At 61.8% G+C, this 55,586-nt stretch carries 59 protein-coding genes, 1 tRNA gene and 1 pseudogene (1 of these 61 running past the window's edge); 5 read left to right on the top strand and 56 right to left on the bottom strand.

Features of this window, described 5'->3' with window-relative positions; all coding sequences use genetic code 11:
* Together EOA13_RS22005 and EOA13_RS22000 are read right to left on the bottom strand one after the other, a co-directional pair.
* Positions 1-382, bottom strand: the 5' end (the start) of a protein-coding gene (locus EOA13_RS22005; RefSeq protein ID WP_127295807.1) for a hypothetical protein. The gene continues 1,616 nt to the left of window position 1, outside the view; only the first 382 of its 1,998 coding nucleotides appear in the window; its start codon is at positions 380-382; the stop codon falls past the left edge of the window.
* Complete coding sequence (locus EOA13_RS22000) at positions 383-1,924, bottom strand: NAD(P)H-hydrate dehydratase (RefSeq protein WP_127295805.1); 1,542 nt, start codon at positions 1,922-1,924, stop codon at positions 383-385.
* Positions 1,925-2,282: 358 nt separating this feature from the next.
* Here EOA13_RS22000 and EOA13_RS21995 point away from each other — a divergent pair, with 358 nt between their 5' ends.
* On the top strand, positions 2,283-2,621 hold the full coding sequence (locus EOA13_RS21995; protein ID WP_006205430.1) for a P-II family nitrogen regulator: 339 nt from the start codon (positions 2,283-2,285) through the stop codon (positions 2,619-2,621).
* A 64-nt stretch (positions 2,622-2,685) separates the two neighbouring features.
* Complete coding sequence (glnA, locus tag EOA13_RS21990) at positions 2,686-4,095, top strand: type I glutamate--ammonia ligase (protein WP_112395089.1); 1,410 nt, start codon at positions 2,686-2,688, stop codon at positions 4,093-4,095.
* Between the two features lie 735 nt (positions 4,096-4,830).
* Here glnA and EOA13_RS21980 read toward each other — a convergent pair.
* Entirely contained in the window at positions 4,831-5,871 is a 1,041-nt protein-coding gene (locus tag EOA13_RS21980; RefSeq protein WP_127260164.1) for a glutamine synthetase beta-grasp domain-containing protein, read from the bottom strand.
* 316 nt (positions 5,872-6,187) lie between these two features.
* Between EOA13_RS21980 and EOA13_RS21975 the strand changes: the two genes are divergently transcribed.
* On the top strand, positions 6,188-6,385 hold the full coding sequence (locus EOA13_RS21975) for a DUF2735 domain-containing protein (protein ID WP_127295801.1): 198 nt from the start codon (positions 6,188-6,190) through the stop codon (positions 6,383-6,385).
* Positions 6,386-6,483: 98 nt separating this feature from the next.
* On the opposite strand, the gene EOA13_RS21970 is transcribed toward EOA13_RS21975, so the two are convergent.
* The 39 genes from EOA13_RS21970 to rpsL form a co-directional block, all read right to left on the bottom strand.
* Positions 6,484-8,373, bottom strand: a complete 1,890-nt coding sequence (locus EOA13_RS21970) for an MFS transporter (protein WP_127295799.1) — start codon at positions 8,371-8,373, stop codon at positions 6,484-6,486.
* Between the two features lie 189 nt (positions 8,374-8,562).
* Positions 8,563-9,354, bottom strand: a complete 792-nt coding sequence (locus EOA13_RS21965) for an ATP12 family chaperone protein (RefSeq protein WP_127295797.1) — start codon at positions 9,352-9,354, stop codon at positions 8,563-8,565.
* An 11-nt stretch (positions 9,355-9,365) separates the two neighbouring features.
* Complete coding sequence (locus EOA13_RS21960; protein ID WP_127295829.1) at positions 9,366-10,238, bottom strand: DMT family transporter; 873 nt, start codon at positions 10,236-10,238, stop codon at positions 9,366-9,368.
* A gap of 62 nt (positions 10,239-10,300) precedes the next feature.
* Complete coding sequence (locus tag EOA13_RS21955; RefSeq protein WP_127295795.1) at positions 10,301-11,281, bottom strand: RluA family pseudouridine synthase; 981 nt, start codon at positions 11,279-11,281, stop codon at positions 10,301-10,303.
* A gap of 62 nt (positions 11,282-11,343) precedes the next feature.
* Positions 11,344-11,718 (bottom strand): fluoride efflux transporter CrcB, encoded by a 375-nt coding sequence (gene crcB, locus EOA13_RS21950; RefSeq protein WP_127295793.1) that lies wholly within the window; start codon positions 11,716-11,718, stop codon positions 11,344-11,346.
* 67 nt (positions 11,719-11,785) lie between these two features.
* A complete protein-coding gene (locus tag EOA13_RS21945) occupies positions 11,786-12,616 on the bottom strand; it encodes an aspartyl/asparaginyl beta-hydroxylase domain-containing protein (protein ID WP_127295791.1) in 831 nt (276 codons plus the stop codon).
* A 171-nt stretch (positions 12,617-12,787) separates the two neighbouring features.
* On the bottom strand, positions 12,788-14,095 hold the full coding sequence (locus EOA13_RS21940; protein WP_127295789.1) for a replication-associated recombination protein A: 1,308 nt from the start codon (positions 14,093-14,095) through the stop codon (positions 12,788-12,790).
* Positions 14,096-14,143: 48 nt separating this feature from the next.
* Complete coding sequence (locus EOA13_RS21935) at positions 14,144-15,631, bottom strand: DegQ family serine endoprotease (protein WP_127295787.1); 1,488 nt, start codon at positions 15,629-15,631, stop codon at positions 14,144-14,146.
* A 200-nt stretch (positions 15,632-15,831) separates the two neighbouring features.
* Positions 15,832-16,263, bottom strand: coding sequence for a 50S ribosomal protein L17 (gene rplQ, locus EOA13_RS21930; protein ID WP_127295785.1), 432 nt, complete (start codon positions 16,261-16,263; stop codon positions 15,832-15,834).
* Between the two features lie 104 nt (positions 16,264-16,367).
* On the bottom strand, positions 16,368-17,378 hold the full coding sequence (locus tag EOA13_RS21925) for a DNA-directed RNA polymerase subunit alpha (protein ID WP_023812081.1): 1,011 nt from the start codon (positions 17,376-17,378) through the stop codon (positions 16,368-16,370).
* A 102-nt stretch (positions 17,379-17,480) separates the two neighbouring features.
* The gene (gene rpsK, locus EOA13_RS21920; protein WP_006205444.1) at positions 17,481-17,870 is read right to left on the bottom strand and encodes a 30S ribosomal protein S11; all 390 of its coding nucleotides are present in this window, start codon (positions 17,868-17,870) and stop codon (positions 17,481-17,483) included.
* Between the two features lie 168 nt (positions 17,871-18,038).
* Positions 18,039-18,407, bottom strand: coding sequence for a 30S ribosomal protein S13 (gene rpsM, locus EOA13_RS21915; protein WP_013531437.1), 369 nt, complete (start codon positions 18,405-18,407; stop codon positions 18,039-18,041).
* A gap of 210 nt (positions 18,408-18,617) precedes the next feature.
* Positions 18,618-19,214 (bottom strand): adenylate kinase, encoded by a 597-nt coding sequence (locus EOA13_RS21910; RefSeq protein WP_023812082.1) that lies wholly within the window; start codon positions 19,212-19,214, stop codon positions 18,618-18,620.
* Positions 19,211-20,551, bottom strand: coding sequence for a preprotein translocase subunit SecY (gene secY / locus EOA13_RS21905; protein ID WP_127295783.1), 1,341 nt, complete (start codon positions 20,549-20,551; stop codon positions 19,211-19,213). The genes EOA13_RS21910 and secY overlap by 4 nt, the downstream gene beginning before the upstream one ends.
* Positions 20,552-20,743: 192 nt before the next feature.
* The gene (gene rplO / locus EOA13_RS21900; protein ID WP_127295781.1) at positions 20,744-21,220 is read right to left on the bottom strand and encodes a 50S ribosomal protein L15; all 477 of its coding nucleotides are present in this window, start codon (positions 21,218-21,220) and stop codon (positions 20,744-20,746) included.
* A gap of 22 nt (positions 21,221-21,242) precedes the next feature.
* Positions 21,243-21,440, bottom strand: coding sequence for a 50S ribosomal protein L30 (rpmD, locus tag EOA13_RS21895; protein ID WP_006205449.1), 198 nt, complete (start codon positions 21,438-21,440; stop codon positions 21,243-21,245).
* Between the two features lie 24 nt (positions 21,441-21,464).
* Positions 21,465-22,028, bottom strand: a complete 564-nt coding sequence (gene rpsE, locus EOA13_RS21890) for a 30S ribosomal protein S5 (protein WP_006333394.1) — start codon at positions 22,026-22,028, stop codon at positions 21,465-21,467.
* Positions 22,029-22,176: 148 nt separating this feature from the next.
* A complete protein-coding gene (gene rplR / locus EOA13_RS21885) occupies positions 22,177-22,536 on the bottom strand; it encodes a 50S ribosomal protein L18 (RefSeq protein ID WP_027038735.1) in 360 nt (119 codons plus the stop codon).
* Positions 22,537-22,675: 139 nt separating this feature from the next.
* The gene (rplF, locus tag EOA13_RS21880) at positions 22,676-23,209 is read right to left on the bottom strand and encodes a 50S ribosomal protein L6 (protein WP_013895694.1); all 534 of its coding nucleotides are present in this window, start codon (positions 23,207-23,209) and stop codon (positions 22,676-22,678) included.
* Between the two features lie 89 nt (positions 23,210-23,298).
* Positions 23,299-23,697, bottom strand: a complete 399-nt coding sequence (rpsH, locus tag EOA13_RS21875) for a 30S ribosomal protein S8 (RefSeq protein ID WP_013531431.1) — start codon at positions 23,695-23,697, stop codon at positions 23,299-23,301.
* Positions 23,698-23,709: 12 nt separating this feature from the next.
* Entirely contained in the window at positions 23,710-24,015 is a 306-nt protein-coding gene (gene rpsN, locus EOA13_RS21870) for a 30S ribosomal protein S14 (protein WP_013895695.1), read from the bottom strand.
* Positions 24,016-24,042: 27 nt separating this feature from the next.
* Positions 24,043-24,642 (bottom strand): 50S ribosomal protein L5, encoded by a 600-nt coding sequence (gene rplE / locus EOA13_RS21865; RefSeq protein WP_013531429.1) that lies wholly within the window; start codon positions 24,640-24,642, stop codon positions 24,043-24,045.
* Entirely contained in the window at positions 24,635-24,949 is a 315-nt protein-coding gene (rplX, locus tag EOA13_RS21860) for a 50S ribosomal protein L24 (RefSeq protein ID WP_013531428.1), read from the bottom strand. The genes rplE and rplX overlap by 8 nt, the downstream gene beginning before the upstream one ends.
* Positions 24,950-24,961: 12 nt before the next feature.
* Positions 24,962-25,330 (bottom strand): 50S ribosomal protein L14, encoded by a 369-nt coding sequence (rplN, locus tag EOA13_RS21855; protein ID WP_006205457.1) that lies wholly within the window; start codon positions 25,328-25,330, stop codon positions 24,962-24,964.
* 83 nt (positions 25,331-25,413) lie between these two features.
* Complete coding sequence (rpsQ, locus tag EOA13_RS21850) at positions 25,414-25,653, bottom strand: 30S ribosomal protein S17 (protein WP_010909280.1); 240 nt, start codon at positions 25,651-25,653, stop codon at positions 25,414-25,416.
* A gap of 11 nt (positions 25,654-25,664) precedes the next feature.
* Positions 25,665-25,865 (bottom strand): 50S ribosomal protein L29, encoded by a 201-nt coding sequence (gene rpmC / locus EOA13_RS21845; protein WP_006205459.1) that lies wholly within the window; start codon positions 25,863-25,865, stop codon positions 25,665-25,667.
* Between the two features lie 13 nt (positions 25,866-25,878).
* On the bottom strand, positions 25,879-26,292 hold the full coding sequence (gene rplP / locus EOA13_RS21840; RefSeq protein WP_013531427.1) for a 50S ribosomal protein L16: 414 nt from the start codon (positions 26,290-26,292) through the stop codon (positions 25,879-25,881).
* Positions 26,293-26,319: 27 nt separating this feature from the next.
* Positions 26,320-27,045 (bottom strand): 30S ribosomal protein S3, encoded by a 726-nt coding sequence (gene rpsC / locus EOA13_RS21835; RefSeq protein WP_013531426.1) that lies wholly within the window; start codon positions 27,043-27,045, stop codon positions 26,320-26,322.
* Complete coding sequence (rplV, locus tag EOA13_RS21830) at positions 27,045-27,434, bottom strand: 50S ribosomal protein L22 (protein ID WP_006205462.1); 390 nt, start codon at positions 27,432-27,434, stop codon at positions 27,045-27,047. Before rplV ends, rpsC begins: the two co-directional genes overlap by 1 nt.
* A 2-nt stretch (positions 27,435-27,436) precedes the next feature.
* Positions 27,437-27,715 (bottom strand): 30S ribosomal protein S19, encoded by a 279-nt coding sequence (rpsS, locus tag EOA13_RS21825; RefSeq protein WP_006205463.1) that lies wholly within the window; start codon positions 27,713-27,715, stop codon positions 27,437-27,439.
* A gap of 16 nt (positions 27,716-27,731) precedes the next feature.
* Positions 27,732-28,565, bottom strand: coding sequence for a 50S ribosomal protein L2 (rplB, locus tag EOA13_RS21820; RefSeq protein WP_024505067.1), 834 nt, complete (start codon positions 28,563-28,565; stop codon positions 27,732-27,734).
* 22 nt (positions 28,566-28,587) lie between these two features.
* Positions 28,588-28,881 carry a 50S ribosomal protein L23 gene (locus EOA13_RS21815; RefSeq protein ID WP_013531424.1) on the bottom strand — a complete coding sequence of 98 codons (294 nt, stop codon included), beginning with the start codon at positions 28,879-28,881 and terminating at the stop codon, positions 28,588-28,590.
* Positions 28,878-29,498 (bottom strand): 50S ribosomal protein L4, encoded by a 621-nt coding sequence (rplD, locus tag EOA13_RS21810; RefSeq protein ID WP_013531423.1) that lies wholly within the window; start codon positions 29,496-29,498, stop codon positions 28,878-28,880. The genes EOA13_RS21815 and rplD overlap by 4 nt, the downstream gene beginning before the upstream one ends.
* A complete protein-coding gene (rplC, locus tag EOA13_RS21805; RefSeq protein ID WP_013531422.1) occupies positions 29,498-30,226 on the bottom strand; it encodes a 50S ribosomal protein L3 in 729 nt (242 codons plus the stop codon). Before rplC ends, rplD begins: the two co-directional genes overlap by 1 nt.
* A 61-nt stretch (positions 30,227-30,287) precedes the next feature.
* Positions 30,288-30,596 (bottom strand): 30S ribosomal protein S10, encoded by a 309-nt coding sequence (gene rpsJ, locus EOA13_RS21800; RefSeq protein WP_010909272.1) that lies wholly within the window; start codon positions 30,594-30,596, stop codon positions 30,288-30,290.
* A 69-nt stretch (positions 30,597-30,665) separates the two neighbouring features.
* Complete coding sequence (tuf, locus tag EOA13_RS21795; RefSeq protein WP_127295779.1) at positions 30,666-31,841, bottom strand: elongation factor Tu; 1,176 nt, start codon at positions 31,839-31,841, stop codon at positions 30,666-30,668.
* 100 nt (positions 31,842-31,941) lie between these two features.
* The gene (gene fusA / locus EOA13_RS21790) at positions 31,942-34,032 is read right to left on the bottom strand and encodes an elongation factor G (protein ID WP_127295777.1); all 2,091 of its coding nucleotides are present in this window, start codon (positions 34,030-34,032) and stop codon (positions 31,942-31,944) included.
* Positions 34,033-34,061: 29 nt separating this feature from the next.
* Complete coding sequence (rpsG, locus tag EOA13_RS21785; RefSeq protein ID WP_008875664.1) at positions 34,062-34,532, bottom strand: 30S ribosomal protein S7; 471 nt, start codon at positions 34,530-34,532, stop codon at positions 34,062-34,064.
* Positions 34,533-34,608: 76 nt separating this feature from the next.
* Positions 34,609-34,980, bottom strand: a complete 372-nt coding sequence (gene rpsL / locus EOA13_RS21780; protein WP_006333356.1) for a 30S ribosomal protein S12 — start codon at positions 34,978-34,980, stop codon at positions 34,609-34,611.
* A 497-nt stretch (positions 34,981-35,477) separates the two neighbouring features.
* Here rpsL and EOA13_RS21775 point away from each other — a divergent pair, with 497 nt between their 5' ends.
* Positions 35,478-35,759 carry a transcriptional regulator gene (locus tag EOA13_RS21775; protein ID WP_127295775.1) on the top strand — a complete coding sequence of 94 codons (282 nt, stop codon included), beginning with the start codon at positions 35,478-35,480 and terminating at the stop codon, positions 35,757-35,759.
* 184 nt (positions 35,760-35,943) lie between these two features.
* Positions 35,944-36,870, top strand: coding sequence for a Gfo/Idh/MocA family oxidoreductase (locus tag EOA13_RS21770; protein WP_127295773.1), 927 nt, complete (start codon positions 35,944-35,946; stop codon positions 36,868-36,870).
* 303 nt (positions 36,871-37,173) lie between these two features.
* Here EOA13_RS21770 and EOA13_RS21760 read toward each other — a convergent pair whose 3' ends face one another.
* The 14 genes and pseudogenes from EOA13_RS21760 to tuf (EOA13_RS21695) all read right to left on the bottom strand — a co-directional run.
* The gene (locus EOA13_RS21760) at positions 37,174-37,839 is read right to left on the bottom strand and encodes an O-methyltransferase (RefSeq protein WP_127295771.1); all 666 of its coding nucleotides are present in this window, start codon (positions 37,837-37,839) and stop codon (positions 37,174-37,176) included.
* Between the two features lie 81 nt (positions 37,840-37,920).
* Entirely contained in the window at positions 37,921-42,117 is a 4,197-nt protein-coding gene (gene rpoC, locus EOA13_RS21755; protein ID WP_024505639.1) for a DNA-directed RNA polymerase subunit beta', read from the bottom strand.
* Between the two features lie 132 nt (positions 42,118-42,249).
* Positions 42,250-46,386 carry a DNA-directed RNA polymerase subunit beta gene (gene rpoB / locus EOA13_RS21750; RefSeq protein ID WP_127295769.1) on the bottom strand — a complete coding sequence of 1,379 codons (4,137 nt, stop codon included), beginning with the start codon at positions 46,384-46,386 and terminating at the stop codon, positions 42,250-42,252.
* A 251-nt stretch (positions 46,387-46,637) separates the two neighbouring features.
* Positions 46,638-47,015 (bottom strand): 50S ribosomal protein L7/L12, encoded by a 378-nt coding sequence (gene rplL, locus EOA13_RS21745; RefSeq protein ID WP_027038853.1) that lies wholly within the window; start codon positions 47,013-47,015, stop codon positions 46,638-46,640.
* 54 nt (positions 47,016-47,069) lie between these two features.
* Positions 47,070-47,588 carry a 50S ribosomal protein L10 gene (rplJ, locus tag EOA13_RS21740; protein ID WP_013531412.1) on the bottom strand — a complete coding sequence of 173 codons (519 nt, stop codon included), beginning with the start codon at positions 47,586-47,588 and terminating at the stop codon, positions 47,070-47,072.
* 395 nt (positions 47,589-47,983) lie between these two features.
* Positions 47,984-48,682, bottom strand: a complete 699-nt coding sequence (gene rplA / locus EOA13_RS21735) for a 50S ribosomal protein L1 (protein ID WP_127295767.1) — start codon at positions 48,680-48,682, stop codon at positions 47,984-47,986.
* 4 nt (positions 48,683-48,686) lie between these two features.
* A complete protein-coding gene (rplK, locus tag EOA13_RS21730; protein ID WP_056590915.1) occupies positions 48,687-49,115 on the bottom strand; it encodes a 50S ribosomal protein L11 in 429 nt (142 codons plus the stop codon).
* A 170-nt stretch (positions 49,116-49,285) separates the two neighbouring features.
* On the bottom strand, positions 49,286-49,813 hold the full coding sequence (gene nusG / locus EOA13_RS21725) for a transcription termination/antitermination protein NusG (RefSeq protein WP_013531409.1): 528 nt from the start codon (positions 49,811-49,813) through the stop codon (positions 49,286-49,288).
* Between the two features lie 27 nt (positions 49,814-49,840).
* Complete coding sequence (gene secE / locus EOA13_RS21720) at positions 49,841-50,044, bottom strand: preprotein translocase subunit SecE (RefSeq protein ID WP_013531408.1); 204 nt, start codon at positions 50,042-50,044, stop codon at positions 49,841-49,843.
* Positions 50,045-50,407: 363 nt separating this feature from the next.
* Positions 50,408-50,483, bottom strand: a tRNA-Trp gene (locus EOA13_RS21715).
* A gap of 136 nt (positions 50,484-50,619) precedes the next feature.
* Positions 50,620-51,102 carry a group II truncated hemoglobin gene (locus tag EOA13_RS21710; protein ID WP_127295765.1) on the bottom strand — a complete coding sequence of 161 codons (483 nt, stop codon included), beginning with the start codon at positions 51,100-51,102 and terminating at the stop codon, positions 50,620-50,622.
* A 102-nt stretch (positions 51,103-51,204) separates the two neighbouring features.
* Positions 51,205-52,845 carry a hypothetical protein gene (locus EOA13_RS21705; RefSeq protein ID WP_127295763.1) on the bottom strand — a complete coding sequence of 547 codons (1,641 nt, stop codon included), beginning with the start codon at positions 52,843-52,845 and terminating at the stop codon, positions 51,205-51,207.
* Positions 52,846-52,973: 128 nt separating this feature from the next.
* Positions 52,974-54,245 carry an IS4 family transposase gene (locus EOA13_RS21700; RefSeq protein WP_206535305.1) on the bottom strand — a complete coding sequence of 424 codons (1,272 nt, stop codon included), beginning with the start codon at positions 54,243-54,245 and terminating at the stop codon, positions 52,974-52,976.
* A gap of 171 nt (positions 54,246-54,416) precedes the next feature.
* A pseudogene (tuf, locus tag EOA13_RS21695) lies at positions 54,417-55,586 on the bottom strand (elongation factor Tu); the annotation flags it as partial.

Here is a 55,586-nt window from a genome sequence, read left to right as displayed (position 1 = left end):
GATCGAGCCGGTTGACCACGCCGACCAGCCGGAAGCGAGCGGCATCGGTCTTCAGCCAGCGCATGTCCATGATGCGGCCGACATTGCCGTCTGTCACCTCGTAGAGCGGCCGCCCGCCGGCCTTCATCTCGGCCCTCAGGGCCGCGACATCAGAAGCAACCGTTTCGACGATGGCGTGATAGGCCGGCGCCTCGTCGTAAAGCGTCTTCAGGCCGTCCTCGCCGTCGACCCCGAAAACATCGGCGAAACCGAAACCCTTGGCATCGAGCGCGGCGAGCACCGCCGGATTGTCGACGACGGTCACAGGACCTTCGGCGCGCGCCGTCGGCGCCATGAAGACAGCGATTAGGGTGGCAAGCAACAGAGCGAGCGCAAGGCTCATTCAGGCAGCCTTTCGCGCGTCGAAGAGTTCACGCAACACCGGCAGCAGCGCCAGCGGCAGATCCTCGGCGATCAAGCCGGGTCCGAACCGGCTGCCGGCTTCGGCATGCAGCCACACCGCCGCGCAGGTGCCCTCGAAGGGCGGCATACCTTGTGCGAGCAAACCGGCAATGATGCCCGACAGCACGTCGCCTGACCCGGCTGTGGCCAGCCACGGTGCACCGTTGGAGTTGATCGCCGCTTTGCCATCGGGCGCTGCTATGACCGTGTCGGCGCCCTTGTAGACGATGACGGCATTGGCCCGCGCGGCAGCCGCCCGCGCCTTGTCCAATTTCGACATGGTTTTGTCCCCGGCGATATCTGGGAACAAGCGGCCGAATTCACCCTGATGCGGCGTGATCACCAACGCTGGCGCGTTCAGGTGACGGGCGGCTTCGAACAGCGCCTGCGGCTGATGGGCCATAGATGTAATGGCGTCAGCATCAAGCACGATCGCTCCTCCGTGGTTTGCGGTTTGCGATGCGCGTGCACCCTCCGCCAAGGTCTTGATCAGTTGCAGGGCGAAATCGCCGACCTTGGGCTTTGGCCCGAGCCCCGGTCCAAACACCAGCGCCTCGGGATGGCGCGCCGTCAGAAATTCCTGCACCTCCTCGAGTGACCCCGCCTCTCGCAGCATGATCGAGGTGAGGTGTGTCGCGTTCACCTGCAGGGCATTGCCAGGCGACAGCACGGTGACCGCCCCTGCCCCGCTTCTCGCGGCGGCCATCGCCGACAGCCGCGCCGCGCCGGTAGCACTGGGACCGCCGGAAAAGACGCCGACATGGCCGCGCTTGTATTTGTGCGCATCGACCGCCGGCAGGGGAAATTCCCGCAACCACAGGTCCGGCACATTCTCGAAGGTCGAGACAGCCAGCTGGGCGATGATGCCGTCATCGATGCCGATATCGGCGAGCACGATTTCACCGCATTGCCCGCGCCCCGGCAGCAGCAGGTGGCCGGGCTTTTTCCGGGCGAAGGTAACGGTGAGTTCGGCGCGAAACGCCCTGCTCAATATTTCGCCGCTGGCACCTGAGACGCCCGACGGCAGGTCGATCGCGACCACAGGCAGGCGCAGGGCTGTCACGGTATCGACAGCTTTCGCGGCATCGCCGGACAGCGGCTTGGACAGCCCTGCCCCATAGAGCGCGTCGATCACGATCGAGCCAGGCTCGGCGTCGAAACCGGACAGCGGCCGGGGCTTGATCGGGCATTCCGCGGCGGCGAGCGCCGCATCGCTTTCCGGCCTCGGCGCTCCGGATGACCAGATCGTTGTGCCGACGCCGCTGCCGGCCAGCAGGCGTGCGACGACATAGCCATCGCCGCCATTGTTGCCGGGCCCGCACAGCACATGGATGTGCTTTGCCGAGGGATAGCGCTTGAGAACCTCGGCCGCGACCGCTTCGCCCGCGCGCCGCATCAGGCTGATTCCATCGGCCGGACCGGCCGCGATCGTCAGCCGATCAGCCTCGCTCATTTGGGCCGGGGAAAGAAGTTCGTTGCTCATGGATTGCCGATCCGCATGCTATCAAGCATTGTCCAATTTCGACCCTAAGCAAACAAGGGGGAGTTGCCGAGATCTGCAGCCATAACGTCGGCACGAAGGCATCGCGGGCAGAAAATTGCCTGCGGGATAGGCGATGTGCCTGATTTTTGTGCGGACGCGGGTGCTGGCGCTGTGTAGGCTCTGGCAGCCCATGCCGCATCCGGTGCAGCGAATGACGCGAATTTGCATCCCGGTGCGGCGCGGCTTTGAAATCTTATGAGACCGCTTCGAATCCGCTGAATTGGCACAGTTCGTGCTTGATGGAGGCGCAAGCGGGGGGTCACAACCCGTTTTTTTGGCAGTGGAGGCCACTTTTTACATGAAAAAGATCGAAGCGATCATCAAGCCATTCAAGCTGGACGAAGTGAAGGAAGCGCTTCAGGAAGCCGGACTGCAAGGCATCACTGTCACCGAGGCAAAAGGCTTCGGTCGTCAGAAGGGCCACACCGAACTCTATCGCGGCGCCGAATATGTCGTCGATTTTCTGCCCAAGGTGAAGATCGAGGTCGTGCTTGGCGACGACGCGGTGGAAGGCGCTATCGAAGCCATCCGCAAGGCGGCCCAGACGGGCCGCATCGGTGACGGCAAGATCTTCGTTTCCAACATCGAGGAAGTCGTGCGGATACGCACCGGCGAAACGGGCATGGACGCGGTCTGACCTGACCGGCCCTCCTCCTGAAAACGTCATCATCAAAAAACGTCATCACACAGGGATACAAGACATGACGACAGCCAAAGACATCATGAAGCAGATCAAGGACAACGACGTGAAATTCGTCGACCTGCGCTTCACAGACCCGAAGGGCAAGCTGCAGCACGTGACGATGGATGTCATCGAGGTCGAGGAAGACATGTTCGCCGATGGCGTGATGTTCGACGGCTCTTCGATTGCCGGCTGGAAGGCCATCAACGAGTCCGACATGGTGCTGATGCCCGATCCGGACACGGTTCATATGGACCCGTTCTTCGCCCAGTCGACCATGGTCATCCTGTGCGATATCCTCGATCCGGTTTCGGGTGAATCCTACAACCGCGATCCGCGCGGCACGGCCAAGAAGGCCGAGGCCTACATGAAGGCCGAAGGCATCGGCGACACCATCTATGTCGGCCCGGAAGCCGAATTCTTCGTCTTCGACGACGTGAAGTACAAGGCCGACCCTTACAACACCGGCTTCAAGCTTGACTCGACCGAGCTGCCGTCCAATGACGACACCGATTACGAGACCGGCAATCTCGGCCACCGCCCGCGCGTTAAGGGCGGCTACTTCCCGGTGCCGCCGATCGACAGCGCGCAGGACATGCGCTCGGAAATGCTGACCGTGCTCGCCGAGATGGGCGTGCGCGTCGAAAAGCATCACCATGAGGTGGCGGCGGCCCAGCACGAACTCGGCATCAAGTTCGACGCACTGGTGCGCAACGCCGACAAGATGCTGATCTACAAATATGTCGTCCACCAGGTCGCCAACGCCTATGGCAAGACGGCCACCTTCATGCCGAAGCCGATCTTCGGCGACAACGGCTCGGGCATGCACGTCCACATGTCGATCTGGAAGAACGGCAAGCCGACCTTCGCCGGCAATGAATATGCCGGTCTGTCGGAAAGCTGCCTGTTCTTCATCGGCGGCGTCATCAAGCATGCCAAGGCGATCAACGCCTTCACCAACCCGCTGACCAATTCCTACAAGCGTCTGGTGCCAGGCTATGAAGCGCCGGTGCTGCTCGCCTATTCGGCGCGCAACCGCTCGGCGTCCTGCCGTATCCCGTTCGGCTCGTCGCCGAAGGCCAAGCGCGTCGAGGTCCGCTTCCCCGATCCGGGCGCGAACCCCTACCTCGCCTTCTCCGCGCTGCTGATGGCCGGCCTCGACGGTATCAAGAACAAGATCCATCCCGGCCAGCCGATGGACAAGGATCTCTACGACCTGCCGCCGAAGGAGTTGAAGAAGATCCCGACCGTCTGCGGCTCGCTGCGCGAAGCCCTGCAGAGCCTCGACAAGGACCGCGGCTTCCTGAAGGCTGGCGGCGTCTTCGACGACGACCAGATCGACAGCTACATCGAGTTGAAGATGGCCGAAGTGATGCGCTTCGAAATGACCCCGCATCCGGTCGAATACGACATGTACTACTCGGTCTGAGATTTCAATCTCAGTCCAGATTAGCTATAATGCTCAAGCCCTTGAAAGACTTCGCTCTTTCAAGGGCTTTTTGCTGCGCTCCAATAGGAATTGCCAGCAAGTCTCGCATGCGGCAGCCGTGCATGGACAGCCGTATCCGCCTTTCGTCTTCGACGGTCATAGGATGCCCGGATTCTTGAACCCACGGTCCATGGGAGCGGGCGGCTTGCGCGCGTCGGTCCGGTGACTTCAATGACAACTCGACGGTGTTCAGTAAATGAGCATGGGAGGCCGCTCGGTCGCCAACGTCGGAGCCAGGAGCGAGCGGAGCACTGTCTCAGGCTACAGTGACCGCTCGTCCGGCGCCCACGCCAATGCCGCCGTTCAAGAAAACCCCGCCCGTCCGAACAGCATTGCGTGACGTAACCCCAAGGCCTGCGAATACGCATGCCGTAGCGTGATCTGTCAACGTCGCAAGCCGGGCCGCGAATGACCGATTCTGCTGTATGAACAGATGCTTATGGAAGGCCCTTTGCCCCGGATAAGGGCTGGAAAAGGCGCTTTTCCGGGCTTTATAGCGAGTGATCGCCGGAGGCTCACATGGCTGCGGCAAGAACTCCCGGGCGATTTGCGACCGCGTGAATTCCCTGACTTTTTCTGGGTATGTTTTCCCAGGAATGCCGTCAGCCGGGTAACGGCCAAAAAAGAACCCCGGCGCGAAACGTCGGGGTCTTCTTGTCATGCAGTCCGAAACGCTTACGCGGCGGCCGAAACCTGGGCGCTTGCCGGAACCGAGGCGATCGTCTTCAGGATCTGCGAGGCGATCTGGTAGGGGTCGCCCTGCGAGTTCGGACGGCGGTCTTCCAGATAACCCTTGTAGTCGCTTTTGATGAAGGAATGTGGCACGCGGATCGAGGCGCCACGGTCGGCAATGCCATAGCTGAACCGGTTCCACGGCGCGGTCTCGTGCTTGCCGGTCAAACGCTTGTCGTTGTCCGGGCCGTAGACGGCGATGTGATCCATCAGGTTCTTGTCGAAGGCCGCCATCAGCGCTTCGAAATAGGCCTTGCCGCCGACTTCGCGCATATAGGCGGTCGAGAAGTTGGCGTGCATGCCCGAGCCGTTCCAGTCGGTGTCGCCGAGCGGCTTGCAGTGGTATTCAATGTCGATGCCGTACTTCTCGGTCAGGCGCTGCATCAAATAGCGGGCCATCCACATCTGGTCGGCGGCTTTCTTGGAGCCCTTGCCGAAAATCTGGAATTCCCACTGGCCCTTGGCAACTTCGGCGTTGATGCCTTCGTGGTTGATGCCGGCGGCGAGGCAGAGGTCGAGATGCTCCTCGACGATCTGGCGCGCAACGGAGCCGACGTTGGAGTAGCCGACGCCGGTATAGTATGGACCCTGCGGTGCGGGATAGCCGCTCTCGGGGAAGCCGAGCGGCCGGCCGTCCTTGTAGAAGAAATATTCCTGCTCGAAGCCGAACCAGGCGCCCTCGTCATCGAGGATGGTGGCGCGCTTGTTGGATGCATGCGGCGTGACGCCATCGGGCATCATGACTTCGCACATGACCAGCACGCCGTTGGTGCGGGCGGGATCCGGATAGACCGCAACCGGCTTCAGCACGCAATCGGAGCTGTGCCCTTCGGCCTGCTGGGTCGAGGAACCATCGAAGCCCCACAGCGGCAGCTGCTCGAGATCAGGGAATTCGGCGAATTCCTTGATCTGCGTCTTGCCGCGAAGGTTGGGGACCGGGGTATATCCATCGAGCCAGATATACTCGAGCTTGTATTTCGTCATTCTAGCCTCTCGTTGCTTGATCACCGAACACTGAACGGCGTCGACATGCGTCTGCCGTCAGCAGCCGGCCTGCCGCATCCTTAGAATGCAATTCGTGTGCCATTCTTGGTCCGGAGGGTGCGGCAAAATTGACGCGGCATCTGCTCGAAAGTCGGTGAGCGCCTAAGCAATGCGCTCGGATCCATCACAATCGTTCTTTGCACAAATAGTGTGCAAATACTGATCTTTTCATAGGCATATTGCCTAACTTGATTGCAGACCTTATCTTCGGACCAAGTTGAATCGACAAGGTTCGGCGGAAGAAAGGAACCCGGCAATGGAAATCATTTCCACACGACCGTCGGCCAAAATTCTGATGTTCCCGGCGGCAGCGCGCCTCTCTGCCTCAAATTTGAGCGGAAGGGCTAAGTTTGCGGCAGAGCTTGCCTCGCTGCGTGGTGCCCGGACGGATTTCGGCGACGGCTGGTATCATGATGCGGCCATCGAGGAAGAGGCCCGGGGCCGCAAGAGCTGACAACAGGGGCAATCGGCCCTCGTCAACGAACTGGCCTGAAAAGAAAAAGCCCGGCGCGATTGCTCGCGCCGGGCTTTCTTTTGACCGCCTGGTCCTGCCTACTCCTTGGCGTGCAGGTCGGTGCCAAGCGTGTCCTTGACGAAGATCATGCCGATGACCAGCGTTATCGCCGCGATCACCACCGGATACCAAAGGCCGTAATAGATGTCGCCCTTGTAGGCACTGAGCGCGAACACGGTGGCCGGCAGCAGGCCGCCGAACCAACCATTGCCGATGTGATAGGGCAGCGACATGCCGGTGTAGCGAATGCGGGTCGGGAACATCTCGACCAGGATCGCCGCGATCGGCCCGTAGACCATGGTCACGAACAACACCAGAATGAATAGGATGCCGATCGTCATCGGCCAATTCACGGCCGCCGGATCGGCGTACATGGCGAACGCGCCGCCGCCCGGAATATTGTAGACGGTGACTTCGGGTGCGCCCGCTGCCTCGTCGGTGGTCAGCAGCTTGTCCTTGACCGCCTGGTCGATCGGCACCGTCGCCTTCTCACCGGCGCGGATGGCGGCGGCGTCCAGCTTCAGTTCCGGGTTGGCGGCGACAAACGCGTCGAGCTTCTGGTCCGCAACCTTGATTGCCGCGCGCTTCAGCGGATAGCCGCCGTCGCGCAACGACATGTTGACGGCTTTCACGAAGGCCGCGTCCTTGGCCTTGGCCTGATCGCCGGCGGCGACAGCATCGTAGGAATCCACCGTCTCGTTGCCGATCTTGACCGATGCGGGTGTTCCGGCCGCGGCCGTCGACACCACATCATAGGGAACCGAGTTCTTGGTCAGGAACGAAGTCGCGATATCGCAAGATGTCGTGAACTTCGCTGTGCCGACCGGATTGAACTGGAACTTGCAGTCGCCAGGTGCAGCCGTCACCGTCGCCCGCGTGTTCTGCTGGGCCGTGGCAAGCGCCGGATTGGCAGCCCAGGTCAGCGCCTTGAACAGCGGGAAGGTGCAGACAATCGCCAAGGCAAGGCCCGCCATAATAATTGGCTTGCGGCCGATCTTGTCAGAGAGCCAGCCGAAGACGACGAAGAAGATCGAGCCGATCGCCAGTGCGATGGCGATCATGATGTTGACCGACTGCGCATCGACCTTGAGCACGTTGGTCAGGAAGAACAGCGCGTAGAACTGGCCGTTGTACCAGACCACGGCCTGGCCGGCGGTGAGGCCGAGCAGCGCCAGGATGGCGATCTTGGCATTCTTCCATTGGCCGAAGGCTTCCGTCAGCGGCGCCTTGGAGCCCTTGCCCTCATCCTTCATGCGCTGGAAGGTCGGTGATTCGGAGAGAGAAAGCCGGATCCAAATCGAGATGCCCAGCAGCAGAAAGGATACGATGAACGGAATACGCCAGCCCCAGGCAGCATAGTTTTCCTTGCTCAATGAAGCCTGGACGATCAGGATCACAATCAGCGACAGGAACAGGCCGAGCGTCGCCGTCGTCTGGATCCACGAGGTGTAGTAGCCGCGCCGGTTGTCCGGCGCATGCTCGGCGACGTAAGTGGCCGCACCGCCATATTCGCCACCGAGCGCCAGGCCCTGCAGCATGCGCAGGATGATCAGGATCACGGGAGCCGCGATGCCCAAGGTCGCATAGCCAGGCAGCAAGCCGACCAGGAAGGTCGACAAGCCCATGATCGTCATGGTGACGAGGAAGGTATATTTACGGCCGACAAGGTCACCGATGCGGCCGAACAGCAAGGCGCCGAACGGGCGCACCAAGAAGCCGGCGGCGAAAGCCAGCAGCGCGAAGATGTTGCGCGTCGCTTCCGGAATGGCAGGACTGAAAAAGGTCGAACCAATGAACACTGCCAGCGATCCGTAGAGATAGAAATCATACCATTCGAAAACGGTACCGAGCGAGGAAGCGAAGATGACTTTCTTCTCCTCCCGCGTCATGCCGCGGCTTGCTCCGCCGGCGGTCGATGCTATTGCCATTGCGTTATCCTCCCGTGAGACCCGTTCTCGATGCTGCGCGTCAACGTCCGTGTTCTCCTCCGAACGCGGACTCAAGACAGCCATCACGGAAAAAATGACAGAAAGCAGCCGCCAAAGGCAGCGCGTCTTTGGGATTATGACTTTGGTATTAGGTGCGCTGCGGGATGAAACCGGGCGAGCCGGGAAACCCTAGCCCTTGAGCGCTTCCAGCAGGCCGACAGCAGCCATCATGTCGCGCTTGCGAGCCGCTCGGCGGGCAACGGCCTCCGCATCCTGCCCCCAATGCTCGATCTGCCAGTCCTCGTCGACATGGGCAGCGGCCCAGGCAACTCCGGTATCGAGTTCGCCGAAATCGACAGCCAGCGCCAGCAGAGCCGAACCGGTCAGCGACGTCATCACATGGATGGCGGCGAGCCGCAGCGGCTCTGTTCGCTGGGCAAGATGGCTGCCCAGCACGGCGATGGTCTCGCGCGGCTGCTCGACATGGATGATGCCCTCGGCAAGATTGAACCTTGCCCCGAGTGTTCCCCTCGCCCAGTCTATCACCGGGTCCCAATGTTGGCTCTGCCGCTCCACCAGCCCTTGCGGTGCGTCGGCGCGATAGCAGAGCAGATCGGATGAGGCAAAGCGCAGGATGTCCTCCAGCACCGCCTGCGGGTCGCTGGCGACACCGTCGATGGCGGTGTTGACGAGACGCATCACCGGCATGGTCACCGGATTGATGGTCTCGCTTTGGGCGGCGAATTCGTCGGCGACAAGCACTGCTGCTGCCTCGGTAGGCAGCGCCAGCAGCGCCTTGCCCGGGGTGCGCACCGGCTTGCCGTCGAGATGCACGGCAAAGCCATTGTCGACAGGTGCGACAGAGGCGGCCTTGTAGAAGCGCTTCGGCAGATGCGTCTTCATCTGGATCTGGGCGCGACGCACCGGATCGGGATGGGAAAGATATTTGCCCGCTTCGAGGTCGTTGAGGATATCACGCATGAAGGTCTCTCTTACACCGGCGTCAGCTTGCGCGCCGGCCGGTTGACGATGATCAGGCCGGCGGCAATCAGGCCAAGTGCCAGGAAAATGCGCATGGTCAGCGGCTCATTCAAGAACATGGCGCCGCACAGCACGCCGAAAACCGGCGACAGGAAGGTGAAACTGGACAGGCCTGATGCCGGATAGCGCCGCAGCAGCCAGAACCACAGCACATAGGTGAAGGCGACGATGTAGATCGCCTGGAAAAGCAGCGCCAAAGTCGGCAGCACGGTCGGGTCGCGAACGGGCGGGCCGGCGAGAGGCAGCACCAATACGCCTACGATCGCTGCCCCGGCGAGCTGGTAAAGCAGAAGCTTCTCGGCGCTCGCCTCGACCAGCTTCGACCGCTTGATGAGGATGTTGGTCAAAGCCCAGAAGAATCCGGAGCCAAGGCTCAGGAGATCGCCGAACAGCATGTCTCCGCCGCCGCCGAGCTTGTCGGAAAACACCGCGGCAAGACCGGCAAAGGCCAGCAGCAGGCCAAGGAATTTCCTCAACGTGATCTGCTCGCCGAGCAGGAAATGGCCGCCGAGCAGCATCCAGAACGGCATCGTGTTGACGAGCAGCGTGTTGCGGGCAACGGTCGTATGCTCCAGGCCGACATAAAGGCAAAGGAACTCGATGCCGAAAAGCGCGCCAACCACGATGCCGGCGAGCAAGGTCCCGTCGCGCGTGAAAAGCGCGATGCCGCGCCACCGGCACCAGGCAAAGACACACAGGCCGCCGATGATCGAGCGCGCGATCGACAGGAAGACCGGATCATAGCCGGCGTAGGAGATCTTGGCGGCGACGTAATTCAACCCCCAGGAAAAGGTCAGCCCGACCATGATGGCGGCGGCGGCCATGTCGACCGTGTCGCGACGATCAAGCGTATCGGTGGCGAGCCCGTCGGTGGCGCCGCTCACGATCAGTCCTCCGCGCTGGCGTCGTCGAAGCCGATCAGATTCCAGCTCTGTCGCATGTGCGGCGGCATTGGCGCGGTGACATCGATGACGCCCTTGTCGGGATGCGGAATGATGATGCGGCGCGCATGCAGATGCAGGCGGTTTTGAATGCCGCCGGGAAAGTCCCAGTTGGTGTCGGCCTCGAAATATTTCGGATCGCCCAGGATCGGACAGCCGATGTGGGCGGCATGAACGCGAAGCTGGTGGGTGCGGCCCGTATAAGGCTCCATCTCCAGCCAGGTCATCGTCTGCGCTGCCTGCTCGATGATGCGGTAATAGGAGACGGCGTGGTCGGCGCCCTTTTCGCCATGCGCGGCGACACGCACGCGGTCACCGTCCGGCGTCGGCTCCTTGATCAGCCAGGTCGAGATCTTGTCCTCGCGCTTGGGCGGCACGCCCTTGACCAGCGCCCAATAGGTCTTTTTGGTCTCGCGGGCGCGAAACGCTTCCGAAAGCTTCATGGCGGCCAGCCGGGTGCGGGCGACGACCAGCACGCCCGAAGTGTCGCGATCGAGCCTGTGAACCAGTCTGGGCTTCTCGCCCTTCTGGCTGCGCCAGGCCTCCAGCATGTCGTCGACATTGCGGGTGACGCCCGAGCCGCCCTGCACCGCAAGGCCCGCCGGCTTGTTGAAGACGAAAACCTTAGGGTCTTCGTGGATCAGCATCTTGGCGAGAACATCGGCATCGCCCTGGTTGCGGATCGAGTGGCCGGTCAGCGCACTCTCGCCCTTCTTGTCGACCTCGAGCGGTGGGACGCGAACCATCTGGCCGGGCTCGACACGGGTGTCCGCCTTGACCCGACCGCCGTCGACACGGATCTGGCCGGAGCGCAGAAGCTTCTGCAAATGGCCGAAACCAAGGCCCGGGAAATGGGTCTTGAACCAGCGGTCGAGCCGCATGCCCGCCTCGCCGGCCTCCACCGTGATCTGTTCAACGCCTGCCATGTTTTTTGTCGCTTATCCGTTTCCCGAGCGAAGCTCGGCCTGTTCTTGGCGCGGCAATAGCACTAAGGCAGGCTTCTTGCGAGCCAAAGTCCCAGAAACAGGGCGATAATGGCGCCAACGACGCTGGCGAGGGCATAAGCCAGTGCAGGCAGCGTGGCTCCCCGCTCCCACAACGTCGCGAAATCGAGCGAGAAGGCTGAGAAGGTGGTGAAACCGCCAAGAATGCCGGTAGCAACGAACAGCCTGACCTCGTTCGACCCGCCACGGCGCATCATGGAGGCGATGAACAGCCCCATGGCGAAGGAGCCGATGACATTGATGGCCATCGTGCCCCAGGGATAGTTGGGGCCGACAAGGCGCAACGCGCCTGTGTTGGCGAGGTGTCGAAGGCCGGCGCCGATGCCGCCACCGACCACGACGAGAAGCAGATTGAACATCTTCGGTACTGTCCCCGGGGCTATTCAAATGCAGCCGGCAGAGCCAGCAGCATCGATGATCTCAAGCTCAGGTCGTCCCGGCATTTTTCGGCTTGGTCGAACCGATCATCTTCCAGTTCTTGTAGAACATGGAATTGATGCGCTCGACGCTGACCGAGACGATGGCGAGCATGCCCGCGATGAGGCGGGGAACCGGAGACGGCCTGATAATGTCCATGAATACGCAGTAGCGGCGGCCGTCATACTCGTTGACCGAGCGATGCAGCAGCGTGTCGTCGAATATGAACAGCGGATTGTCGTACCAGTAATTCTTGACGTTGCCGCACTCGACGAAAATCTCCGACTTAACCGGGATCAGATTGTAGAGGATGCGCAGGCTGAGCCGCAGCGGGCCGAAATGCCAGGACGTCGATTCGCGCTTGCTGAAGACGGAAACGGCGATGGTCTTGATGTATTTGAAATCCTTGTTGAACTCGGCGACATTGTCGATCCTGTGCTTGCCGTACCACTGGTAGACATACATGCCGCGCCGGCCGGCGCCGAAATTGGCGTCGATGTCGGCGATGATCTCATCCTTGCGCGCTTTGAAGATGTCCAGGACCTCGTTGACCTCGCGCTGGTAGTCGGCGGGAAACTGCTCCAGCTTCCAGACGCCCGGATTTCTGTAGCACAAGAGGTCGACCAGCAGATTGAACGGCGAAAGCAGCCAGGTGAACAGGCCGTTGCCGAGAAAATAGCCTGAGAACAGCGACAGATCCTTGCGGTCGTTGCGCAGCACGTCGATCAGGCCGCAGATGATGAAGATCGTCGTCAGGATGGGAATGAAATAGAAGCCAAGGGCGAGAAGCGGGATGGCAATGGCGAACTTGCGAAGGGATTTGCGAAGGGTTTTTGTCATTTTTCCACGCGCGAAGCGCGATCCTGTTGCGAATGAGGTGCCCAAATCAAGGCAACGGCCACCGCCCGGCCGTGCGCCTTGATAAGGTTTTTTGGGTTACCACACAACGGCCCTGCTATCGTGGCCGGCTGGCTGCCTGGTGGATCTGGTCAATGGCCTCACGCAAGCCGGCTATTCCCGCTCCTTGCGCAGCTTCGCCCAATAGTCGAGCCGCTTCCTGATGTCGCGCTCGAAGCCGCGCTCGGGCGGATCATAGAAGGTCTGGCGGCCCATCTTCTCCGGAAAATAATCCTGCCCGGAAAAGGCATCCGGCTCGTCATGGTCGTAACGATAGCCGGCGCCGTAATCCTCCGCTTTCATCAGCTTGGTCGGCGCGTTGAGGATGTGCTTGGGCGGCAGCAGCGAGCCATGTTCCTTGGCGGCCCGCGTGGCAGCCTTGAAAGCGTTGTAGACGGCGTTGGATTTGGGCGCGGTGGCGAGATAGACGGTGGCCTCGGCAAAGGCGAGTTCACCTTCGGGCGAGCCGAGATAGTCGTAGGCATCCTTGGCGGCATTGGCGACGACAAGCGCCTGCGGGTCGGCAAGGCCGATGTCTTCCATCGCCATGCGCACCAGCCGGCGGCCTAGATAGAGCGGATCCTCGCCGGCATCGAACATGCGTGCGAGATAGTAGAGAGCCGCGTCAGGGTCTGAACCGCGTACCGACTTGTGCAGCGCCGAGATTAGATTGTAATGGCCGTCCTGGCCCTTGTCGTAGATCGGCGCGCGGCGCTGGACGATGCGCTGCAGTCCCTCGGGATCGAAGACCTCGCCGGGTTTGGCTGCCCGCCAGACTTCTTCCGCGAGCGTCAGCGAGGCCCGGCCGTCGCCATCGCTCATGCGGATGAGCATGGCCCGCGCCTCGTCATCGAGCGGCAGCGCCCTGCCCTCGGTCTCCTCCGCCCGCACCATCAGCTTGGAGATGCTCTCCTCGCCAAGCGAATGGAAGACCAGAACGCGCGCGCGTGACAACAAAGCAGCATTCAGTTCGAAGGACGGGTTTTCGGTCGTGGCGCCAACCAGCACGACTGTCCCGTCCTCCATGACCGGGAGAAAGCTGTCTTGCTGGGCACGGTTGAAGCGATGGATCTCGTCGACGAACAGCAAGGTCTGGCGGCCTTTGGTGCGGCGCAATTTGGCCGCTTCGAACACCTTTTTCAGGTCGGCGACGCCGGAAAAGACAGCTGATATCTGCTCGAAGGCCAGGCTGGTTTCGCCGGCAAGCAACCGTGCTACCGTCGTCTTGCCGGTGCCGGGCGGCCCCCAGAAGATCATCGAGCCGAGCGAGCCGGAACCGATCAATCGGGTCAGCGCGCCGTCAGGGCCGGTCAGATGCTCCTGGCCGACGACCTCGCCAAGATTCTTCGGCCGCAGCCTGTCGGCCAGCGGCCGCCCGGGCGGCGTCTTTTCCGGTTCATCGACGCTGAACAGATCGGCCATGCACTTCTTTTTCGTTGGAGCATGAGCCCGAATGCACGGAACCCAGCCCTAATAACGCAACACCTGACGCAGTATCTGCCCGCCGCGCTCGACGGTAAAGCGCCACCAGCGCGTATCCGTCTTGGCCGCCAGCTCCAGGGTCGCCGCGGTATCGATGGTGGTGCCGTTCACCTCACGCACGATGTCGCCCGGCTGGAAGCCGAAATCGGCGGCCGGAGAATCGCGGTTGATGTCGACCACGGTGACGCCCTTGATGTCCGTGCGCAGGCCAAGCCGCTGCGCGAGCCGGGGCGACAGCTCCGCGACCTTGGCGCCCGAAAACGGGCTGCGGCCATGCAGCGTCACCTCGGCAGCCTTCATGCCTTCCGGAGCACGCTCCAGCGCTATATCCATCGCCGCTTGCTGGCCCTTGGTCAAAACCGCGAAATTGGCGGTGGTGCCGATCGACAGCGTCGCCATCCGGTAGTCCAGCGCTTCGATGCTCTCGACCGGCTTGCCGTTGAGCTGCAGCACCACGTCGCCGGGCTTGAGCCCTGCCTTGGCGGCCGGACCGGTCGCTTCGACCGACGAGACCAGCGCACCGGTCGGCTTCTCCATGCCGAGCGATTCGGCGATCTGCGGCGTCACCGCTTCGAACTCGGCGCCGACATAGGGCCGCTCGAAGAAGTCGAGCCCGGCCTTGGCCGCGTCGGCAAAAGCGCGAACCATATTCGAGGGAATGGCGAAGCCGATGCCGATCGACCCACCGCTGCGGCTGTAGATGGCGGTGTTGATGCCGACCAGCTGGCCGCCCATGTTGATCAGCGCACCGCCGGAATTGCCCGGATTGATGGCGGCGTCGGTCTGGATGAAGAAGCTGGAATCGGAGACGCCGATATGGCTGCGGGCCAGTGCCGAGACGATGCCGCTGGTGGTGGTTTGGCCGACGCCGAAGGGGTTGCCGATGGCCAGCAGCAGGTCGCCGACCTCGAGCGCGTCGGAATCGCCGATGGCGATAACCGGAAACGGCTTGTCCGAGGTGATCTTGAGCACGGCGAGGTCGAGTGTCTCGTCCTTGAGCAGCACCTTGCTGTCGAACTCGCGTCCGTCCGCCGTCGCCACCTTGACCCGGTCGGCATCCTTGATGACGTGGTAATTGGTGACCACGACGCCGGTCGGATCGACCAGCACGCCGGAGCCGAGCGACGACTGTGCGCGCGGCTGCGAGCGGCCGAAGAATTCCTCGAAGAACGGATCGCCGTCGAAAGGCGATGTCACCTTAGCGGCCTGCGAGGCGTAGACATTGACCACTGCCGGCGCCGTCTGCTTGACCAGCGGCGCAAACGACAGCTGCACCTCCTCGCGGCCGAACGGCACGCGCTTGTCGGGACCAGCCGTGGCGTTTTCGCCTTCGACGCCATGCAGCAGGTCGGTCAGCACATCGGACAGGCCGGGATCCGTCTTGGTATCCTCGGCCAATGCTTGCCTGACCACCGGTGCGGCCGCAAACGCCATGACGGCGAAAAGCAGAACAAAGGGCAGTCTTCTGGCGCGCATTCGCGAATCCTCCAAGGCAAGTTCGGGGGCATTGTCCCGACGATTGTGCAAAATGAAAGGCTAAGCCGCTGAAATCCGATTATTTTGGGCCAAAACCCCAGGGCCAAGCCAGGAAATCGGATTCCGCCGCGGTTTGCTGCTTTCAGAAAACAAAAAAGGGGCCCGCAGGCCCCTTTGAACTCATTTGGGAAAACCAAGCCTTATGCGGCTGCGGCGTCCGCGTCAGCGCTTTCGGCTTCGATGCGAGCGCGGTCGCCTGCGCCCTTGGCCGAGATGTCGCGATCGACGAACTCGATGACAGCCATGGCGGCGTTGTCACCGTGACGGAAGCCCGCCTTCATGATGCGCAGATAGCCGCCATTGCGGTTGGCGTAGCGCGGCGCGATGGTGTCGAACAGACGCTTGACGACGCCTTCATTGCCGATCTGGGCAATGACCTGGCGGCGGGCGTGCAGGTCGCCGCGCTTGCCGAGCGTCACCAGCTTCTCGACGATCGGACGCAGGTCCTTCGCCTTCGGCAAGGTCGTGACGATCTGCTCGTGCTCGAGCAGCGACACGGCGAGGTTGGCGAACATCGACTTGCGATGGCTAATGCTTCGGGCGAAGCGACGGCCTTTGAAACCGTGGCGCATGGCTCTTTTCCTTCTTCAGTTGTTCAAGAGGCCGCGGCCTCTGATGGTTTTCCGCATGACCGTCGGATCGAGCGGCCCACGCCGCCGATCCTTGGAATTCATGCTCAATATTGGTCTTCGTAACGCTTGGCGAGGTCTTCGATATTTTCCGGCGGCCAGTCCGGCACTTCCATGCCGAGGTGCAGGCCCATCGCCGCTAGGACTTCCTTGATCTCGTTCAGCGACTTGCGGCCGAAATTCGGGGTGCGGAGCATCTCGGCTTCGGTCTTCTGGATCAAGTCGCCGATATAGACGATGTTGTCGTTCTTCAGGCAGTTGGCCGAACGCACCGAAAGCTCGAGTTCGTCGACCTTCTTGAGCAGCGCCGGATTGAAGGCGAGCTCGGTGACGGCCTCGGCGGCGACTTCCTTCTGCGGCTCGTCGAAGTTGACGAACAGGCCGAGCTGGTCCTGCAGGATGCGGGCGGCGAAAGCCACCGCGTCCTCGCCGGTGATCGAACCGTCGGTGTCGATCGTCATGGTCAGCTTGTCATAGTCGAGAACCTGACCCTCGCGGGTGTTCTCGACCTTGTAGGAGACCTTCTTGACCGGCGAATAAAGGCTGTCGACCGGGATGAGACCGATCGGCGCGTCTTCGGCGCGGTTGCGGTCGGCCGGCACGTAACCCTTGCCGGTGTCGACGGTGAATTCCATGCGGATTTCAGCGCCTTCGTCCAGCGTGCAGATGACGTGGTCGGGGTTGAGGATCTCGACGTCGCCAACCGTCTGGATGTCGCCGGCGAGAACCGCACCCGGTCCCTGCTTGCGAACGACCATGCGCTTGGGGCCATCGCCTTCCATGCGGATGGCTATTTCCTTGATATTCAAGACGATGTCGGTCACGTCCTCGCGCACGCCGGCGATGGACGAGAATTCATGCAGAACGCCGTCGATCTGCACGGCGGTAACAGCCGCACCGCGCAGCGAAGACAGAAGCACGCGGCGCAGCGCGTTGCCCAGCGTCAGGCCAAAGCCACGCTCGAGCGGCTCGGCGACCAGCGTGGTCAGCGTCTTCTTCTTCGACGAGAACTCGATCTTGTTCGGCTTGATCAGTTCCTGCCAATTTTTCTGGATCATGATGCTTTCCTTCCGTTGACCCGCCACCATCCAATCGTGGCGGGCGACCTGGAATGCCGCGGAGGAGCGCCCAAGGGCGCTCGCGCGGCGTTCGGTAAATGCTTAGACGCGACGCTTCTTGCGCGGGCGGCAGCCGTTGTGCGGGATCGGCGTCACATCACGGATCGAGGTGATGGTGAAGCCGGCCGCCTGCAGGGCGCGCAATGCCGATTCACGACCGGAGCCGGGTCCGCAGACCTCGACTTCAAGCATGCGCATGCCGTGTTCCTGGGCCTTCTTGGCAACATCCTCGGCAGCCATCTGGGCAGCGAACGGGGTCGACTTGCGCGAACCCTTGAAGCCCTGGGCACCGGCCGACGACCAGGCAATCGAATTGCCCTGCGCGTCGGTGATGGTGATCATCGTGTTGTTGAAGGTCGAATTGACGTGGGCAACGCCCGACGAGATGTTCTTGCGTTCGCGACGGCGAACACGAGCGGCTTCCTTGGCCATGATAGTCCTTTCAGTTGATCTCTACACCGCCGTAATGCCAGCGGCTCCACCTTCGTAAGGGGTAGGGGAATAGGGCAGTAAGGGAGTAGGGAAAAGTGCGTCCCGATTGATGGGCATTCCCTACTGCCTTACTCCCCTACTCCCCTACTCCCCTATTCCCCTAACAAATTACTTCTTCTTGCCGGCGATCGACTTGGCCGGGCCCTTGCGGGTGCGCGCATTGGTATGCGTGCGCTGGCCGCGGACCGGCAGCGAGCGGCGGTGACGCAGGCCGCGGTAGCAGCCGAGGTCCATGAGCCGCTTGATGTTCATCGAGACTTCGCGGCGCAGGTCGCCTTCAACCTGGTAATCGCGGTCGATGGTTTCGCGGATCTGCAGCACTTCCGCGTCGGTCAGCTGGTTGACGCGGCGCTCGGCCGGGATGCCGACCTTGTCGACGATCTCCTGGGCGAACCGCTTGCCAATGCCGTGAATGTACTGAAGCGCAATGACAACGCGCTTGTTGGTCGGAATGTTGACGCCGGCTATACGAGCCATGTTCTTCCCTTCTCCATGTGGGCCGGCCAATCCTCAAAAACGAGGCGGGCACGGCGCTGTCTTAAGTTGCCCCGCGTCCGGTGGAGGCCGGCCCATGCGGGAGTTTCCAGTTCAATGCGGCTGCCTTGCCCTTGCGGACAAGCAAAGCTCATGCCTGATAGGAAGACGGGCCGCCATACCGCAGCGAACCGCCTCCGTCAAGTGCAATCGTTAATTTCCCCGCACTGCGTCCTTGAGCACCGCTTCGATCTGTTCCGTCACGGCGTCGATATCGGCCATACCGTCGACACTGCGGAGCTTGCCCTTGGCATAGTAGTAGCCAATCAGCGGCGACGTCTTCTTGTAATATTCCCTCAGGCGCTCTTCGAACACGGTCGGGTTGTCGTCCTTGCGAACGGGAAGGCCGGCTGCCTGCGCCTCGTCGGCGCGCTTGACGATCCGGCCAACCAGAGCCTTGTCGTCGACCACGAGCTCAATGACGGCGTCGAGAGCCTGGGAGCGATCCAACAGCATCTGCTCGACCGCATCCGCCTGCACCAGGGTCCGCGGATAGCCGTCGAGGATGAACCCCTTGGCGCAGTCGGGCTGATCGATACGCTCGGCGACGATCGCGTTGACGATCGCGTCGGACACCAGTTCACCGGCATCCATCACCGCCTTGGCGCGCTTGCCGACTTCGGTGCCTGCCTGGACGGCAGCACGCAGCATGTCGCCCGTCGAGAGCTGGGGTATGCCGTGTTTTTCTACCAGTCTTTGTGCTTGCGTCCCCTTGCCCGCTCCTGGCGGCCCAAGCAATATCAACCTCATCTGGCTTTCTTCCCCCCGCGCAGCTTCGACTTCTTGATCAGGCCTTCATACTGGTGCGCAATCAGGTGGCCCTGAATCTGCGCAACCGTATCGAGCGTGACACTGACCACGATCAGAAGCGATGTGCCACCAAGGTAGAATGGTACGCCAGTCGCCGAGATCAGGAACTCCGGCAGCAGGCACACCAGCACCAGATAGATGGCGCCGACGACGGTGATGCGGGTGAGAACGTAATCGATGTAATCGGCGGTGCGCTCGCCCGGACGATAACCCGGGATGAAGCCTGAATGCTTCTTGAGCTGGTCGGCGGTGTCCTTCGGGTTGAAGACAATCGCAGTGTAGAAGAAAGCGAAGAACGCGATCATCGCCGCATAGAATGCCATGTAGAGCGGCTGGCCATGTCCGAGCGCGGCCAGAATGGTGCTTGCCCAGGCCGGCATGTTGGTCGTCTGCGAGAAACCCGCGACGGTGGCCGGCAGCAACAGCAGCGACGAGGCGAAGATCGGCGGAATGACACCCGACGTGTTGAGCTTCAGCGGCAGATGCGAGGTATCGCCCTGGAACATGCGGTTGCCGACCTGGCGCTTCGGATACTGGATCAGCAAGCGGCGCTGGGCGCGCTCGAAGAACACGATGAGCGCGATGACGACGACGGCCAGCACGATGATCGCCAGGATCAGGCCGGCCGACAGCGCGCCGGTGCGGCCAAGCTCCAGCGTGCCGGAGATGGCGTGCGGCAGGCCGGCGACGATGCCGGAGAAGATGATCAGCGAAATGCCGTTGCCGATGCCGCGCGCGGTTATCTGCTCGCCCAGCCACATCAGGAACATGGTGCCGCCGACCAGCGTGACGACGGTCGAGATGCGGAAGAACATGCCGGGATCGCTGACGATGCCGTTGCCGCCTTCCAGACCGACAGAAATGCCATAGGCCTGAACCAGCGCAAGCAGCACGGTGCCGTAGCGCGTGTATTGGTTGATGACCTTGCGGCCCTGTTCGCCTTCCTTCTTCAGCGCTTCCAGTGACGGGATGACCGAGGTCATCAGCTGCATGATGATGGACGCGGAGATGTAAGGCATGATGCCGAGCGCAAAGATCGCCATGCGCTGCACGGCGCCGCCGGCGAACATGTTGAACATGCCGAGCACGCCCTTGCTCTGCGAAGAGAAGGCCTGGGCGAAGGCGTCGGGATTGATACCGGGAAGCGGGATGTAGGTGCCGAGGCGATAAACGAGCAGCGCTCCGATCGTGAACCAGATGCGCTTCTTCAAATCCTCCGCCTTGGCGAAGGCCGAGAAATTCAGATTCGAGGCTAATTGTTCAGCAGCCGAAGCCATGCCTGATTCTCCGCTTGGTAACGCTTGATGGCCCTGAGGTCAGGCGGCGCGTTTCACCGAAGCTCACGAGATAAGCTCCGGGCTCTAAACATGCAAGCGGCCGCGTTGACGCGGCCGCCTCATTGAGCAGATCAAAGCGCAATCGTGAGCAAAAACGGATCCCACTCTTGCCGATCGCGCTTCAAATTGCCGTTACTCGGCAGATGCCTTTTCCTGCGGCAGCTTGACCGAACCGCCGGCCTTTTCGATCTTCTCGATCGCGGCCTTGGAGGCGCCGGCGACGTCAAAGGCGAGCTTCGCCTTGATCTCGCCATCCGAGAGGATGCGCACGCCGTCCTTGACGCGGCGGATGACGCCGGCGGCAACCAGCGATTCAGCCGTCACGGTCGCCTTGGCATCGAGCTTCTTGGCATCGATGGCCACCTGGATGCGGGCCAGCGACACGACGGTGAAGCTCTTGGCGAAGATGTTGTTGAAGCCACGCTTCGGCAGGCGCCGGTAAAGCGGCATCTGGCCACCCTCGAAGCCGTTGATGGCGACGCCGGAGCGCGCCTTCTGGCCCTTGACGCCGCGACCGCCGGTCTTGCCGGAGCCGGAGCCGATACCACGGCCGAGACGCTTCTTGGAGTGCGTCGCGCCGTCCTTGTCACGCAGATCGTTGAGTTTCATCTGAGTTCTCCTGCGCTCTGGCTCAGCCCTCGTCCACGACGCGGACGAGATGCTGGACGGCAGCGATCATGCCGCGCACGGAGGGCGTATCTTCCAGCGTGCGCTGCTTGTGCATCTTGTTGAGGCCGAGGCCGACCAGCGTTGCGCGCTGTTCCTTCGGACGGCGGATCGGCGAACCGATCTGCTCAACGGTGATGGTCTTGGTTGCTTTCTTGGCCATGGTCAAAATCCCTGGTCAGATCGACTATTCTTCAGCCGCAACGGCGGTGCCGCGGCGGGCCTGAAGGGTCGAATACTTGATGCCGCGAGCAGCAGCCACATCCTTGGGATGCATCTGGCTCTTCAGCGCGTCGAAGGTAGCGCGAACCATGTTGTAGGGGTTCGACGAACCCATCGACTTGGCGACCACGTCATGCATGCCGAGCGTCTCGAAGACAGCGCGCATCGGGCCACCGGCGATGATGCCGGTACCTTGCTTGGCCGCGCGCAGCAGCACGCGTCCAGCACCCCAGCGTCCTTCGACGTCGTGATGCAGCGTACGGCCCGAGCGCAGCGGCACGAAGATCATGTCGCGCTTGGCCGATTCAGTTGCCTTGCGGATGGCTTCCGGCACTTCGCGCGCCTTGCCGTGACCAAAGCCGACGCGGCCCTTCTGGTCGCCGACGACGACGAGTGCTGCAAAACCGAAGCGACGGCCGCCCTTGACGACCTTGGCGACGCGGTTGATGTGGACGAGCTTGTCCACCATGCCGTCATCGCGTTCTTCACGATCGCGGCCGCGGCCGCCATCCCTACGTTCCTGTGCCATATCCTGTTCCTTGTTTTTTTCCGGAAGCACGGTTGCTGATAAGATCCGGTGCCTCGCCCCGAATAAATCGGGAAACGGTCACCGGGGGCGAAATCAATTCCTTCGCATAATCCCTATCCGAAAAGTCTGCAACTTTTCGGGACTATGCTTAGAAGCTCAAGCCACCTTCGCGGGCAGCCTCGGCGAGCGCCTTGACGCGGCCGTGATAGATGTAGGCGCCGCGGTCGAAGACGACTTCCTTGACGCCGGCCTTGGTGGCGCGCTCGGCGATCAGCTTGCCGATCGCGGCGGCGGCGGCGGTGTCGGCGCCGGTCTTGAGCGAACCCTTGAGGTCCTTCTCGAGCGTCGAAGCGGCAGCGATGGTGTGGCCCTTGGCGTCGTCGATGACCTGCACGTAGATGTTCTTCGACGTGCGGTGGACCGACAGACGCGGACGCTCGCCGGCGACCTTCTTGATCTGGCGACGGACGCGCTGCGCGCGGCGCTGCGTGGATTCCTTGGTACCCATGATGGTCTTCCTTGCCTTCAAAAAACGGGGGCCGCCATATGCGGTAGGCGAAAGCGCCTCCCGCGACCGCTCCCCGCGGCGTTACACTTCCTGGCTTGGCCTTTTCCGAAAAGTCTTGGACTTTTCGAGGCCAGGCCCACTACTTCTTCTTGCCTTCCTTGCGGACGATCTTCTCGCCGGCATAGCGGACGCCCTTGCCCTTGTAGGGCTCGGGACCACGATACTCGCGGATCTCGGCCGCAACCTGGCCGACCTGCTGCTTGTCGATGCCGGCCACGGTGATTTCGGTCGGCTTCGGCACCGTGATGGTGATGCCGGCCGGCGTCTCATAGACGACGTCATGGCTGAAGCCAAGCGCCAGCTGCAGGTTCTTGCCCTGAAGTGCCGCGCGATAGCCGACGCCGGTGATCTCGAGCTTCTTCTCGAAACCGTCCTTGACACCCTGCAGGATGTTGACGATCTGCGTGCGCGACATGCCCCACTTGGAGCGGGCGGTCTTGGTCTGGTCGCGCGGCTGGACAGCGATCTCGCTGCCTTCCATCTTGACCAGCACTTCGTCGTTCACCACGAACTTCAGCTCACCCTTGGGGCCCTTCGCCGTCACGGTCTGGCCGTTGACGGTCGCGGTCACGCCCTGCGGCAGCGAAACGGGTTTCTTTCCAATACGAGACATTTTGTTGTCCTCGTCACTTCTCTTGTTTCAGGTCTCTGTCTTCGGGAACGATCCGAAGACCGGATTCCACTTTGCGGTCAACTGCCAGATCAGAAGATCTGGCAGAGGATCTCACCGCCGACGTTCTGTTCACGTGCTTCATGGTCGGCCATCACGCCCTTCGGTGTCGAAAGGATGGCGATGCCGAGGCCGTTGGCGACCTGCGGGATCGACTTGGCCGAAACATAGACGCGGCGGCCTGGCTTTGAGACGCGGGCGATTTCGCGCACGACCGGCGCGCCGTCGAAATACTTCAGCTCGATCTCGATTTCGGACTTGCCGTTGTCGAAGTCGGTCTGGCTGTAGTCGCGGATATAGCCTTCAGCCTTCAGCACGTCGAGGACGCGGGTGCGCAGACGCGAAGCCGGCGTCGAAACGCTCGACTTCTTGCGGCCATATGCGTTGCGGATGCGGGTCAGCATATCGCCGAGAGGATCGCTCAATGACATGTTATGTCCTCCTTACCAGCTCGACTTGACCAGGCCCGGGATCTGGCCGTTATTGCCGAGATCACGAAGCGCGATGCGCGATACTTTGAGCTTGCGATAGTAGGCGCGCGGACGGCCGGTGACTTCGCAGCGGTTGCGGATGCGGATCTTGGCCGAGTTGCGCGGCATGGCTGCAAGCTTCAGCTGAGCGCGGAAGCGCTCTTCCATCGGCTTGGACTGATCCATGATGATCGCCTTGAGCGCAGCCCGCTTGGGACCGTACTGGTCGGCAAGCTTGCGGCGCCTGTTGTTCTTCTCGACTGAGCTGGTCTTTGCCATTTCAGATTTTTCCTTTTCTCGCTGCCGTTACTGGCGGAAGGGGAAGTTGAAGGCCTTGAGCAATGCCCTGGCTTCGTCGTCCGTCTTCGCAGTCGTACAAACGATGACGTCCATGCCCCAGATCTGATCAACCTTGTCGTAGTTGATCTCCGGGAACACGATGTGTTCCTTGATGCCCATGGCGTAGTTGCCACGGCCATCGAAGCTCTTCGGATTCAGTCCGCGAAAGTCGCGGACGCGCGGCAGTGCGATGTTCACGAGGCGGTCGAGGAACTCGTACATGCGTTCCTTGCGCAACGTGACCTTGGCACCGATCGGCATCTTCTCGCGGACTTTGAAGCCGGCGATCGAATTGCGGGCGCGGGTGACGACGGCCTTCTGGCCGGCGATCATCGCCAGGTCTTCGGCCGCGATCGAAGGCTTCTTCGAATCGGCGGTCGCTTCGCCAACGCCCATGTTCAGCACGATCTTGTCGATGCGCGGAACCTGCATCTCGTTGTCGTAGCCGAACTGTTCCTGCAGCGCCTTGCGGATGGTCTCGTTGTAGACCTGCTTGAGGCGCGGCGTGTTCTGAGCCTTGGACTGTTTGCTTTCAGCCTTGGGCTTCGTGGTTTGAGCCTTAGCCATTGATGACTTCTCCCGAGCGCTTGGCGACGCGCACCTTCTTGCCGTCCTTCTGGAAGATGAAACCGACGCGGGTCGGCTTGCCATCCTTGGGGTCGGCCAGCGCGATGTTCGACAGCTGGATCGGCGCTTCCTTGGTGATGATCCCGCCCTCTTGGGACTGGGACTGCTTCTGGTGACGACGGATCATGTTGACGCCGCGCACCAGCGCGGTGTCTTCCTTCGGCTGCACCGAGAGGACTTCGCCCGAACGGCCCTTGTCCTTGCCGGCCAGCACGACGACCTTGTCGCCTTTTCTAATCTTTTGCATTGGTCCGGCTCCTTACAGCACTTCAGGCGCGAGCGAGATGATCTTCATGTGGTTCTTGGCGCGGAGTTCGCGCGGAACCGGTCCGAAGATACGCGTGCCGATCGGCTCTTTCTTGTTGTCGACGAGAACGGCCGCGTTCTTGTCGAAACGGATCACGCTGCCGTCCGGGCGGCGGATGTCCTTGGCCGTGCGAACCACGACCGCCTTCATCACATCGCCCTTCTTCACGCGGCCGCGCGGAATGGCTTCCTTGATCGACACCACGATGATGTCGCCCACGGAAGCGTATTTCCGCTTCGAGCCGCCCAGCACCTTGATGCACATGACACGACGGGCGCCGGAATTATCCGCGACGTCGAGGTTTGTTTGCATCTGAATCATGACTGGCCGCCTTCTTCTCTTCTAACGGGATGGGCTCAAAGCCCCTCCCCGGTCTGTCCAAAATTCGTTGTTTACGCCCGAGGTCAGGCTTGGTCCGAAGACACGACGATCCAGCGCTTGTCCTTGGAAATCGGCTTCGATTCCTGGATGAACACCTGATCGCCTACCTTGTGGGCGTTGTTCTCGTCGTGCGCCTTGTACTTCTTGGTCATGCGCACGGTCTTCTTCATCACGGGATGCGTGAAGCGCCGTTCGACCTTGACGACAACCGTCTTCTCGTTCTTGTCGCTGACGACGGTGCCCTGCAGAATGCGCTTTGGCATGGTTTTCGTCCTTAAGCCTTCTTAGCCGCGGACTTTTCCGCAGCGATGGTCTTGATACGCGCAATATCCTTACGGACCTGTCTCACGCGCGCGGTCTTCTCAAGCTGGCCGGTGGCCTTCTGGAAGCGCAGGTTGAACTGCTCCTTCTTCAGGCTCGCCAGGTCGTCGGTCAGCTGGTCCTGGGTCTTGGTCCGGATGTCTTCGGCTTTCATGATCAGCCCGTCCTTATTCTGCGATGCGCTGCACGAAGCGCGTCTTGACCGAGAGCTTGGCCGCGCCGAGACGCAGTGCCTCACGGGCGGTTTCTTCATTGACGCCGTCGATCTCGAACATGATACGGCCCGGCTTGACGCGCGCCGCCCAGTAGTCGACCGCACCCTTGCCCTTACCCATGCGGACTTCGGTCGGCTTCGAAGTGACCGGCACGTCCGGGAAAATACGGATCCAGACGCGACCAGCGCGCTTCATTTCACGCGTGATCGCGCGGCGGGCCGCCTCGATCTCACGTGCGGTGACGCGGTTCGGCTCAAGCGCCTTCAGCCCGAAACCACCGAAATCCAGGTTGGTGCCGCCCTTTGCGGTACCATGGATACGGCCCTTGAACTGCTTGCGGAACTTTGTGCGCTTTGGCTGCAGCATCGTTCTAACTCCAAATTCCTAAATGTCTCAGGCGTTTTCGCGACGACGACCGCGTTCGCGATCACCACCACCGCCATGCGCTGCATCGCTTTCGCTGGCCCGACGCTCCGAAGCCATCGGGTCATGCTCAAGGATTTCGCCCTTGAACACCCAGACCTTGACGCCGCAGATGCCATAAGCCGTGTGCGCTTCGGCCGTACCGTAGTCGACGTCCGCACGCAGCGTATGCAGCGGCACGCGGCCTTCGCGATACCATTCCATGCGCGCGATCTCGGCGCCGCCGAGGCGGCCGGCGCAGTTGATGCGGATGCCTTCGGCACCGAGGCGCATCGCCGACTGAACGGCGCGCTTCATGGCGCGGCGGAACGCGATACGACGCTCGAGCTGCTGGGCGATCGACTGGGCGACCAGGGTCGCGTCGATCTCCGGCTTGCGCACTTCAACGATGTTGAGGTGCGTCTCGGACTTCGTCATCTCCATCAGCTTCTTGCGAAGCTTCTCGATGTCGGCGCCCTTCTTGCCGATGATCAGGCCCGGGCGCGCGGCGTGGATGGTGACACGGCATTTCTTGTGCGGACGCTCGATCACGACCTTCGAGATGGCAGCCTGCTTGAGCTCCTTCTCGAGATACTTGCGGATCTTGATGTCCTCATGCAGCAGCTTGCCGTACTCGCCGGTGTTCGCGAACCAGCGCGAATCCCAGGTGCGGTTGATGCCGAGGCGAAGACCGATCGGATTGACTTTCTGGCCCATTATGCGGCCTCCCCTTTTTCTTCGACTTCACGAACGACGATCGTGAGGTGCGAGAACGGCTTCTCGATACGGCTGGCGCGACCGCGACCACGGGCATGGAACCGCTTCATGACGATCGACTTGCCGACATAGGCTTCCGCCACGATCAGTGCATCGACATCCAGGTCGTGGTTGTTTTCCGCGTTGGCGATTGCCGATTCCAGCGTCTTCTTGACCGTGCCGGAAATCCGCTTGGCCGAGAATTCGAGATCGGAAAGCGCTGTCGCGACCTTCTTGCCGCGGATCAGCGCGGCAACGAGGTTGAGCTTCTGCGGGCTGATACGGATCGTGCGCAATACGGCGCGCGCTTCGTTATCAGCAAGCCTGCGCGGAGCTTTGGCCTTGCCCATGATTATTTCCTCTTCGCCTTCTTATCCGCGCCGTGACCGTAATAGGTCCGGGTCGGAGCGAATTCACCGAACTTGTGACCGACCATGTCCTCGTTCACCGAGACGGGAACATGCTTCTGGCCGTTGTAGACACCGAAGGTGAAGCCGACGAACTGCGGCAGGATGGTGGAGCGACGGCTCCACATCTTGATCACCTCATTGCGACCACCTTCACGAACCTTGTCCACCTTCTTGAGAAGGTAGCCGTCAATGAAGGGGCCTTTCCAAATCGAACGAGTCACTTGGCGTTACCTCTTCTTAGCTCTTGCGCTGATGGCGCGAGCGCAGGATGAACTTGTCGGTCGCCTTGTTGGACCGCGTCTTCTTGCCCTTGGTCGGCTTGCCCCAGGGCGAAACCGGATGGCGGCCACCCGAGGTGCGGCCTTCGCCGCCGCCGTGCGGATGGTCGACCGGGTTCATGGTCACGCCGCGATTGTGCGGGCGCTTGCCACGCCAAACCGTGCGACCGGCCTTGCCGTCATTGATGTTGCCGTGGTCCGGATTGGACACGGCGCCGACAGTGGCCATGCAGGAGCCGTGAACGACACGCTGCTCGCCCGAATTGAGGCGCAGGATCGCCATGCCCTGGTCACGACCGACCAGCTGACCGTAACCACCTGCCGAACGGGCGACCTGAGCGCCCTTGCCCGGCTTCAGCTCGATGTTGTGGACGATGGTGCCGACCGGCATCGAAGCCAGCGGCATCGCATTGCCCGGCTTCACGTCGACCGATTCACCGGACACGATCTTGTCGCCGGGAGCCAGACGCTGCGGAGCGATGATGTAGGACAGCTCGCCATCGTCATACTTGATCAGCGCGATGAAGGCGGTGCGGTTCGGATCGTATTCAATGCGCTCGACCGTGCCGACGACGTCGAACTTGCGGCGCTTGAAGTCGATGATGCGGTACGAACGCTTGTGACCACCGCCGATGAAGCGGGCGGTGATGCGACCGTGATTGTTGCGGCCGCCCGACTTGGTCAGGCCTTCGGTCAGACCCTTGACGGGCTTGCCCTTGTAGAGGCCCGAGCGGTCGACGATGACCAGCTGACGTGTGCTGGGCGTTACCGGGTTGAATTTTTTCAGTGCCATTGTTCTGTCCTCGCGGCCTTGCTCAGAGACCCGTCGCGACGTCGATCGACTGGCCATCGGCCAGCGTCACAACCGCCTTCTTGACGTCGCTCTGGCGGCCAACCGTGCCACGGAAGCGCTTGATCTTGCCCTTGCGGACAAGCGTGTTCACGGCCATCACCTTGACGCCGAACAGCGCTTCGACGGCGGCCTTGATTTCCGGCTTCGACGCCTTCTTGGCGACGTTGAAGACGACCTTGTTCTGCTCGGAGGCCATGGTCGACTTTTCGGTGATCGCCGGCGAGACGATCACGTCGTAATGACGAAGGTCGGTCATTTAAAACGCTCCTCGAGAGCCTCGACGGCGGCCTTCGAAAGGACCAGCGTGCCGCGGCGCAGAATGTCGTAGACGTTGATGCCCTGGATGGGCAGCACGTCGATGTTGGGGATGTTCGTCGCCGCCAGCTTGAAGTTCTTGTCAAGCTCGGCGCCGCCGATCAGCAAAGCGTTGGTCAGGCCCAGCGTCGCGAAATTCGCGATCAGCGCCTTCGTCTTGGCCTCGGTCAGCTTCAGCTCGTCGATGATGATGATCGACGCGCTCTTGGCCTTGGCCGAGAGAGCATGCTTGAGGCCGAGAGCACGAACCTTCTTCGGCAGTTCGTGCTCGTGGCTGCGAACGACCGGGCCGTGGGCCTTGCCGCCGCCGCGGAACTGCGGAGCGCGTGCCGAATGGTGACGGGCGCGGCCCGTACCCTTCTGCTTGTACATCTTGGCGCCGGTGCGCGCGATCTCGGCGCGACCCTTGGTCTTGTGCGTGCCCTGCTGCTTCTTGGCAAGCTGCCAGCGCACGACGCGCTGCAGGATGTCTTCGCGCGGATCAAGGCCGAAAATCTCGTCGGAGAGTTCCACCTTGCCGGCGTCCTTGCCGCCCAGCGTTGTGATCTTGAGATCCATTATTCCGCTCCCTCTGTGGCCGGAGCCTCGTTCTTGGCGCCACTTTCGGCAGCAACGGCGCGGATCGCGGCAGGCTTCGGCGCATTGGCCGGCAGTGCCACCTTGGCCGCATCGCGGACCAGGATCCAGGCGCCCTTCGATCCGGGAACCGCACCGCGGATCAGGATCAGGCCGCGGTCGGCGTCGGTCGATACGATCTCGACATTCTGCGTGGTGACGCGGGTGTCGCCCATGTGGCCAGCCATATGCTTGCCCTTGAACACCTTGCCCGGGTCCTGGCGCTGGCCGGTCGAACCGTGCGTACGGTGCGAAACCGAGTTACCGTGCGTTGCACGGCCACCGCCCATGTGATGGCGCTTGATGACGCCCTGAAAGCCCTTGCCGATCGTCGTGCCCGTCACATCGACCTTCTGGCCGGCGACGAAGTGCTCGACGGTGATCTCCGCGCCGACATCGATCATGTTGTCGGCGGAGACGCGGAACTCCGCGACCTTCGCCTTCGGCTCGACGGAAGCGGTCGCGAAATGGCCGCGCATCGCCTTCGACGTGTTCTTCACCTTGGCAAGGCCAACGCCGAGCTGAACGGCGGTGTAGCCATTCTTCTCTTGCGTGCGCTGGGCCACGACCTGGCAGTTCTCCATCAGGAGAACAGTGACGGGAACATGTTCCCCGGCATCGTTGTAGATGCGGGTCATTCCCACCTTCTTTGCAATCACACCTGAACGCATCGGTTCAATTCCTTTAGAGTTCCGGGCCAGGGGCACCGCCCCTTACCGCGCTCTCATTCCCTTAGAGCTTGATCTCGACGTCGACGCCGGCGGCCAGATCGAGCTTCATCAAAGCATCGACCGTCTGCGGGGTCGGATCGACGATGTCGAGCAGACGCTTGTGCGTGCGCATCTCGAACTGCTCGCGGCTCTTCTTGTCGACGTGAGGCGACCGGTTGACCGTGAACTTTTCGATCCGCGTCGGCAGCGGAATGGGGCCGCGGACGTTTGCACCGGTACGCTTGGCCGTCGACACGATTTCCTTCGTCGAGGCGTCGAGCACGCGGTGGTCAAACGCCTTAAGGCGGATGCGGATATTCTGTCCGTTCATGCGTCACTTCCTTGTTCTGGCGCGGCGCGGGCAACTCCCGCGCCCGCGACAGATCGGTTTAAGTCCAAATTACTCTTTGATGGTGACGACGATGCCGGCACCGACGGTGCGGCCGCCTTCACGGATGGCGAAGCGCAGCTTCTCTTCCATGGCGATCGGCACGATCAGCTCGACATCGACCGTGATGTTGTCGCCCGGCATCACCATCTCGGTGCCTTCCGGCAGCGACACGATGCCGGTCACGTCGGTCGTGCGGAAGTAGAACTGCGGACGGTAGTTGGTGAAGAACGGCGTGTGACGGCCACCTTCGTCCTTGGTCAGGATGTAGGCTTCGGCCACGAACTTCTTGTGCGGCTTCACCGTGCCGGGCTTGGCCAGAACCTGGCCGCGCTCGACACCTTCACGATCAACACCGCGCAGCAGCGCGCCGATGTTGTCGCCGGCCTGGCCCTGATCGAGCAGCTTGCGGAACATTTCCACGCCCGTGCAGGTCGTCTTGGTCGTCGGACGGATGCCGATGATCTCCAGCTCCTCGCCGACCTTGACCACGCCGCGCTCGACGCGGCCGGTCACGACCGTGCCGCGGCCAGAGATCGAGAACACGTCTTCGATCGGCATCAGGAACGGCTTGTCGAGCGGACGAACCGGCGTCGGGATGTAGGCATCGACCGCAGCCATCAGCTCGCGGATCGCGTCTTCACCGATCTTCTTGTCGCTGTCTTCCAATGCAGCCAGCGCCGAACCCTTGACGATCGGAATGTCGTCGCCGGGGAACTCGTTCTTGGTCAGAAGCTCGCGAACCTCGAGCTCGACCAGTTCGAGCAGCTCGGCGTCGTCGACCTGGTCGACCTTGTTGAGGAACACCACGATCGACGGCACACCGACCTGACGGGCAAGCAGGATGTGCTCGCGGGTCTGCGGCATCGGGCCGTCGGCGGCCGACACGACCAGGATCGCGCCGTCCATCTGCGCGGCACCGGTGATCATGTTCTTCACATAGTCGGCGTGGCCGGGGCAGTCGACGTGAGCGTAGTGGCGGGGAGCCGTCTCGTATTCGACGTGCGCCGTCGAGATCGTGATGCCGCGCGCCTTCTCTTCAGGGGCAGCGTCGATCTGGTCGTAGCGCTTGTATTCGCCAAAATACTTGGTGATCGCCGCCGTCAGCGACGTCTTGCCATGGTCGACGTGGCCAATCGTGCCGATGTTCACGTGAGGCTTGTTACGCTCGAATTTACCTTTGGCCATAATCGTTCTCCGTCTATTCTACCCGCTTGGGGGGAAATTGTTATTCGCTCTTCAGATCCGGCACCGCGCAAGAGACGCGACGCCAGTGGCTAAGGAACCCTTACGCGTATTTCTTCTGAACTTCCTGAGCCACCGCGGTCGGGACCGGCTCATAGTGATCGAACTGCATGGTGTAGGCCGCACGGCCCTGACTCATCGAGCGCAGGTTGTCGACATACTTGAACATGTTGGCGAGCGGCACCATCGCGTTGATGACGACGGCCACGCCGCGCGCTTCCTGGCCCTGGATCTGGCCACGACGACCGTTCAGATCGCCGATGACGCTGCCGACGTAATCTTCCGGCGTCACCACTTCGACCTTCATGATCGGCTCCAGCAGCTGCACGCCAAGCTTGGGTGCGGCTTCACGGAAGCAGGCGCGGCCGGCGATTTCGAAGGCCAGAACGCTGGAGTCGACATCGTGGTAAGCGCCGTCGATCAGGGTCGCCTTGACGCCGATCATCGGGAAGCCCGCGAACGGACCCGAGGTCATGACGCTGTTGATGCCCTTCTCGACACCCGGGATGTATTCCTTCGGCACGGCGCCGCCGACGATCTTGGTCTCGAACTCGAACTCGCTGCTGTCCGGGTTCGGCTCGAAGACGATCTTGACGCGAGCGAACTGACCGGTACCGCCGGTCTGCTTCTTGTGCGTGTAATCCTGTTCGTGCCTGCGGGTGATCGTCTCGCGATAAGCCACCTGCGGTGCGCCGACATTGGCCTCGACCTTGAACTCGCGACGCATACGGTCGACGATGATGTCGAGGTGAAGTTCGCCCATGCCGGAAATGATGGTCTGGCCGCTTTCCTCGTCGGTCTTGACGCGGAAGGACGGATCCTCGGCGGCCAGGCGGTGAAGGGCGAGGCCCATCTTTTCCTGGTCGTTCTTGGTCTTCGGCTCGATGGCGATCTGGATGACCGGATCGGGGAATTCCATGCGCTCGAGAATGACCGGATGCAGCGGATCGCTCAGCGTGTCACCGGTGGTCGTGTCCTTGAGACCGGCAAGAGCAACGATGTCGCCAGCAAAAGCCTCTTCGACGTCGGCGCGCGAGTTCGCATGCATCTGCAGCATGCGGCCGATGCGCTCTTTCTTGCCCTTCACGGTGTTGTCGACCGAGATGCCCTTGGTGAGCTTGCCCGAATAGATGCGGGCAAAGGTCAGCGAACCGACGAACGGGTCGTTCATGATCTTGAAGGCGAGCATCGACAACGGCTCGTTGTCGTCGGCATGACGCTCGATCTCGGTGTCGGTCTTGGCATCGACGCCCTTGATGGCGGGAACATCGGCCGGCGACGGCAGATATTCGACGACGGCGTCGAGCAGCGGCTGCACGCCCTTGTTCTTGAAGGCCGAGCCACAGAACATCGGGTAGAACTTGACCGCGATGGTGCCCTTGCGGATCAGCGCGCGGATCTCGTCATTCGACGGCATCTTGCCTTCGAGGTAATTCTCAAGCGCCGTCTCGTCCATTTCGACGGCGGCCTCGATCATCTTCTCGCGGTATTCTTCGGCACGAGCCTTGAGGTCGTCCGGGATCTCGACGACATCCCAGGCAGCGCCCAGCGTCTCGTCGCGCCAGACCAGCGCGTTCATCTCGACGAGGTCGACGACACCCTTGAACTCAGTCTCGGCACCGATCGGCAGCTGCATGACAACGGCATGCGCGCCGAGGCGCGAACCGATCATCTCGACCGAGCGATAGAAGTCGGCGCCGATCTTGTCCATCTTGTTGCAGAAGATCATGCGCGGAACGCGATACTTGTCGGCCTGGCGCCAGACGGTTTCCGTCTGCGGCTCAACGCCGGCATTGGCATCGAGCAGCGCGATGGCGCCGTCGAGCACGCGCAGCGAACGCTCGACTTCGATGGTGAAGTCGACGTGGCCGGGGGTGTCGATGATGTTGAAGCGGTGCATCTTGCCGTCACGAGCCTTCCAGAAGGTCGTGGTCGCGGCGGACGTGATGGTGATGCCGCGCTCCTGCTCCTGCTCCATCCAATCCATGGTGGCAGCGCCGTCGTGGACTTCGCCGATCTTGTGCGACTTGCCCGTGTAGTAGAGGACGCGCTCGGTGGTCGTCGTCTTACCGGCGTCAATATGCGCCATGATACCGAAATTGCGGTAGTCTTCGATTTTGTATTCGCGGGCCATCGTAGCTGCCTCTCAGTCTCGTTCGCGCTTTACCAGCGGTAGTGCGCGAAAGCGCGGTTGGCTTCAGCCATCTTGTGGGTGTCTTCACGCTTCTTGACTGCCGTGCCGCGGTTGTTGGCCGCGTCCATCAGCTCGCCGGAGAGGCGGTCGACCATCGTGGTCTCGTTGCGGTTGCGGGCCGCTGCGATCAGCCAGCGAATGGCCAATGCCTGGCGGCGCTCGGGGCGCACATCCACCGGAACCTGATAGGTGGCGCCACCGACACGACGCGAACGCACTTCAACATGCGGCGCGACATTGTCGAGCGCCTGATGGAAGACGGTGACCGGCTCCTGCTTGGTCTTCGACTGAACCTGGTCGAGCGCGCCGTAGACGATGGTCTCGGCGACCGACTTCTTGCCGTCATACATGACGGCGTTCATGAACTTGGTGACGATCAGATCGCCGAACTTCGGGTCCGGATTGATCTCACGCTTTTCTGCACTGTGACGACGCGACATGGCTTTTGTCTCTCAATCTCATAGCCCGACGCACTCAAGGAGCGCCAAGGCCGGAAAATCTTACTTCGGACGTCCCTTACTTCGGACGCTTGGCGCCGTACTTCGAACGGCGCTGCTTGCGGTTCTTCACACCCTGCGTGTCGAGCACGCCGCGGATGATGTGGTAGCGAACGCCCGGAAGATCCTTGACGCGGCCGCCGCGGATCATGACCACGGAGTGCTCCTGAAGGTTGTGGCCTTCGCCGGGGATGTACCCGATCACTTCAAAACCATTGGTCAGGCGGATCTTGGCCACCTTGCGCAGCGCCGAGTTCGGCTTCTTCGGCGTCGTTGTATAGACGCGCGTGCAGACGCCCCGCTTCTGCGGGTTCTGCTGCATGGCCGGGACCTTGTTGCGCTTCACCGGCGCAATGCGCGGCTTGCGGATCAGCTGGTTGACGGTAGGCATTAAACCCTCTTGTCTCTCAATTCCGTGTCTCGCCCGGTCAGGGCCGCTCAAAGCGTCATTTCCATACGCAAATTCGGGCCATAAACCGCGCCTCGCGGTCTTGCCCGAACAAAAGGCAGAGGAAGCGGAAGCCGCTTCGTGCACGCCGGAAATGTCTTTTCGCTCGTAAAACGAACCCTGTTTGAGGCAAACTCCAAAGCGTGTCGCTTCGGAAGGGAGAGCCTCACATCGGTTCTGACTGGGCGGCTTCTACTCGTAAGACCGCGGACCGTCAAGCCCGGAGCACCAAATATTGCGCGCCGACCAAGGCTTGGCAGCCATGCGAAAACCGCATGTAATTTTCTTTCGCATTTTTGCAAGAGCGAGGAAGAAAGTGACAAGCCTTCAGGCAAAGTGAATGGGTTTGCGCTGTTGCGCGGCCTTGCTTCATGCGAAAAGGCCGCATGAGCAGTCAAAATCCCCTCGCCCGCCCACCCGCTGCCAAGAGGAATCGGCCCGTGAACGACAACGAAGAACGCCCGGTCACCATCATCACCGGCCGGGTGTGGAAGAAAAAAGGCGGCAAACCGGAAGGCGTCCACGTCATGCTGGTCGCGCCAGACGACGATTCGCCGGTGCGCCGGGCGCTCGAATCGCTTGCCGCCGAAGGGTACGCCGAGGCCGAGCTCGACCAGATCGGCGACATGGACGGCATCCCCGACGAAGAGCCGCATATCTCCGCCTTCCAGGGCGCGCTCGAAGGCGAAGTGTCGATCGTTACCTTCGACGTGCCGATCTGACCCCGACCTCTCGGTCCAGCTTTCGAATCGACTACCGAGACGAATCGGCGACCGAGGCCTTCCCAGCCGACAAAAATGTGCACTGCCGCTCGAGGAAGGCTGAGCTTGGCTTCTCGGCTTCGGCTTGCCCGGGGCAAGTGTTCTGATAAGAAACCATCACCATCATCAAACAGACGGAGCGGCCGTGTCCCAGCCCATCAAGATAGGCATCGTCGGCGTCGGCAAGATCGTCCGCGACCAGCACCTGCCGGCCCTGGCGAAGGATCAGGACTATCGCCTCATCGCGGCCGCAAGCCGGCATGGCAAGGTGGATGACATCCCCAATTTCCCTGATATCGAAGCCATGCTCGATGCCGTGCCCGAACTCGAGGCCGTATCGCTCTGCATGCCGCCGCAGTTCCGCTACGACGCGGCGCGCACCGCGCTGATGGCGAAGAAGCATGTCTTCCTGGAGAAGCCGCCTGGCGCCACTGTCAGCGAGGTCGAGGACCTCAAGACATTGGCCGCGCAGAACGGCGTCTCGCTATTCGCCAGCTGGCACTCGCGCTATGCGCCGGCGGTGGAGGCGGCGCGTGCCTTCCTGAATTCGACCAAGATCAGGTCGGCCGCCATCAACTGGAAAGAAGATGTACGCCGCTGGCACCCGAACCAGGAATGGATCTGGGCCCCCGGCGGCTTCGGCGTTTTCGATCCCGGCATCAATGCGCTGTCGATTGCCACCCATATCCTGCCGGCGATGTTCATCACTTCGGCGGTTCTGGATTTCCCCGAAAACCGCGCATCCCCGGTTGCCGCGCGCGTCGCCTTCCGCACCTCGAATGGCTTGCGGGTGACGATGGACCTCGACTGGCTGCAGACAGGCCCACAAAGCTGGGACATCCTGGCCGACACCGACAAGGGCGCAATGGTGCTGTCGGGCGGCGGCACCAAGCTCGCCATAGACGGCAAGGTGGTTCATGACGAGCCGGAGGCCGAGTACCCGATGCTCTACCGGCGCTTTGCCGAAATCGTCCGCGCCGGCACCTCCGACGTCGATCTCGCGCCTCTCCAGCATGTCGCCGACGCCTTCATGCTCGGCAAGCGCAACGTGGTCGAGGCGTTTTTCGATTGATTTGTGCACGCGACGGGATCGCGGACCTGGCGTGAATGCACGCTCGTGCCAGGTCGACCCCCACTCCGTCTCGGCTACGCCGAGCCACCTCTCCCCCGATCGACGGGGGAGAGGAAGGGGCGCGAACCTATTGCCGCCAACGCTCGTCCAACGCGGCTTCCTTTCCCTCCGGAGGGGGGAAAGGTGGCGCTGCGAAGCAGCGACGGATTGGGGGAAGCCGGTCGTCAAACGAGCAGCCGATGACAGCTGAGCACGACCGACTTGGTCTCATATCAACGTCATTCAGACAATCATGGTGTGGTCTCACTCCACGATCGCAATGGCAAAGCCGTCATAGCCTTTGGCGCCAACGGTCTGGATGGCGGTGCCGTCCAGACGCTTCTCGCTGCCGATGAACGAGAATGCGGCGCGTGCCCCTTCGACATTGGCGTCGCGGCCATCTTCATTCACCACGGCTCCATCGCGTATGACGTTGTCGCAGACGATGACGGTTCCGGGCCGCGACAACCGCATGGCCCAGGATAGGTAGTGCGGATTGTTCGGCTTGTCGGCATCGATGAAGATGAAGTCGAATGGACCGGCATGCTCGGCGCCAAGTGCTGCAAGCGACTGAAGCGCCGGACCGACCCGCAGTTCCACCCGCTCCAAGACGCCTGCCCGCTCGAAATTCGATCGCGCGACGCTGGCGTGATGCGGGTCGAGTTCAAGTGTCACGATCTTGCCGTCGGCAGGCAGTGCGCGCGCCATCCAGATGGTCGAATAGCCGCCCAGCGTGCCGATTTCGAGAACCTTCTTGGCTCCCCGCATCCGCGCAAGAAGGGAAAGCAACTTGCCCTGCGCCGGCGACACGTCGATCGCCGGCAGGCCCTGGTCGTGGTTGGCCGCCAGAACGGCATCAAGCACGGGGTCCGCCTCAAACAGGGAACCGACGATGTAGTCGTCGACTGCCGCCCAGCTTCTTTTGCTCATCGCTTTCTTCTCCGATCCAATTGGAGACCTAAACGCGAAAAGGGGCCATTCGGCCCCTTTTCGTCTTCTCTTTCCGTCCGCTTACTGCGCGGCGGTTGTCATGTCGGCCAGCATCGGCTCGGCGACTTCCACACCCGAGGCCTTGCGGCGCTCGTCGATGATCAGTTCGTCGCGCGAGGTAGCGATGCGCCGGATCTGGCTCATCGTGCCGCCGGTACCGGCCGGGATCAGCCGGCCGACGATGACGTTTTCCTTCAAGCCCTGCAGCATGTCGGTCTTGCCGGCAACAGCAGCTTCCGTCAGCACTCGGGTCGTCTCCTGGAAGGAGGCGGCCGAGATGAAGGACGGCGTCTGCAGCGATGCCTTGGTGATGCCGAGCAGCACCGGCAGGCCTTCGGCCGGCTTCTTGCCGTCCTCGACCAGACGCTCGTTGACCTCTTCCAGCTCGATCACGTCGACATGATCGCCCGGAATGTAGGTCGAGTCGCCCTGCACCGTGATCTCGACCTTCTGCAGCATCTGGCGAACGATGACCTCGATGTGCTTGTCGTTGATCGACACGCCCTGCAGACGATAGACTTCCTGGATCTCGTTGACGAGGTAGGAAGCAAGTGCCTCCACGCCCTTGATCGCCAGGATGTCGTGCGGCGCCGGATTGCCGTCGAGGATGTAGTCGCCCTTCTCGATGACGTCGCCGTCCTGGAGATGGAACGGCTTGCCCTTCGGGATCAGGTATTCGACCGGCTCAAGCGTCGAGTCATGCGGCTCGATGATGATGCGACGCTTGTTCTTGTAGTCGCGACCGAAGCGGATCGTGCCGTCGATCTCGGCGATGATGGCGTGATCCTTCGGGCGACGTGCCTCGAACAGTTCGGCAACACGCGGCAGACCGCCGGTGATGTCCTTGGTCTTGGCGCTTTCCATCGGAATACGCGCCAGCACGTCGCCGGGGCGAACCTGCGAGCCCGGCTCGACCGAAAGAATGGCCTCGACCGAGAGCAGGAAGCGGGCGTCGCCGCCCTTCGACAGCTTGCCGACCTTGCCCTTGGCGTCCTGGATCGCGATCGCCGGCTTCAGGTCGTTACCGCGTGGCGTCGAGCGCCAGTCGATGACCTCACGCTTGGTGATGCCGGTCGACTCGTCGGCCGTTTCCTGAACGGAAATGCCGTCGACCAGATCCTCGTACGACACCCTGCCCTCGATTTCGGTGAGGACTGGACGGGTATAGGGATCCCACTCGGCGATACGCTGGCCGCGCTTCACCTTGTCACCATCGTCCACGAAGATGCGCGAACCATAGGTGAGACGGTGCGAGGCGCGCTCCTTGCCGGCTTCGTCGAGGATCAGCACCGCCATGTTGCGGCCCATGACCATCTGCTGGCCGTCGGAGTTGCGCACCACGTTGCGGTTGCGGATCTCGACCTTGCCCTCATACGAGGCTTCAAGGAACGAGCTGTCCACGACCTGCGCGGTACCGCCCATGTGGAAGGTACGCATGGTGAGCTGGGTGCCCGGCTCGCCGATCGACTGCGCCGCGATGACGCCGACGGCTTCACCCTGGTTGACCGGGGTGCCGCGGGCCAGATCGCGACCGTAGCAGACCGCGCAGACGCCAACCCTGACTTCGCAAGTCAGTGCCGAGCGGATGCGGACCGACTGGACGCCGGCCTTTTCGATCTGTTCCACGTCACGCTCGTCCATCAGCGTTCCGGCCTTGACCAGGATCTCGCCCGACACCGGATGGGTGATGTCGTCGAGCGACGTACGGCCCAGCACGCGCTGGCCGACCGAAGCGACGACCTGACCGGCATCGACGATCGGCTGCATGGTGAGGCCCTTGTCGGTGCCGCAGTCGACGGAGTTGACGATGCAGTCCTGCGCCACGTCGACCAGACGACGGGTGAGGTAACCCGAGTTCGCCGTCTTCAAGGCGGTGTCGGCCAGGCCCTTGCGGGCGCCGTGGGTCGAGTTGAAGTACTCGAGCACGGTCAGGCCTTCCTTGAAGTTCGAGATGATCGGCGTCTCGATGATTTCACCCGACGGCTTGGCCATAAGGCCGCGCATGCCGGCAAGCTGACGCATCTGGGTGGGCGAGCCACGCGCACCGGAGTGCGACATCATGTAGATCGAGTTCATCGGCTTCTGACGGCCATTGTCCTCGAACTCGACCGCCTTGATGCGGGCCATCATCTCGTCGGCGACCTTTTCCGAGCACTTGGCCCAGGCGTCGACGACCTTGTTGTACTTCTCGCCCTGCGTGATCAGACCGTCATTGTACTGCTGCTCGTATTCCTTGGCCAAAGCCTCGGTGTCGGAGACCAGCTTGATCTTGGCATCCGGGATCAGCATGTCGTCCTTGCCGAACGAAATGCCGGCACGGCAGGCATGGCTGAAGCCGAGCGCCATGATGCGATCGCAGAAAATGACCGTCTCCTTCTGACCGCAATGGCGGTAGACGGTGTCGATCATCTTGGAGATGTTCTTCTTGGTCATCTCCTGGTTGGCGGTCTCGTAAGGCACGTTGACGTTCTTCGGCAGAAGCTCGCCGATGATCATGCGGCCAGGCGTGGTGTCATGGATCTTCGACACGACCTTGCCTTCGGCGTCGACCGTGCGGAAACGACCCTTGATCTTGGAGTGCAGCGTCACCGCCTTGGTCTCGAGCGCGTGCTGGAGTTCGCCCATGTCGGCAAACACCATGCCCTCGCCCGGCTCGTTCTGGTTGACGATCGAGAGATAGTAGAGACCCAGAACCATGTCCTGCGACGGCACGATGATCGGCGCGCCGGAAGCCGGGTGCAGGATGTTGTTGGTCGACATCATCAGCACGCGGGCTTCAAGCTGCGCTTCCAGCGACAGCGGCACGTGAACGGCCATCTGGTCGCCGTCGAAGTCGGCGTTGAAGGCCGTGCAGACCAGCGGGTGCAGCTGGATCGCCTTGCCTTCGATCAGGATCGGCTCGAACGCCTGGATGCCGAGACGGTGCAGCGTCGGTGCACGATTCAGCAGCACCGGATGCTCGCGGATGACCTCGTCGAGGATATCCCAGACTTCCGGACGCTCCTTTTCGACCAGCTTCTTCGCCTGCTTGACGGTCGAGGAGTAACCCTTGGCGTCGAGACGGGCGTAGATGAAGGGCTTGAACAGTTCGAGCGCCATCTTCTTCGGCAGGCCGCACTGGTGCAGCTTGAGCTCCGGACCGGTCACGATGACCGAGCGGCCGGAATAGTCGACGCGCTTGCCGAGCAGGTTCTGACGGAACCGGCCCTGCTTGCCCTTGAGCATGTCGGACAGCGACTTCAGCGGACGCTTGTTGGCGCCGGTGATGACGCGGCCGCGACGGCCGTTGTCGAACAGCGCATCGACGGCTTCCTGCAGCATGCGCTTTTCATTGCGCACGATGATGCCGGGGGCGCGCAGCTCGATCAGCCGCTTCAGACGGTTGTTGCGGTTGATGACGCGGCGATAGAGGTCGTTCAGATCCGACGTGGCGAAGCGGCCGCCGTCCAGCGGGACGAGCGGACGCAGGTCCGGCGGGATCACCGGGACCACCTTCATGATCATCCATTCCGGACGGTTGCCGGATTCCATGAAGTTCTCGACGACCTTGAGCCGCTTCAGATACTTCTTCTGCTTCAGCTCGGAGGTGGTCGAAGCCAGTTCCGAACGCAGGTCGCCGGCGATCTTCTCCAGGTCCATGCCGGCCAGGAGGTCATGAATGGCCTCGGCGCCGATCATGGCGGTGAACGAATCCTCGCCATACTCGTCGACGGCGATCATGTACTCTTCCTCGCTGAGCAGCTGGTGCTCCTTCAGCGCGGTGAGGCCAGGTTCAGTGACGATGTAGTTCTCGAAGTAGAGGACGCGCTCGATGTCCTTCAGGGTCATGTCGAGCAGCGTGCCGATGCGCGACGGCAGCGACTTCAGGAACCAGATATGGGCGACCGGTGCCGCCAGTTCGATATGGCCCATGCGCTCGCGGCGAACGCGCGACAGCGTGACTTCGACGCCGCACTTCTCGCAGATGACGCCCTTGTACTTCATGCGCTTGTACTTGCCGCACAGGCACTCATAGTCCTTGATCGGGCCAAAAATGCGCGCGCAGAACAGACCGTCACGCTCCGGCTTGAAGGTGCGGTAGTTGATGGTCTCCGGCTTCTTGATCTCGCCGAAAGACCAGGACAGAATCTTCTCAGGGCTGGCAAGCGATATCCGGATGGAATCGAACACCTGCGCAGGCGCCTGCGGATTGAAGAGATTCATGACCTCTTGGTTCATGCCGTTCTCCTTTTCGGGATCCTCGAAGACCCCTTGCATCTAGTCGCGAGCCAAACGCCCGCCGTCGTGTGTCGGCCACCGGCCGAAGAATTTGGTGCGCTCGGTCGCGATTTCCGCGACCGAGCGTCTTGTTTACTCGGCCGCGTCGGGCAGCCGGACAGGGTTGTCGTCGAGCTTGGTGTTCTCCAGCTCGACATTGAGGCCGAGAGACCGCATTTCCTTGACGAGAACGTTGAAGCTCTCGGGGATACCGGCCTCGAAGGTGTCGTCGCCTCTGACGATCGCCTCGTAGACCTTGGTACGGCCGGCGACGTCGTCGGACTTCACCGTCAGCATTTCCTGCAGCGTGTAGGCGGCGCCGTATGCTTCGAGCGCCCAGACCTCCATCTCGCCGAAGCGCTGGCCACCGAACTGCGCCTTGCCGCCCAGCGGCTGCTGGGTGACGAGCGAGTACGGACCGATCGAACGCGCGTGGATCTTGTCGTCCACGAGATGGTGAAGCTTGAGCATATATATGTAGCCCATCGTCACCTTGCGATCGAACGGCTCGCCGGTGCGTCCGTCATAGAGCTGCGACTGACCGCTGGTGTGCAGGCCCGCCTGCTCCAGCATGATGTTGATGTCAGCCTCGTGCGCGCCGTCGAACACCGGGGTCGCGATCGAGACGCCGCGGCGCATCTGCTCGCTGAGGCGAACGATGCTCTCGTCGTCATAGTCACGAACCGGCTCGTTGCGGTCGTTGGCCGGGATGAAGCTCTCGAGCGTCTTGCGCAGCGGCTTGATGTCGCCGGCTGCCTTGTACGTGTCGATCAGCTCGCCGATCTTCCTGCCCATGCCCGCGCATGCCCAGCCCAGATGCGTTTCCAGGATCTGGCCGACATTCATGCGGCTCGGCACACCCAGCGGGTTGAGCACGATATCGGCATGCGTGCCGTCCTCGAGGAAAGGCATGTCCTCGACCGGAACGATCCGTGACACGACACCCTTGTTGCCGTGACGGCCGGCCATCTTGTCGCCGGGCTGCATCTTGCGCTTCACGGCCACGAAGACCTTGACCATCTTCATGACGCCCGGAGGCATTTCGTCGCCGCGCTGGACCTTCTCGACCTTGTCCATGAAGCGCTGTTCGAGCGCCTTCTTGGAATCGTCGTACTGGCCACGCAGGGCTTCGAGTTCGCTCTGGAGCTTTTCGTTCTCCACGGCAAACTGCCACCACTGCGAACGCGGATACTCGTCGAGCGTATCCTTGGACAGCGTCGAGCCCTTCTTGAAGCCCTTCGGTCCGGCGATCGCTTCCTTGCCGACGAGCACGTCGGAAAGACGCGCGTAGACGTTACGGTCCAGAATGGCCTGCTCGTCGTCGCGGTCCTTGGCGAGGCGTTCGATCTCCTCGCGCTCGATCGCCATGGCGCGCTCGTCCTTCTCCACACCGTGGCGATTGAACACGCGCACCTCGACGACGGTGCCGAAAGTGCCCGGAGGCATGCGCATCGAGGTGTCGCGCACATCGGATGCCTTTTCGCCGAAGATGGCGCGCAGAAGCTTCTCTTCCGGCGTCATCGGGCTTTCGCCCTTCGGCGTGATCTTGCCGACCAGGATGTCGCCCGGCTGAACTTCCGCACCGATGTAGACGATGCCGGCTTCGTCGAGGTTCTTCAGCGCTTCTTCCGAGACGTTCGGGATATCGCGCGTGATTTCCTCCGGCCCGAGCTTGGTATCGCGCGCCATGACTTCGAACTCCTCGATGTGGATCGAGGTGAAGACGTCATCGGCGACGATGCGTTCGGACAGGAGGATCGAGTCCTCGTAGTTGTAGCCGTTCCACGGCATGAACGCGACCAGCACGTTGCGGCCGAGCGCCAGATCGCCGAGCTCGGTCGACGGACCGTCGGCGATGATGTCGCCCTTGTTGACCCGGTCACCCATGCGAACCAGCGGACGCTGGTTGATGCAGGTGTTCTGGTTCGAGCGCTGGAACTTCATCAGCCGGTAGATATCGACGCCGGACTTGCCCGGATCGAGATCTTCGGTGGCGCGGATAACGATACGCGTCGCATCCACCTGGTCGACGATGCCGCCGCGGCGGGCGCCGATGGCGGCGCCCGAGTCACGGGCGACGATCGGCTCCATACCGGTGCCGACGAACGGCGCCTCGGCGCGCACCAGCGGCACGGCCTGACGCTGCATGTTCGAGCCCATCAGAGCGCGGTTGGCGTCGTCGTTTTCCAGGAACGGGATCAGGGCCGCGGCCACCGACACCATCTGCTTGGGCGACACGTCCATCAGATCGACGTTTTCGCGCGGCGCCATCATCACTTCGCCGGCACTGCGGCAAATGACGAATTCGTCGACGAAACCACCGTTCTTGTCGAGCTCGGCGTTGGCCTGCGCGACGTGGTGCTTGGCCTCTTCCATCGCCGAGAGATAGACGACGTCATTGGTCAGCTTGCCGTCGACGATCTTGCGGTACGGGCTCTCGATGAAGCCGTACTTGTTGACGCGTGCGAAGGTGGCCAACGAGTTGATCAGACCGATATTCGGGCCTTCCGGCGTCTCGATCGGGCAGATACGGCCGTAATGCGTCGGGTGCACGTCGCGTACCTCGAAGCCGGCGCGCTCGCGGGTCAGACCGCCCGGTCCAAGTGCCGAAAGGCGGCGCTTGTGGGTGATCTCCGACAGCGGGTTGGTCTGATCCATGAACTGCGACAGCTGCGAGGAACCGAAGAACTCGCGCACGGCGGCAGCCGCCGGCTTGGCGTTGATCAGGTCCTGCGGCATGACCGTGTCGATCTCGATCGAGGACATACGCTCCTTGATCGCGCGCTCCATGCGCAGCAGGCCGACGCGGTACTGGTTTTCCATCAGCTCGCCGACCGAACGCACGCGGCGGTTGCCGAGATTGTCGATGTCGTCGATCTCGCCCTTGCCATCGCGCAGTTCGACCAGCGTCCTGACCACGGCCAGGATGTCGTCCTTGCGCAGCACACGCACGGTGTCCTCGGCCTTGAGTTCGAGGCGCATGTTCATCTTGACGCGGCCGACGGCCGACAGATCGTAGCGCTCACTGTCGAAGAACAGCGAGTTGAACATGGCTTCGGCGGTTTCGAGCGTCGGCGGCTCGCCGGGGCGCATGACACGATAGATGTCGAACAGCGCGTCCTGGCGGCTCTCGTTCTTGTCGACGTTGAGCGTGTTGCGGATATAAGCGCCGACATTGACGTGGTCGATGTCGAGAACCTTGATCTCGTCTTCGCCGGTGCCGAGCAGAACCTTCAGCGTCTTCTCGTCGATCTCGTCGCCGGCCTCGAGGAAGATCTCGCCGGTGGCGTAGTTGACGATGTCCTCGGCCAGATAGTTGCCGAGCAGGTCCTCGTCGGTCGCCTTGATCGCCTTGAGACCCTTTTCGCCAAGCGCCCGAGCCTGGCGTGCGGTGATCTTCTTGCCGGCTTCGACGACGACTTCGCCGGTATCGGCATCGACCAGGTCGCCGACGGCCTTGAGGCCGCGGAAACGCTCGACGTTGAACGGAATGCGCCAATGGTCGCCGGCGCGCTTGTAGGTGATCTTGTTGTAGAAGGTCGACAGGATCTCTTCGCCGTCCATGCCGAGCGCCATCAGCAGCGACGTCACCGGAATCTTGCGGCGGCGATCGATGCGGGCGTGCACGACGTCCTTGGAATCGAACTCGATATCGAGCCACGAGCCACGATAGGGAATGACGCGCGCGGCAAACAGAAGCTTGCCCGACGAGTGCGACTTGCCCTTGTCATGGTCGAAGAAAACGCCCGGCGAACGGTGCATCTGCGAAACGATGACGCGCTCGGTGCCGTTGACGATGAAGGTGCCGTTGAGCGTCATGAGCGGCATGTCGCCCATGTAGACGTCCTGCTCCTTGATGTCCTTGATGGACTTGGCGCCGGTATCCTCGTCGATATCGAACACGATAAGGCGCAGCGTCACCTTCAGCGGCGCAGCATAGGTGAGGTCGCGCTGACGGCATTCGTCAACGTCGAATTTCGGTCCTTCGAACTCATACTTCACGAACTCCAGCATCGAGGAGCCGGAAAAGTCGGAGATCGGGAAGACCGACTTGAAAACGGCCTGCAGTCCCTCGTCCGGACGCCCACCCTTGGGCTCCGCCACCATCAGGAACTGGTCATAGGATGCCTTCTGAACCTCGATCAGGTTCGGCATCTCCGCAACTTCCGGAATCTTTCCGAAGAACTTGCGTACGCGTCTGCGGCCATTGAAAGTCTGGGTCTGGGCCATCGTCGCTCCTTAGCTCTAAACTCGGGACGAGCCTCGCCGCGGCTCGCCTTGCATGCTGGGCCACCTTGGCGGCAACCCTCTGTCTGTTTTCCCGACGCCTGTCGGCGGCCGGTTAGAACGGGAGAAAACCCGTTTCCTGAAGGCCGGTTTTCGGCCCTCAGGAAAGAGGTTCTCGTAGATCTCGCGTTACGCGCTCTCCCTTCGGGCGAAGGGAGTGGCGGACGGCGCGAGGCCGCCCGCCGCTTTTACGCTTACTTCAGTTCGACCTTGGCGCCGGCTGCTTCCAGCTGGGCCTTGAACTTGTCAGCGTCGGCCTTGGAAACGGCTTCCTTGACCGGCTTCGGAGCCGCTTCGACCAGATCCTTGGCTTCCTTGAGGCCAAGACCGGTGATGGCGCGGACTTCCTTGATGACGTTGATCTTCTGAGCGCCTGCCTCGGTGAGGACGACGTCGAATTCCGTCTTTTCCTCGACCGGAGCAGCTGCGGCCGCACCACCACCAGCGGCGGCAACAGCCACCGGAGCAGCGGCGGAAACGCCCCACTTTTCTTCCAGAAGCTTCGACAGCTCGGCCGCCTCGAGGACGGTCAGCTTCGAAAGGTCGTCTACGATCTTTGCGAGATCAGCCATTGTTGTGTTCCTTCATAAGGTTCGAACGTGTGTTTGTGATAGCGAGGAACGGCCTCATGCCGCCTCGTCCTTCCGGGCGTAAGCGCCGATGACGCGCGCGACCGAGGCCGCTGGCGCATTGACGATCTGGGCGATCCGGGTTGCCGGCGTGGCGATCATGCCAACCAGCCTGGCGCGCAGCTCATCGAGCGACGGAAGTGTGGCGAGTGCCTTCACACCGTCGGCATTGAGCGAGGTGGTGCCCATTGCGCCGCCGAGAATGACGAGCTTGTCATTTCCCTTGGCGAAATCGGACGCGACCTTCGGCGCCGCAATCGGATCCTCCGAATAAGCAATCAGCGTCTGTCCCTTGAACAGCTCGATGATCGATGCGGAGTCCGTGCCCTGAAGAGCGATTTTGGCGAGACGGTTCTTCGCGACTTTGACGGTGCCACCGGCGGCGCGCATTTTCGACCGAAGGTCGTTCATTTGCGCGACGGTGATACCGGCGTAGTGGGCCACGACCACTGAACCTGCGTTCGAGAACGCACCGTTCAGGCCCGTGACGAGTTCGCGTTTTTCCGCTCTGTCCACTGCCTATCTCCAGTTGACCCCAATCCTGTTAACGGGAACATCCCATTGACGAGGACAGGCGTCGGGTTGCCTTTTGTCGGCCGGGCCATCCAGTAACGGATCTCCCGAACGACGCTCGAGGATCCTGCCCCCTTTCGCCACATCGACAGTCAAGCCGGCGATGCGCAGACAAAAGGCAAACACGGTTCGAACCTTTCATTGGAGCAATCGCTCCGTTGTCCGGTCTTCACCCGTCTCATGCAGGCCCAAATCGAATTAAGGCTTCTGGGCCGCCTGCAATCTCGGACAGGATGTCCGGAAGCCTTTCGACTTCCGGCACCGGGCCGCCAACTAGGTCGGAGGCCCGGAATTCTTTGCAGATCAGCCGTTTACCGGCCGATCTCGATCAAAACTTATCAGGACGCCACGAGTGTCGAGACGTCGAGCTTGAGGCCCGGGCCCATCGTCGAGGTGACAGACACCTTCTTGACGTAGTTGCCCTTGGCGCCAGTCGGCTTTGCCTTGGTCACCGCATCGGCGAAGGCGCGGATGTTCTCTTCCAGAGCCTTGACGTCGAACGAGACCTTGCCGACGCCGGCATGGACGATGCCAGCCTTCTCGACACGGAACTCGACGGCGCCGCCCTTGGATGCCTTGACGGCGGCGGCAACGTCGGTGGTGACGGTGCCGACCTTCGGGTTCGGCATCATGCCGCGCGGGCCGAGCACTTTGCCCAGACGGCCGACCAGCGGCATCATGTCCGGCGTGGCGATGCAGCGATCGAAATCGATCGTGCCCTTCTGGACGATGTCGACCAGATCCTCGGCACCAACGATGTCGGCGCCGGCGGCGCGCGCTTCGTCGGCCTTGTCGCCACGGGCGAACACGGCGACACGCACCGAGCGGCCGGTGCCGTTCGGCAGGTTGACCACGCCGCGGACCATCTGGTCGGCATGGCGCGGGTCGACGCCGAGGTTCATGGCGACTTCGATGGTCTCATCGAACTTCACCGAGGAACGGTCCTTGAGCAGCTTCAGCGCATCACCCAGGGCATAAGCCTTGTTGGGATCGATGCCTTCGCGGGTCTTCGATACACGCTTTGCAATCTTTGCCATGATCTTAGCCCACCACTTCCAGACCCATCGAGCGGGCGGAGCCCTCGACCATGCGCATGGCCGCTTCGACGTCGTTTGCGTTCAGATCCTTCATCTTGGCAGTGGCGATCTCGCGGACCTTTTCACGCGAAACCGTACCAGCCTTGACCTTGCCCGGCTCCTTGGAACCAGACGTCAGGTTTGCCGCCTTCTTCAGGAAGTAGCTCACCGGCGCCGTCTTCATGACGAAGGTGAAGGACTTGTCCTGATAGTAGGTGATGACGACCGGAACCGGCGATCCCTTTTCCATTTCCTGGGTCTGCGCGTTGAACGCCTTGCAGAATTCCATGATGTTGATGCCACGCTGACCAAGCGCCGGGCCGATCGGGGGAGACGGCGTAGCCGATCCCGCTTTCACCTGGAGCTTGAGCTGGCCTGCAATTTTCTTAGCCATCTCTTTTCCTGCCTTTGTCTATGCCGGCCCACTATCTGGGAAACCTGGCGGTTGCAGTCTGGTGGTGCGATCCATGCGGCCGGCTAAAGCCGCATTCGTCTCCCACCGTTCTCAGGCCGCGCTTCCGCGCCGCCTCCCCTGATCGCCAAACCGGCGACAGGGATTTCGGATCAGCCCTTTTCGACCTGTCCGAATTCCAGATCGACAGGCACGGCGCGCCCGAAGATCGAAACTTCCACCTTGAGCCGCGCCCGCTCCTCGTCCACTTCCTGGACGAAACCGTTGAACGACGCGAAGGGACCATCCGAAACGCGGATCGCTTCGCCGATCTCGAACGTGACCGAGGGCTTGGGCCGCTCGACGCCTTCCTGCACCTGGTTCAGGATGCGCTGCGCTTCCGCCTCGGTGATCGGCACCGGCTTGGAGTCGCCCAGGAAGCCGGTGACCTTCGGCGTGTTCTTGACCAGCGAGAACACCGCATCGGTCAGGTTGGCCTTCAGCAGCACATAGCCCGGGAAGAACTTGCGCTCGGCATCGACCTTGCGGCCGCGACGGACTTCGACGACCTTCTCGGTCGGAACCACGATCTGATGGATATCGGCGGACAGGCCCTTCTGCTTGGCCTTGTTCTCGATATCCTCGGCGACCTTCTTTTCAAAGTTCGAATAGGCGTGGACGATGTACCAGCGCGCGGTCATTTCAAGACTTCTCCGTAATCGCCGGACTTAGCGTCCGATGCCCAGAATCTGTTCGACCGCAAGGCCCATGAGCTGATCGGCGGTGAAGAAAAAGATCATCGCGATCACTGCGAAGGCCAGAACCATCACCGTCGAGATCATCGTCTCGCGCCGCGACGGCCAAGTCACCTTGGCGGTCTCCGCGCGGACCTGCTGGAGAAAGACGAAAGGATTTGTGGTTTTCGAAGCCATATGCCGCTCTGTCTTCAAGACCCGTTGGCCGGGTCTCCTGGATGATCCCGCTGGCCGGGACGTGCCGCCTGAGCGAATTTCGCGCCGAATCAGCGCAATCATTTCGCCCATGCAAATCAGACGCGTAAAGCCGGTTTCCCAGCCCCACGCGTCGCGTGTCTGTTTCGTCTACATAAAACCGATTCTTGATCCACGCAAGTGGCAAGTCTCCGCTTTATGACCAAACACCGCCTCGGAACCATCCAGTCGTTCCGTCCCGGCTATGGCGCTCTTATGCCCCAATCGACCCTATATGGCAAGCGGGTCGCCGATTTTCAAAGGCCAGACCATGGAAATATCGTTTTGAAACGCCATTTTGGGAAATGGCACGGGCAGCAGGGCTCGAACCTACGACCTGCGGTTTTGGAGACCGCCGCTCTACCAACTGAGCTATGCCCGTATCGTGCGCATGTCGGCGCAGACGGCGCTTCCTAAAAGCTTCCGCACGCTCTGTAAAGAGCGGTTCGCAAGCAAACGTGCCTTAATCCCCTGCGCCAGAATCGGGACAGCTGACGACCAGCCCGTTCGGCGGGAAGTTACTTTGGCTCCTGTGGCCGATAGGGGCCGCCCGGCACGCCCCAGCCCCAGGCCGGCATCGGTTCCGTTTCGGGATCGCATGTCTCGCCGAGGTTGGAGTTCATCTTGGCCAGACGCGATCCCCATTCGACATAGCCCATGAAGGCCGAACGGAATTCGGGATCGTCAGGCAGGCCGACCGCGTCGGCTGCATCGGCCAGGAGGCTGATCCAGCGCCGGCGCTGCTCCTCGCTCAGATGCTTGCCCAGATGGTGCATGACCATCTCGCGGTGGCCGCCGAACTGCTCGCTGTAGGTTTTCGGTCCGCCGAAAACCTCGCCGATGAAGGCCGCGACATGGGCGGGATGATCCGGCGACATGGTCTTGAACACCGGTCCGACGATCGGGTCCTGCGCCACCTTGTCATAGAAAGTCTGGGTCAGCCGGTTCAGGGCCTCGCTGCCGCCGGCCCATTCGTAGAGTGTCGGGATATCCTGGCTCATTCTCGATCCTCCGCCTGTCTGGCGCCGCCAGCAGCGACGATAGCGGAACAATCGGAAGTGTCTCAACCTGCCTCCATGGCCAGTTCGTGACTTCGCCGCGGTCTACAATTTGGCCGGCGCATCGGCCTCGGCATTGGCTGAAGGCCGGATGCGGCAATTCTCGGGTCTTGGCACTGCCTGGCAAATGGTGGCACCGGTCAGCGCGTCGACCGATTGCAGGCTCGTCGTCAGTCCGACCTTCAGCATCATTCCGGGTTCCAGCCGGCGCTCGACGGAGCGCCGCTCGATCGCCGCGAACAGGGCGGGACCGATCGCCATCTCCTCGAGATAGGCCTTGACCATCTGCTTTTGCCTCATCGGGTAGAGGCTAAGTCGTGCCTGGGGACCGACAAGCCGCCTCATGCCGCCGGCAAGTATCAGCGCGCAGGCCGAATCGCACTCCACGCCCGCATCGATGCTCAGCCCGGCATAGGCGCCCTCTTTGGCCAGGCAATTCCACGCTCCTGGGTCACAGCCGACGAAATCGGTGCGGCCAACGGCGACGTCGAGCTTCTTTTCATGGATAAGCCGTCCCGCCGCCAGGGCGCTGAACAGGTCGCCTCCCCTCGAGCTGATCACGACAGGCAGTTGCCGTTTACCGAGCATGGCGAGCAGCTGGCGCAGCTTCTGCGGGGTCTGAGGGGTGATCGCGCCTTCCGCCGAGATCCATTCCGGGCAGTCTGGATTGCAGAGCGGATTGGTGCCGCGAACGACGACGAAGCGCATGTCTTCATCGCGCCGCGCCGCCTCGGCTTCGATCGCTGGCGGAGTAGGCTTGGCCGCGATCGCCGTCAGGCCATCAGGCTTGTTCCCCGGCATTTCCCGGCAATTCATGGCCAGGCGGCCGGGCTCGCACAGGCTTGCCGCGGTCAACAGGCCTACGGCGTCCGTGCTGGTGACCAGCTTCATTGCCAGCATGTCGTCGAGGGCGATCTGGTGGATTTCGCGGGCCGGGGTGCCCTTCATCGTTTCGAGCATGCTTTGTTCGATGCCCATCTGGTCCAGGTAGGCCGCCAGCTTTTTCTCCACCGCCTTGCTCATCTCGTAGGTCTTGTAGCTGCCGGCGTTCTTGCGGCTGACGATCTTTGTGTTGAGGATCTTCTTCTTGCCCCCCACGACGCGATAGGTGGTCCGGTATTGCAATTTCGTACGGATGTAGGTCGTGGTGATCTGATGGACGCCGAGATAGGCCCATTCGCCGGCCACCCGCCTGATACCGCCGGCAAACATCAGAGGACAGGCGGAATTGCACATGGCGCCATAGTCGATGACATCGCCGAAGTAGCGGGCGTCACGGTCCTGGCACCCCTTCGCATCGGGCTGGCAGCTGGAAAACACCGTCTTGCCGATGGCGATATCGAGCTTGTTCTTGCGGATCAGCCGGCCAAGCGTCAGCGCCGCCTCGACATTGCCGCCGGGAGAATCCACGACAACAGGCAGTTTCCGGCCGCCAAGCGTCTTCAGCATGCGTTTGAAGAGCGCCGGAGTTCCGGCTTCTATCGAGCCCTCGGCCGATATCCATTCCGGGCAGATCGGCTCGCACCCCGGTGCGTTGCTGCGGACAATGCCGAACCGCATCGTCGGCCCAAGATCCGGCGCCGCATCCGCCGCAAAGGCTAATGGGTCCGCGGCAAGCAATGCCAGCAGGCAGATCAATGCCAGCGGCCACAATGCCCGACGATGAAAATACCGCCTTGGAACCATTTGGAAAAAGCCTCTCGATGCAACCTATACTAGTCGAGGCCCGGAGCCTTGCAACAGGGTTCGGCCGACAGGGCGGCAGCCGATAGCCCGGCAAACAAAAAAAGGGCGGCCCGAAGACCTAATGCAGTTCACTTAGGCACCTTCAGTGTTCTGACAGGATATTTGGCTGGTAGCTTTTTGACGACACGGGGGCATGATCGCCCCCGTGTTTTTGGGAGGATGAGGTCTCCCAGCCGTTGTCTTAATCGGATGAGGTGTGCGGGTAGTTTTGCTGGCGCTTCGATCGCCATCCACCCCCATTCGTGACGAATGTAGTGCAGGGCTGTGGTGAAGCTCAATTCGGTTGGCTTGACCTCGGCTTCGGAGGCAACCTCGGCCATTTCCAACCGCACCAGATTGTAAGCCAGCAAGGCTCCCCAAACTTCCTGATAAACGGTCTGCGGTGTGCCGCTGCGCAGCGTCAATTCGCTGCCAAGAAGCTCCTGCTTCAGCTCTCGATAGCTGGTTTCGATCCGCCAGCGCTCTTCGTATTGCTGCACGATCTCCTGGGCAGGATAGGCCTTCTTGTCCGTCAATGAGGTGAGCAATATTCGCTTTTGCCCATGCCGGTTGACCGTCTCGATCGCCCGAGCTTCCCAGAATGTCGGCAAGTCGGGCTCGGCCTCGCGTGCTTGCGGCGAGACTTTCATGCGCACCCGATAGTCGGTGGCGTTCTGGTCCAGGCGCTGCCATGCACTGTTGCCTTTGGCCGGCAGGAGCCAATGACGTTGCTTGCCCGTCGATTGAAGCTGCAGCAGCAGGCTGGCGCTGAAAAAGCCCTTGTCGAAGACCGTCAGGGATTGGTCCGGCACTTGGTCGAGCAAGCTCTTGGCATAGAGCATCTCATTCTTGCCGTAGATCCCAAACACCGCATCACGCACCAGGTGCGTGGCGAGCGCCGTCAGGGTCAAGAGCCGTAGCTGCGGATAACTTGCAACAGCGCCGGATGCATAGGCTTGCACTCCAAAATGCGCGCGGTTCTCCACGCTGTCGGCGACACGCAATGTGCTGCCATCCACGGCATAGCGCGCAAGACCCCGCCAGCCTCGCCCGGCTTGGTGTCGCTCGTCCCAGCACGTCGCGCTCATCGCAAACAACTGCGCCAGCGGCGCCTGGCCCAAGCGCTGGCGGGCCTGCGTCAAGGCGCTCTTGGCAATGTCCGGGTTCACCTCATCGGGCAACACCAGATCCAGATGGGCCACCACCTCAGGCATCGACTGATGACGATACAAGGAAAGCGCAATCACCAGCCAGACAACTTGCTCGGCGGGGAGCTTGCGCTTGCGGATGCTCGCCTTGCCGCTGCTGGCAAGCGCCAAGGCGATCCATTCCGGATCAATTGCACCCGAAAGTGCCGACAAATCGGCTGTATGTCCTATGCGATCTGGCATCTCAAAACACGAACAGGATGGAAACGAATCTCCATCCTGTTCGATAGGTCTTACCAGATCCTCATCCAGCCCAACTTAAGTGAACTGCATTAGGCCCGAAGACCGCCCTTTTCTTGTCGATCCGGCAAATGCCGGGCTCGATTACTCTTTGATGGTGACGACGATGCCGGCACCGACGGTGCGGCCGCCTTCACGGATAGCGAAGCGCAGCTTCTCTTCCATGGCGATCGGCACGATCAGCTCGACATCGACCGTGATGTTGTCGCCCGGCATCACCATCTCGGTGCCTTCCGGCAGCGACACGATGCCGGTCACGTCGGTCGTGCGGAAGTAGAACTGCGGACGGTAGTTGGTGAAGAACGGCGTGTGACGGCCACCTTCGTCCTTGGTCAGGATGTAGGCTTCGGCCACGAACTTCTTGTGCGGCTTCACCGTGCCGGGCTTGGCCAGAACCTGGCCGCGCTCGACACCTTCACGATCAACACCGCGCAGCAGCGCGCCGATGTTGTCGCCGGCCTGGCCCTGATCGAGCAGCTTGCGGAACATTTCCACGCCCGTGCAGGTCGTCTTGGTCGTCGGACGGATGCCGATGATCTCCAGCTCCTCGCCGACCTTGACCACGCCGCGCTCGACGCGGCCGGTCACGACCGTGCCGCGGCCAGAGATCGAGAACACGTCTTCGATCGGCATCAGGAACGGCTTGTCGAGCGGACGAACCGGCGTCGGGATGTAGGCATCAACCGCAGCCATCAGCTCGCGGATCGCGTCTTCACCGATCTTCTTGTCGCTGTCTTCCAATGCAGCCAGCGCCGAACCCTTGACGATCGGAATGTCGTCGCCGGGGAACTCGTTCTTGGTCAGAAGCTCGCGAACCTCGAGCTCGACCAGTTCGAGCAGCTCGGCGTCGTCGACCTGGTCGACCTTGTTGAGGAACACCACGATCGACGGCACACCGACCTGACGGGCAAGCAGGATGTGCTCGCGGGTCTGCGGCATCGGGCCGTCGGCGGCCGACACGACCAGGATCGCGCCGTCCATCTGCGCGGCACCGGTGATCATGTTCTTCACATAGTCGGCGTGGCCGGGGCAGTCGACGTGAGCGTAGTGGCGGTCAGCCGTCTCGTATTCGCCGTGTGCCGTCGAGATCGTGATGCCGCGCGCCTTTTCTTCAGGGGCAGCGTCGATCTAGTCGTAGCGCTTGTATTCGCCAAAATACTTGGTGATCGCCGCCGTCAGCGACGTCTTGCCATGGTCGACGTGGCCAATCGTGCCGATGTTCACGTGAGGCTTGTTACGCTCGAATTTACCTTT

Origin of the sequence: Mesorhizobium sp. M7A.F.Ca.US.011.01.1.1 (assembly GCF_003998295.1) — a bacterium.
GTDB lineage: Bacteria > Pseudomonadota > Alphaproteobacteria > Rhizobiales > Rhizobiaceae > Mesorhizobium.
The sequence above is the reverse complement of the archived record's forward strand: the minus strand, read 5'-3'. Positions and strand labels throughout refer to the sequence as shown.

What these genes read in the sequence shown, in the direction of transcription:
- rplE (WP_013531429.1), bottom strand. Translation starts at nt 24,642, where the DNA reads ATGGCTAAGGCTCAAACCACGAAGCCCAAGGCTGAAAGCAAACAGTCC.
- rplK (WP_056590915.1), bottom strand. Translation starts at nt 49,115, where the DNA reads ATGGCTAAGAAAATTGCAGGCCAGCTCAAGCTCCAGGTGAAAGCGGGA.
- rpsC (WP_013531426.1), bottom strand. Translation starts at nt 27,045, where the DNA reads ATGGGCCAGAAAGTCAATCCGATCGGTCTTCGCCTCGGCATCAACCGC.
- rplB (WP_024505067.1), bottom strand. Translation starts at nt 28,565, where the DNA reads ATGGCACTGAAAAAATTCAACCCGGTAACGCCCAGCACACGTCAGCTG.
- EOA13_RS21710 (WP_127295765.1), bottom strand. Translation starts at nt 51,102, where the DNA reads ATGAGCCAGGATATCCCGACACTCTACGAATGGGCCGGCGGCAGCGAG.
- rplP (WP_013531427.1), bottom strand. Translation starts at nt 26,292, where the DNA reads ATGCTGCAGCCAAAGCGCACAAAGTTCCGCAAGCAGTTCAAGGGCCGT.
- EOA13_RS21970 (WP_127295799.1), bottom strand. Translation starts at nt 8,373, where the DNA reads ATGGCAATAGCATCGACCGCCGGCGGAGCAAGCCGCGGCATGACGCGG.
- EOA13_RS21705 (WP_127295763.1), bottom strand. Translation starts at nt 52,845, where the DNA reads ATGGTTCCAAGGCGGTATTTTCATCGTCGGGCATTGTGGCCGCTGGCA.
- rpsM (WP_013531437.1), bottom strand. Translation starts at nt 18,407, where the DNA reads ATGGCTCGTATAGCCGGCGTCAACATTCCGACCAACAAGCGCGTTGTC.
- rplL (WP_027038853.1), bottom strand. Translation starts at nt 47,015, where the DNA reads ATGGCTGATCTCGCAAAGATCGTAGACGACCTTTCGAAGCTGACCGTC.
- rpsJ (WP_010909272.1), bottom strand. Translation starts at nt 30,596, where the DNA reads ATGAACGGACAGAATATCCGCATCCGCCTTAAGGCGTTTGACCACCGC.
- rplN (WP_006205457.1), bottom strand. Translation starts at nt 25,330, where the DNA reads ATGATTCAGATGCAAACAAACCTCGACGTCGCGGATAATTCCGGCGCC.
- crcB (WP_127295793.1), bottom strand. Translation starts at nt 11,718, where the DNA reads ATGTTCAATCTGCTTCTCGTCGTGGTCGGTGGCGGCATCGGCGCCGGC.
- nusG (WP_013531409.1), bottom strand. Translation starts at nt 49,813, where the DNA reads ATGACCGCGCGCTGGTACATCGTCCACGCCTATTCGAACTTTGAAAAG.
- rplD (WP_013531423.1), bottom strand. Translation starts at nt 29,498, where the DNA reads ATGGATCTCAAGATCACAACGCTGGGCGGCAAGGACGCCGGCAAGGTG.
- EOA13_RS21995 (WP_006205430.1), top strand. Translation starts at nt 2,283, where the DNA reads ATGAAAAAGATCGAAGCGATCATCAAGCCATTCAAGCTGGACGAAGTG.
- EOA13_RS21955 (WP_127295795.1), bottom strand. Translation starts at nt 11,281, where the DNA reads ATGGCAGGCGTTGAACAGATCACGGTGGAGGCCGGCGAGGCGGGCATG.
- rpmC (WP_006205459.1), bottom strand. Translation starts at nt 25,865, where the DNA reads ATGAAAGCCGAAGACATCCGGACCAAGACCCAGGACCAGCTGACCGAC.
- EOA13_RS21910 (WP_023812082.1), bottom strand. Translation starts at nt 19,214, where the DNA reads ATGAGGTTGATATTGCTTGGGCCGCCAGGAGCGGGCAAGGGGACGCAA.
- rpoC (WP_024505639.1), bottom strand. Translation starts at nt 42,117, where the DNA reads ATGAACCAAGAGGTCATGAATCTCTTCAATCCGCAGGCGCCTGCGCAG.
- EOA13_RS21980 (WP_127260164.1), bottom strand. Translation starts at nt 5,871, where the DNA reads ATGACGAAATACAAGCTCGAGTATATCTGGCTCGATGGATATACCCCG.
- EOA13_RS21940 (WP_127295789.1), bottom strand. Translation starts at nt 14,095, where the DNA reads ATGGCCGATCTGTTCAGCGTCGATGAACCGGAAAAGACGCCGCCCGGG.
- rpsN (WP_013895695.1), bottom strand. Translation starts at nt 24,015, where the DNA reads ATGGCAAAGACCAGCTCAGTCGAGAAGAACAACAGGCGCCGCAAGCTT.
- rpsG (WP_008875664.1), bottom strand. Translation starts at nt 34,532, where the DNA reads ATGTCGCGTCGTCACAGTGCAGAAAAGCGTGAGATCAATCCGGACCCG.
- rplQ (WP_127295785.1), bottom strand. Translation starts at nt 16,263, where the DNA reads ATGCGCCACGGTTTCAAAGGCCGTCGCTTCGCCCGAAGCATTAGCCAT.
- EOA13_RS22000 (WP_127295805.1), bottom strand. Translation starts at nt 1,924, where the DNA reads ATGAGCAACGAACTTCTTTCCCCGGCCCAAATGAGCGAGGCTGATCGG.
- secY (WP_127295783.1), bottom strand. Translation starts at nt 20,551, where the DNA reads ATGGCTTCGGCTGCTGAACAATTAGCCTCGAATCTGAATTTCTCGGCC.
- rpsL (WP_006333356.1), bottom strand. Translation starts at nt 34,980, where the DNA reads ATGCCTACCGTCAACCAGCTGATCCGCAAGCCGCGCATTGCGCCGGTG.
- EOA13_RS21935 (WP_127295787.1), bottom strand. Translation starts at nt 15,631, where the DNA reads ATGCGCGCCAGAAGACTGCCCTTTGTTCTGCTTTTCGCCGTCATGGCG.
- rpsH (WP_013531431.1), bottom strand. Translation starts at nt 23,697, where the DNA reads ATGTCATTGAGCGATCCTCTCGGCGATATGCTGACCCGCATCCGCAAC.
- fusA (WP_127295777.1), bottom strand. Translation starts at nt 34,032, where the DNA reads ATGGCCCGCGAATACAAAATCGAAGACTACCGCAATTTCGGTATCATG.
- EOA13_RS21960 (WP_127295829.1), bottom strand. Translation starts at nt 10,238, where the DNA reads ATGGCCGCCGCCGCCATCATGGTCGGGCTGACCTTTTCCTGGGGGTTG.
- tuf (WP_127295779.1), bottom strand. Translation starts at nt 31,841, where the DNA reads ATGGCCAAAGGTAAATTCGAGCGTAACAAGCCTCACGTGAACATCGGC.
- secE (WP_013531408.1), bottom strand. Translation starts at nt 50,044, where the DNA reads ATGGCTTCGAAAACCACAAATCCTTTCGTCTTTCTCCAGCAGGTCCGC.
- EOA13_RS21760 (WP_127295771.1), bottom strand. Translation starts at nt 37,839, where the DNA reads ATGAGCAAAAGAAGCTGGGCGGCAGTCGACGACTACATCGTCGGTTCC.
- EOA13_RS21945 (WP_127295791.1), bottom strand. Translation starts at nt 12,616, where the DNA reads ATGACAAAAACCCTTCGCAAATCCCTTCGCAAGTTCGCCATTGCCATC.
- rplV (WP_006205462.1), bottom strand. Translation starts at nt 27,434, where the DNA reads ATGGGCAAGGCCAAAGCTCCGCGCAGGCTTGCTGATAACGAAGCGCGC.
- rpsE (WP_006333394.1), bottom strand. Translation starts at nt 22,028, where the DNA reads ATGGCACAGGAACGTAGGGATGGCGGCCGCGGCCGCGATCGTGAAGAA.
- rplF (WP_013895694.1), bottom strand. Translation starts at nt 23,209, where the DNA reads ATGTCTCGTATTGGAAAGAAACCCGTTTCGCTGCCGCAGGGCGTGACC.
- rpsK (WP_006205444.1), bottom strand. Translation starts at nt 17,870, where the DNA reads ATGGCCAAGGAAGCCGCTCGTGTTCGCCGTCGCGAACGCAAGAACATC.
- glnA (WP_112395089.1), top strand. Translation starts at nt 2,686, where the DNA reads ATGACGACAGCCAAAGACATCATGAAGCAGATCAAGGACAACGACGTG.
- rpmD (WP_006205449.1), bottom strand. Translation starts at nt 21,440, where the DNA reads ATGGCCAAGAAAGCAACCAAGACCATCACCGTTGAGCAGATCGGTTCG.
- rplR (WP_027038735.1), bottom strand. Translation starts at nt 22,536, where the DNA reads ATGGGTACCAAGGAATCCACGCAGCGCCGCGCGCAGCGCGTCCGTCGC.
- EOA13_RS21815 (WP_013531424.1), bottom strand. Translation starts at nt 28,881, where the DNA reads ATGACCGACCTTCGTCATTACGACGTGATCGTCTCGCCGGCGATCACC.
- rplA (WP_127295767.1), bottom strand. Translation starts at nt 48,682, where the DNA reads ATGGCAAAGATTGCAAAGCGTGTATCGAAGACCCGCGAAGGCATCGAT.
- rplX (WP_013531428.1), bottom strand. Translation starts at nt 24,949, where the DNA reads ATGCAAAAGATTAGAAAAGGCGACAAGGTCGTCGTGCTGGCCGGCAAG.
- EOA13_RS21925 (WP_023812081.1), bottom strand. Translation starts at nt 17,378, where the DNA reads ATGATCCAGAAAAATTGGCAGGAACTGATCAAGCCGAACAAGATCGAG.
- rplC (WP_013531422.1), bottom strand. Translation starts at nt 30,226, where the DNA reads ATGCGTTCAGGTGTGATTGCAAAGAAGGTGGGAATGACCCGCATCTAC.
- EOA13_RS21975 (WP_127295801.1), top strand. Translation starts at nt 6,188, where the DNA reads ATGGAAATCATTTCCACACGACCGTCGGCCAAAATTCTGATGTTCCCG.
- rplO (WP_127295781.1), bottom strand. Translation starts at nt 21,220, where the DNA reads ATGAAACTCAACGATCTGCGTGACAAGGACGGCGCGACGCACTCCAAG.
- EOA13_RS21965 (WP_127295797.1), bottom strand. Translation starts at nt 9,354, where the DNA reads ATGCGTGATATCCTCAACGACCTCGAAGCGGGCAAATATCTTTCCCAT.
- rpsQ (WP_010909280.1), bottom strand. Translation starts at nt 25,653, where the DNA reads ATGCCAAAGCGCATTCTGCAGGGCACCGTCGTCAGCGACAAGAACGAG.
- rpoB (WP_127295769.1), bottom strand. Translation starts at nt 46,386, where the DNA reads ATGGCCCAGACCCAGACTTTCAATGGCCGCAGACGCGTACGCAAGTTC.